General features: G+C 63.5%; 54 protein-coding genes (2 of these 54 cut by a window edge). 18 read left to right on the forward strand and 36 right to left on the reverse strand.

Annotation, left to right across the window (positions count from 1 at the left end):
- The 7 genes from EP867_RS08960 to EP867_RS08990 form a co-directional block, all read right to left on the reverse strand.
- On the reverse strand, window positions 1-205 hold the 5' end (the start) of the coding sequence (locus EP867_RS08960; protein ID WP_128488309.1) for an acyl-CoA dehydrogenase. 1595 nt of this gene lie to the left of the window's left edge; 205 of the gene's 1800 nt are visible here — the first part of the coding sequence; the start codon lies at window positions 203-205; its stop codon lies beyond the left edge, outside the window.
- 372 nt (window positions 206-577) lie between these two features.
- A complete protein-coding gene (locus EP867_RS08965) occupies window positions 578-2149 on the reverse strand; it encodes an SDR family oxidoreductase (RefSeq protein WP_128488311.1) in 1572 nt (523 codons plus the stop codon).
- A gap of 27 nt (window positions 2150-2176) precedes the next feature.
- The gene (locus tag EP867_RS08970; protein ID WP_164888816.1) at window positions 2177-2692 is read right to left on the reverse strand and encodes a flavin reductase family protein; all 516 of its coding nucleotides are present in this window, start codon (window positions 2690-2692) and stop codon (window positions 2177-2179) included.
- Window positions 2693-2762: 70 nt separating this feature from the next.
- Window positions 2763-3290 carry a nuclear transport factor 2 family protein gene (locus tag EP867_RS08975; protein WP_128488315.1) on the reverse strand — a complete coding sequence of 176 codons (528 nt, stop codon included), beginning with the start codon at window positions 3288-3290 and terminating at the stop codon, window positions 2763-2765.
- Between the two features lie 3 nt (window positions 3291-3293).
- Entirely contained in the window at window positions 3294-4181 is an 888-nt protein-coding gene (locus tag EP867_RS08980; protein ID WP_128488317.1) for an SMP-30/gluconolactonase/LRE family protein, read from the reverse strand.
- A 69-nt stretch (window positions 4182-4250) separates the two neighbouring features.
- The gene (locus EP867_RS08985) at window positions 4251-5480 is read right to left on the reverse strand and encodes an ABC transporter substrate-binding protein (protein WP_241656864.1); all 1230 of its coding nucleotides are present in this window, start codon (window positions 5478-5480) and stop codon (window positions 4251-4253) included.
- Window positions 5481-5576: 96 nt separating this feature from the next.
- Window positions 5577-6335: an SDR family NAD(P)-dependent oxidoreductase gene (locus EP867_RS08990; RefSeq protein WP_128488319.1), complete on the reverse strand. Its 759-nt coding sequence runs from the start codon at window positions 6333-6335 to the stop codon at window positions 5577-5579.
- 293 nt (window positions 6336-6628) lie between these two features.
- Here EP867_RS08990 and EP867_RS08995 point away from each other — a divergent pair, with 293 nt between their 5' ends.
- Window positions 6629-7405, forward strand: coding sequence for an IclR family transcriptional regulator (locus EP867_RS08995; RefSeq protein ID WP_128488321.1), 777 nt, complete (start codon window positions 6629-6631; stop codon window positions 7403-7405).
- 115 nt (window positions 7406-7520) lie between these two features.
- On the opposite strand, the gene EP867_RS09000 is transcribed toward EP867_RS08995, so the two are convergent.
- From EP867_RS09000 to EP867_RS09045, 10 genes are all read right to left on the reverse strand, one after another.
- The gene (locus EP867_RS09000) at window positions 7521-8447 is read right to left on the reverse strand and encodes a branched-chain amino acid ABC transporter permease (protein WP_128488323.1); all 927 of its coding nucleotides are present in this window, start codon (window positions 8445-8447) and stop codon (window positions 7521-7523) included.
- On the reverse strand, window positions 8447-9328 hold the full coding sequence (locus EP867_RS09005) for a branched-chain amino acid ABC transporter permease (RefSeq protein WP_128488325.1): 882 nt from the start codon (window positions 9326-9328) through the stop codon (window positions 8447-8449). The genes EP867_RS09000 and EP867_RS09005 overlap by 1 nt, the downstream gene beginning before the upstream one ends.
- A 3-nt stretch (window positions 9329-9331) precedes the next feature.
- The gene (locus EP867_RS09010) at window positions 9332-10051 is read right to left on the reverse strand and encodes an ABC transporter ATP-binding protein (protein ID WP_128488327.1); all 720 of its coding nucleotides are present in this window, start codon (window positions 10049-10051) and stop codon (window positions 9332-9334) included.
- The gene (locus EP867_RS09015; protein ID WP_128488329.1) at window positions 10041-10820 is read right to left on the reverse strand and encodes an ABC transporter ATP-binding protein; all 780 of its coding nucleotides are present in this window, start codon (window positions 10818-10820) and stop codon (window positions 10041-10043) included. The genes EP867_RS09010 and EP867_RS09015 overlap by 11 nt, the downstream gene beginning before the upstream one ends.
- A gap of 29 nt (window positions 10821-10849) precedes the next feature.
- Entirely contained in the window at window positions 10850-12016 is a 1167-nt protein-coding gene (locus EP867_RS09020) for an acyl-CoA dehydrogenase family protein (RefSeq protein WP_128488331.1), read from the reverse strand.
- Window positions 12016-12792, reverse strand: a complete 777-nt coding sequence (locus EP867_RS09025; RefSeq protein WP_128488333.1) for an enoyl-CoA hydratase/isomerase family protein — start codon at window positions 12790-12792, stop codon at window positions 12016-12018. The genes EP867_RS09020 and EP867_RS09025 overlap by 1 nt, the downstream gene beginning before the upstream one ends.
- Before the next feature lie 11 nt (window positions 12793-12803).
- Window positions 12804-13916: an acyl-CoA dehydrogenase family protein gene (locus EP867_RS09030; protein WP_128488335.1), complete on the reverse strand. Its 1113-nt coding sequence runs from the start codon at window positions 13914-13916 to the stop codon at window positions 12804-12806.
- A gap of 110 nt (window positions 13917-14026) precedes the next feature.
- A complete protein-coding gene (locus EP867_RS09035; RefSeq protein WP_128488337.1) occupies window positions 14027-15658 on the reverse strand; it encodes a long-chain-fatty-acid--CoA ligase in 1632 nt (543 codons plus the stop codon).
- Between the two features lie 256 nt (window positions 15659-15914).
- Window positions 15915-17561, reverse strand: a complete 1647-nt coding sequence (locus tag EP867_RS09040; RefSeq protein WP_128488339.1) for a flavin-containing monooxygenase — start codon at window positions 17559-17561, stop codon at window positions 15915-15917.
- A gap of 159 nt (window positions 17562-17720) precedes the next feature.
- Window positions 17721-18458: a FadR/GntR family transcriptional regulator gene (locus tag EP867_RS09045; RefSeq protein ID WP_128488341.1), complete on the reverse strand. Its 738-nt coding sequence runs from the start codon at window positions 18456-18458 to the stop codon at window positions 17721-17723.
- Window positions 18459-18697: 239 nt separating this feature from the next.
- Here EP867_RS09045 and EP867_RS09050 point away from each other — a divergent pair, with 239 nt between their 5' ends.
- Genes EP867_RS09050 through EP867_RS09060 form a run of 3 tightly spaced genes read left to right on the forward strand, consistent with a single transcriptional unit; the run spans window position 18698 to window position 22693 of the window.
- Window positions 18698-20797, forward strand: a complete 2100-nt coding sequence (locus EP867_RS09050; protein ID WP_128488343.1) for a 3-hydroxyacyl-CoA dehydrogenase NAD-binding domain-containing protein — start codon at window positions 18698-18700, stop codon at window positions 20795-20797.
- Window positions 20794-21570 (forward strand): SDR family oxidoreductase, encoded by a 777-nt coding sequence (locus EP867_RS09055; protein WP_128488345.1) that lies wholly within the window; start codon window positions 20794-20796, stop codon window positions 21568-21570. The genes EP867_RS09050 and EP867_RS09055 overlap by 4 nt, the downstream gene beginning before the upstream one ends.
- A gap of 10 nt (window positions 21571-21580) precedes the next feature.
- Window positions 21581-22693: an MDR/zinc-dependent alcohol dehydrogenase-like family protein gene (locus tag EP867_RS09060; protein ID WP_128488347.1), complete on the forward strand. Its 1113-nt coding sequence runs from the start codon at window positions 21581-21583 to the stop codon at window positions 22691-22693.
- 43 nt (window positions 22694-22736) lie between these two features.
- Here EP867_RS09060 and EP867_RS09065 read toward each other — a convergent pair whose 3' ends face one another.
- Together EP867_RS09065 and EP867_RS09070 are read right to left on the reverse strand one after the other, a co-directional pair.
- Window positions 22737-24020: a PQQ-dependent sugar dehydrogenase gene (locus EP867_RS09065; RefSeq protein ID WP_128488349.1), complete on the reverse strand. Its 1284-nt coding sequence runs from the start codon at window positions 24018-24020 to the stop codon at window positions 22737-22739.
- On the reverse strand, window positions 24020-24457 hold the full coding sequence (locus EP867_RS09070; protein ID WP_206616316.1) for a DUF2231 domain-containing protein: 438 nt from the start codon (window positions 24455-24457) through the stop codon (window positions 24020-24022). Before EP867_RS09070 ends, EP867_RS09065 begins: the two co-directional genes overlap by 1 nt.
- Before the next feature lie 520 nt (window positions 24458-24977).
- On the opposite strand from EP867_RS09070, the gene EP867_RS09075 reads away from it, so the two are divergent.
- The 9 genes from EP867_RS09075 to EP867_RS09115 all read left to right on the forward strand — a co-directional run bounded on the left by EP867_RS09075 (window position 24978) and on the right by EP867_RS09115 (window position 33534).
- Window positions 24978-25487, forward strand: coding sequence for a hypothetical protein (locus tag EP867_RS09075; protein WP_128488351.1), 510 nt, complete (start codon window positions 24978-24980; stop codon window positions 25485-25487).
- A 272-nt stretch (window positions 25488-25759) separates the two neighbouring features.
- Window positions 25760-27394 (forward strand): ABC transporter substrate-binding protein, encoded by a 1635-nt coding sequence (locus EP867_RS09080; RefSeq protein ID WP_128488353.1) that lies wholly within the window; start codon window positions 25760-25762, stop codon window positions 27392-27394.
- A gap of 70 nt (window positions 27395-27464) precedes the next feature.
- On the forward strand, window positions 27465-28454 hold the full coding sequence (locus EP867_RS09085; protein WP_128488355.1) for an ABC transporter ATP-binding protein: 990 nt from the start codon (window positions 27465-27467) through the stop codon (window positions 28452-28454).
- On the forward strand, window positions 28451-29428 hold the full coding sequence (locus tag EP867_RS09090) for an ABC transporter ATP-binding protein (protein WP_128488357.1): 978 nt from the start codon (window positions 28451-28453) through the stop codon (window positions 29426-29428). Before EP867_RS09085 ends, EP867_RS09090 begins: the two co-directional genes overlap by 4 nt.
- A 10-nt stretch (window positions 29429-29438) precedes the next feature.
- Window positions 29439-30368 (forward strand): ABC transporter permease, encoded by a 930-nt coding sequence (locus EP867_RS09095; RefSeq protein ID WP_128488359.1) that lies wholly within the window; start codon window positions 29439-29441, stop codon window positions 30366-30368.
- Between the two features lie 9 nt (window positions 30369-30377).
- The gene (locus EP867_RS09100; protein WP_128488361.1) at window positions 30378-31253 is read left to right on the forward strand and encodes an ABC transporter permease; all 876 of its coding nucleotides are present in this window, start codon (window positions 30378-30380) and stop codon (window positions 31251-31253) included.
- A 12-nt stretch (window positions 31254-31265) separates the two neighbouring features.
- Window positions 31266-32027 carry a glycerophosphodiester phosphodiesterase family protein gene (locus EP867_RS09105; protein ID WP_128488363.1) on the forward strand — a complete coding sequence of 254 codons (762 nt, stop codon included), beginning with the start codon at window positions 31266-31268 and terminating at the stop codon, window positions 32025-32027.
- Window positions 32024-32698, forward strand: coding sequence for an HAD family hydrolase (locus tag EP867_RS09110; protein WP_128488365.1), 675 nt, complete (start codon window positions 32024-32026; stop codon window positions 32696-32698). Before EP867_RS09105 ends, EP867_RS09110 begins: the two co-directional genes overlap by 4 nt.
- Window positions 32699-32709: 11 nt before the next feature.
- Entirely contained in the window at window positions 32710-33534 is an 825-nt protein-coding gene (locus EP867_RS09115; protein ID WP_128488367.1) for a sugar phosphate isomerase/epimerase family protein, read from the forward strand.
- A 54-nt stretch (window positions 33535-33588) separates the two neighbouring features.
- Here the strand turns inward: EP867_RS09115 and EP867_RS09120 are convergent, their stop codons facing one another.
- The 9 genes from EP867_RS09120 to EP867_RS09160 form a co-directional block, all read right to left on the reverse strand.
- Window positions 33589-35292: an acetyl/propionyl/methylcrotonyl-CoA carboxylase subunit alpha gene (locus EP867_RS09120; RefSeq protein WP_128488369.1), complete on the reverse strand. Its 1704-nt coding sequence runs from the start codon at window positions 35290-35292 to the stop codon at window positions 33589-33591.
- A gap of 3 nt (window positions 35293-35295) precedes the next feature.
- Window positions 35296-36858, reverse strand: a complete 1563-nt coding sequence (locus EP867_RS09125; RefSeq protein WP_206616317.1) for a 5-oxoprolinase subunit B/C family protein — start codon at window positions 36856-36858, stop codon at window positions 35296-35298.
- Window positions 36858-37619 carry a 5-oxoprolinase subunit PxpA gene (locus EP867_RS09130; RefSeq protein ID WP_128488373.1) on the reverse strand — a complete coding sequence of 254 codons (762 nt, stop codon included), beginning with the start codon at window positions 37617-37619 and terminating at the stop codon, window positions 36858-36860. The genes EP867_RS09125 and EP867_RS09130 overlap by 1 nt, the downstream gene beginning before the upstream one ends.
- Window positions 37620-37630: 11 nt before the next feature.
- Window positions 37631-39343 (reverse strand): M14 family metallopeptidase, encoded by a 1713-nt coding sequence (locus EP867_RS09135; RefSeq protein WP_128488375.1) that lies wholly within the window; start codon window positions 39341-39343, stop codon window positions 37631-37633.
- Complete coding sequence (locus EP867_RS09140) at window positions 39340-40185, reverse strand: ABC transporter permease (protein WP_128488377.1); 846 nt, start codon at window positions 40183-40185, stop codon at window positions 39340-39342. The genes EP867_RS09135 and EP867_RS09140 overlap by 4 nt, the downstream gene beginning before the upstream one ends.
- 3 nt (window positions 40186-40188) lie before the next feature.
- Entirely contained in the window at window positions 40189-41112 is a 924-nt protein-coding gene (locus tag EP867_RS09145) for an ABC transporter permease (protein ID WP_128488379.1), read from the reverse strand.
- Between the two features lie 63 nt (window positions 41113-41175).
- Window positions 41176-42705, reverse strand: coding sequence for an ABC transporter substrate-binding protein (locus tag EP867_RS09150; RefSeq protein ID WP_128488381.1), 1530 nt, complete (start codon window positions 42703-42705; stop codon window positions 41176-41178).
- Window positions 42706-42727: 22 nt separating this feature from the next.
- Window positions 42728-44560, reverse strand: coding sequence for an ABC transporter ATP-binding protein (locus EP867_RS09155; protein ID WP_128488383.1), 1833 nt, complete (start codon window positions 44558-44560; stop codon window positions 42728-42730).
- A gap of 8 nt (window positions 44561-44568) precedes the next feature.
- On the reverse strand, window positions 44569-45117 hold the full coding sequence (locus EP867_RS09160; protein WP_128488385.1) for a winged helix DNA-binding protein: 549 nt from the start codon (window positions 45115-45117) through the stop codon (window positions 44569-44571).
- A 403-nt stretch (window positions 45118-45520) separates the two neighbouring features.
- Between EP867_RS09160 and EP867_RS09165 the strand changes: the two genes are divergently transcribed.
- Window positions 45521-45829, forward strand: a complete 309-nt coding sequence (locus EP867_RS09165; RefSeq protein WP_128488387.1) for a hypothetical protein — start codon at window positions 45521-45523, stop codon at window positions 45827-45829.
- A gap of 66 nt (window positions 45830-45895) precedes the next feature.
- Here the strand turns inward: EP867_RS09165 and EP867_RS09170 are convergent, their stop codons facing one another.
- From EP867_RS09170 to EP867_RS20220, 5 genes are read right to left on the reverse strand one after another with little or no spacing between them, the layout of a single operon-like run.
- On the reverse strand, window positions 45896-46228 hold the full coding sequence (locus EP867_RS09170) for an indolepyruvate ferredoxin oxidoreductase subunit alpha (RefSeq protein ID WP_128488389.1): 333 nt from the start codon (window positions 46226-46228) through the stop codon (window positions 45896-45898).
- Window position 46229: 1 nt separating this feature from the next.
- Entirely contained in the window at window positions 46230-47009 is a 780-nt protein-coding gene (locus tag EP867_RS09175) for an enoyl-CoA hydratase-related protein (RefSeq protein WP_128488391.1), read from the reverse strand.
- Window positions 47006-48169: a CaiB/BaiF CoA transferase family protein gene (locus tag EP867_RS09180; RefSeq protein WP_128488393.1), complete on the reverse strand. Its 1164-nt coding sequence runs from the start codon at window positions 48167-48169 to the stop codon at window positions 47006-47008. The genes EP867_RS09175 and EP867_RS09180 overlap by 4 nt, the downstream gene beginning before the upstream one ends.
- Window positions 48166-49533: an FAD-dependent oxidoreductase gene (locus tag EP867_RS09185; protein ID WP_128488395.1), complete on the reverse strand. Its 1368-nt coding sequence runs from the start codon at window positions 49531-49533 to the stop codon at window positions 48166-48168. Before EP867_RS09185 ends, EP867_RS09180 begins: the two co-directional genes overlap by 4 nt.
- Window positions 49534-49583: 50 nt before the next feature.
- Window positions 49584-50009: an ABC transporter permease gene (locus EP867_RS20220; RefSeq protein WP_241656865.1), complete on the reverse strand. Its 426-nt coding sequence runs from the start codon at window positions 50007-50009 to the stop codon at window positions 49584-49586.
- On the opposite strand from EP867_RS20220, the gene EP867_RS20225 reads away from it, so the two are divergent.
- Window positions 50008-50424 carry a hypothetical protein gene (locus EP867_RS20225; RefSeq protein WP_241656866.1) on the forward strand — a complete coding sequence of 139 codons (417 nt, stop codon included), beginning with the start codon at window positions 50008-50010 and terminating at the stop codon, window positions 50422-50424. The two genes, EP867_RS20220 and EP867_RS20225, sit on opposite strands and share 2 nt — an antisense overlap.
- On the opposite strand, the gene EP867_RS09195 is transcribed toward EP867_RS20225, so the two are convergent.
- On the reverse strand, window positions 50385-51176 hold the full coding sequence (locus EP867_RS09195; RefSeq protein ID WP_128488397.1) for an ABC transporter ATP-binding protein: 792 nt from the start codon (window positions 51174-51176) through the stop codon (window positions 50385-50387). The two genes, EP867_RS20225 and EP867_RS09195, sit on opposite strands and share 40 nt — an antisense overlap.
- Before the next feature lie 2 nt (window positions 51177-51178).
- Window positions 51179-52243: an ABC transporter substrate-binding protein gene (locus EP867_RS09200; protein WP_128488399.1), complete on the reverse strand. Its 1065-nt coding sequence runs from the start codon at window positions 52241-52243 to the stop codon at window positions 51179-51181.
- Between the two features lie 141 nt (window positions 52244-52384).
- Between EP867_RS09200 and EP867_RS09205 the strand changes: the two genes are divergently transcribed.
- Window positions 52385-53287: a LysR family transcriptional regulator gene (locus EP867_RS09205; protein ID WP_128488401.1), complete on the forward strand. Its 903-nt coding sequence runs from the start codon at window positions 52385-52387 to the stop codon at window positions 53285-53287.
- A gap of 33 nt (window positions 53288-53320) precedes the next feature.
- On the opposite strand, the gene EP867_RS09210 is transcribed toward EP867_RS09205, so the two are convergent.
- On the reverse strand, window positions 53321-54757 hold the full coding sequence (locus tag EP867_RS09210) for an NAD-dependent succinate-semialdehyde dehydrogenase (RefSeq protein ID WP_128488403.1): 1437 nt from the start codon (window positions 54755-54757) through the stop codon (window positions 53321-53323).
- Window positions 54758-55021: 264 nt separating this feature from the next.
- On the opposite strand from EP867_RS09210, the gene EP867_RS09215 reads away from it, so the two are divergent.
- Both EP867_RS09215 and tcuA read left to right on the forward strand, forming a co-directional pair.
- Complete coding sequence (locus tag EP867_RS09215) at window positions 55022-55699, forward strand: GntR family transcriptional regulator (protein ID WP_128488405.1); 678 nt, start codon at window positions 55022-55024, stop codon at window positions 55697-55699.
- A gap of 46 nt (window positions 55700-55745) precedes the next feature.
- Window positions 55746-55952: the beginning of an FAD-dependent tricarballylate dehydrogenase TcuA gene (tcuA, locus tag EP867_RS09220; RefSeq protein ID WP_128488407.1), read on the forward strand. The gene runs 1227 nt beyond the window's last position; the window shows 207 of its 1434 coding nt (coding positions 1-207); the start codon lies at window positions 55746-55748; its stop codon lies beyond the right edge, outside the window.

Below are 55952 nucleotides of genomic sequence, written 5' to 3' on the forward strand. Positions count from 1 at the left end.
CATCGACGAACTGCGGCTCCTGCGCGTCGACTTCGGCGGCGATGGGCAGAAAGACATCTTCGGCCAGGGCCTGCGCGGTGTCGAGGATCTGCCCCATGGCCTCGCGGTCAAAGGCGGCAAAGCGCGGGCGGCTGGCCAGTTCCTGCGCGCCAAGAAGCTCATAGAGCAGGAAATCGAGGTCGCGGCGGTCGGTGATCATGGACATCTGGCACTTCCGAAGCTGGGTCTGAGAGAGAGGCGGCGGCGCACAGAACCGCGCGTGCCGCAGGTCACATGCCGCATCAGACCAGCGGAATTTGAGGGAAGCAATCTGCAGCCTCTCGCCTGCCGGACCTTTGGGCGCAAAGACTGCGGCCCCTTGGGTGCGGCAGAGTTGCAGCGCGGCGGGACGTGGAGAGCCCCCGCCCGGGCCGGGCAGGTGGCACCGGTCTTCGGCGCAACAACTTTGATCACGGTGCTGAGCATTCTCCCCCACAGCTGCCGGAAGGCGCGACTTAACTACGCAGGACTGCGGGCCGGGGCAACCGGCCCGAGGCCCGAAGTCCTGCGTTTCGGGGCTTTGCAGTTCAGTTCTGCATCAAAGGTCGAAATCCCCGGGGCTGGCGTCCCCGGCATTGCCAAAAGAGGTCCAGCCGCCGTCGACGTAAAGGATCGCCCCGCTGAAATAGGACGCCTTCTGCGAGGCTGAGAACCAGACGGCTTCGGCAATATCCTCGGGCCGGCCCATATCGCCCATGGGGATGCGGCGGCGGATCGCGGCGGTATCGATGCGCCCCTGTGCCTCCAGATCCCCGGTGCCGGGGGTGCGGATATAGCCCGGCGCCACCGTCACCACCCGGCGCCCCTCGGGGCCAAGCTCCGCCGCGAGGCAGCGGGTCAGCACATCAATCGCGGCTTTGGACGCACCATAGGCATGGCGCGGGGCAAAGGGCAGGAAGGTATTGATCGAGCCGAGATTGACGATCACCCCCTCGCCCTCGGGCATCAGCCGCAGGCTTTCACGCGCGCAGAGGAAGGCGCCGGTCACATTGACTTCCATGGTGCGCGAGAGATCCGCGCCGGTCTGATCGAAGGCGGGCCGGAAGTGATCGGCCACAGCGGCATTATTGACCAGCACGTCGAGGCGACCAAAGCGCGCGCGGATGGTGTCAAAGAGGCCGGTCACGGCAGCCTCATCGGTCAGATCGACCGTCATGCCCAGATGCTGCGGTCCGAGTTCCGCGGCGCGGGCCTCTGCCCCCTCACGGTCGGCCAGCACAAGAATATCGCCGCCCTGCGCAAAGCGGCGGGCGGTGGCCGCGCCGATGCCGCGTCCCGCGCCGGTGATCAGCACGACACGGCTGCCCTGACGCGCGGCAGGGCGGGCGAGCTCCTCCGCCGGGGTGCCTGCGACGGGGGGATGGGCGTGACCGGGCTGGTTAAAGGCCTGCCAGCCACCGTCCACCGCCACCACGGAGCCGGTGATATAGCGCGCCTGGGGCGAGGCGAGAAAGCCGATCATCGCCGCGATCTCATCGGGGCGTCCGATCCGGCCCAGCGGCACGCGCTGGCGCACCAGCGAAAGATCGGCTTTGCCCGTGCGCTCAAGCTCAGCCACCATGGGGGTGCGGATATAGCCCGGGGCCACAGCCGTGACTCGGATGCCTTTTGACGCCCATTCCGCCGCCAGAGATTTCGTCATCGAGATCAGCGCAGCCTTTGAGGCGGCATAGGCATTGCGGCGCGGATTGCCTAAAACCCCCGCCTGGGAGGCGGTGTTGACGATGGCGCCGCCCGGCTTCATCCGCTTTGCCGCCTCACGCGCCATGGCGAAGGGACCGTAGAGGTTCACCTGAAAGGTGCTGCGGAAATCCGACAGCGGAGTGTTCAGCGTCGGGGCCATGGTGGGGCCGAGGGCTGCGTTATTGGCCAGGATATCCACGCGGTCGCTCTGGCTGTCGAGCCAGGACCAGAAGGCCGCGATCTGCGCCTCATCGCCCAGATCCACCTCACGCGAGAGATGGTGATCGCCAAAGCGGCTTACGAGATCCGCGACATGGCTTCCGGGCAGATCCACGGCCACGAGACGGTGACCGGCTTCGGCAAATTCCGCCAGCAATGCCTGTCCGATACCACCGGCGGCACCGGTGATGATTGCAAGCTTCGTCATCTTAATTTCTCCTCCGGAATGCCTGGCTCAGGCGCCGCTTTCAAGCCGCCTGAGCAACCCGCCGCGATAGAGCAGCCCTTCGGCATCGGCGGTGTGAAGGGTCTGCACCTGGGCGGTGTAGACGATATTCGCGCCCTGGCGCTGGCTGTGGATGAGGGTGCAGTCCATGCTCACCACGGATTTGTTCAGAAGCGGCGCACCGGTCGTGCCGCGACGCCAGCAGGCGCTGCGGGCAAAGCCCTCGGCGGCCCCGGCTTCGACAAAGCTGCGCACCATCTCATGATGCTCCTGCGCCACGAAATTGACCGCCACCACGCCGCTTTCGCCCAGCTCCCGGCAAAAGGATGCGTCTTCGCGCAGGCTGATCAGCAGGCTCGGCGGCTCAGCGCTGCCGGCGCAGATCGCGGTGGCGGTGACGGTCTGCGCCCGGTCCTCACCGGCAAGGCGGGTGGTCAGAATGACGACGGCGGCGGGAACCTGATGCAGCGCCGAGCGGAAGTCATCCGCCAGAATGTTCTGACCTGAGATCTGGCCAACTGTCAAAATAGGCTCCAATGTCATTGCGTTCTGCACTCGGGCCGGCGGACGGCCCCGGGTGAGGCAGAGGAAGAGATTATCCTGAAATATCGTTGAACTGATACACGGGATCTGTCGGGAATGCACTCCCCCGCGGGGCGCGCGGACCAAAGAGGCTGGCCTCATCGCCCTCAGGGGCAGGGCCGGTTTCGACCCAGTCATAGACCACAAGGCGGTGCAGCACGCGCCAGTCTTCGCCGCGCTTTTCAAAGACATCGCAGTAGCGGCCACTGAGGGCGGCCTGCCCGGAACCTGCGCGCTGCAGCGCCGAGAAATAGCTTTCCACATGGGCGCGGGTCGGGCTTTGAAACTCGATCAGGATATTGCTGACGAGATGGATATTGCGCGGCGCTGCCGCAAAGGCCTCGCGGCAGCGGTCAAAGAAATTCTGCACCGGACCGCTGGCCATGGCACCGTGACGGTCGGTGGCATCGGGCCAGTAAGCGCCGTGCAACGCCGCCTCATCGGCGCGGTCGATGCCGCGGCAATAACGGTAAAGACAATCGCGGATCGCCTCGCGGTCCATGAGGTCCGTCAGGCGGTCGGGGTTGCGATAGGGGGTCATGGTTCAAACCTCTGCGTGCAGGCCGAAGCGCGTCTCGGCAATGCCGGTCACGCCCAGCCCCTCGATGGCAAACATATGGCCGCCCGCCGGATGGCGCGAGACCGCCCGGCCGGTGCCGGAATCTTTGATCGAGGTCATATAAAGAATGTCGAGATCGGGGCCGCCGAAGTTGAGGCAGGAGGGCATATCCACCGGGGCATCAATCAGCCGGTCGAGCTGACCCTCGGGATCAAAGCGCCCGATCCTGCCGATCTGCACAAGCGTGACCCAGATATAGCCTTCTGAATCCACCGTCGCGCCGTCGGGGCCCGAGCCATAGGGCTTGGTGTCGACATGAATGCGCGGCTCCTGCAAAGCGCCGTCGGCGCTGTCATAGCGGTAGGCACGCACCGAGCGGTCAAGGCTGTCGGCGAAATACATCACCCGCCCGTCCGGGCTGAAGCACAGCGCGTTGGAGATGCGGATGCCATTGGCCAGAACTTCGGTTTTGCCGCCCGGGCTGACGCGGTAAAGCTCGCCCCGCGGCTCGGCGTGGATGCCCATTGTGCCGCAGAGAAACCGCCCCTGCCGATCCACTTTGCCATCGTTAAAGCGCACGCGCTCATCGGGGGTGGCAAATTGAAAAAGCGGGGTCAGATCGCCGGTTGCAGTGTCGAATTCATAAATCCCGTCCTGCAGACCCGCGATCAGGCGACTGCCCTGCGAAAGGCCCACTGAGCCCACCATTGAGGGCATCTGCCATTCGTCAAAGCTGTTGCTGCGGATGTTGTGGCGGTGGATCTTCCGGCCCACGCCGTCGACCCAATAAATGCATTCATTCGCCGCGTCCCAGACCGGGCTTTCGCCCAGCAAAGACGGGTTGACCGAAATCCGGCGTGCGCTGAGCAGCATGGCGGGTGATCCTGATCAAAAAGACAGTAAAGCCCGGTGCCGCCTGGGGAGCAGCACCGGAGGAAAGCATCAGCCTTTCAAAGCCGGGCAGGCGCTTTCCGAGGCCGGGGTCCAGGCATCGGCGCCGGAGATTTCACCGGTGATGCTGTAGTAATCCCAGGGGTATTTCGAGTCCGAGGGCGCTTTGATCATCGCCGAGAGCATCGGGCGCATCACCTGGCCATCCGCGCGGATCGGGATGTCTTTATGGATGAAATCCTCAACCGGGGTTTCATGCATCTTTGCGGCCACGGCCTTGCCGTCATCGGTGCCTGCGAGGGTCACGGCCTTCAGATAGTGCTTCACGGCCGTATAAGTCGCAAGCTGCGCTTCATTGGGATAGCGGTCGTTGAAGGCCTTGCGGAACCGCTCCGTAAAAGCGCGGGTCTCATCGTTTGCATCCCAATACATCGCCGAGCCGAAGCGCAGACCCTGGGCGGTCTGAAGACCGATCGAGTGGATCATATTGATCTGAAGACCGAGCGGCGCGAGGATCTGGCCCGCTTCGGCAATGCCAAATTCTTTCGCCTGTTTCACCAGGTTGGCGAAGTCAGAGCCGGAGTTCGCGATGCCGATGACCTTGGCACCCGAGGCCTGAGCCTGCAGCAGCTGCGCCGAGAAATCGGTGGTGTTGAGCGGATGGAGCACCGAGCCCAGCACTTTGCCGCCCGCCGCCTCAATAAAGCGGGTCGCATCGGCCTGATACTGCTTGCCGAATGTGTAATCGACGGTGATGAAATACCAGCTGTCCTGCCCATCGGCCAGCAGCGGCAGCACGGTGCCCTTGGGCAGAGCATAGGTGTCATGCACCCATTGGAAGGTATAGGGCGAGCAGGCCTTGCCGGTCAGATCCGGGCTTGCGGTGCCGCCCAGCAGATAGGGCTTTTCATTGGCCTTCATGATCTCGGTCACGGCCAGCGCGATCGAAGAAGCCGAACAGCCGACGATGGTGTCAACGCCGTCCTGCTCCACCCATTTGCGGGCAGCCGCCACGCCGATATCGGGCTTGTTCTGATCGTCCGCCACCACGACTTCGATTTTGGTGCCGTTGATTTCATTGTTGAAATCTTCGATCGCCAGACGCACCGCAGCGGTCGAGCCGGGGCCGCAGTTGTCGGCGTAAACGCCCGACTGATCGTTCATCACACCAATGCGGATGACATCGCCCGACATCTGCGCGAAAGCCGGCGCGCCAATCAGCGCGGTCGCGCAGCACAGCGCCGCCAGACCGCCAAAGCGGCTTTGGGTCTTCATGGTCATGTCTCTCTCCCCTGAACCGACGGCCGCTCTCCTCAGCGGGCACCGGATGGCTGAACCGGCCTGCCCCCGCGATGCGCTGCGGGGCAGACGTAACTGTTACGAAAAGGCGAAGGTCATCGCGCCATCGACCAAGAGCATGTCGCCGCTGATCCAGCCCGCCTCATCCGAGGCCAGGAAGACCGCCGCATGGGCGATGTCTTCCGGCGTGCCCAGACGCTGCAGCGGCACGCGCTTGCGGCGACGCTCCCAGCCCTCTTCATCGATCACCAGATTGGCCCCGTCCGTGCGGGTCGAGCCCGGCGCAATGGCGCAGACGCGGATGTTATCCGGCCCGAATTCCGCCGCCGCCGAGCGCGTCGAGGCCGCCACAGCCGCCTTGATGGCGCTGTACATAATGCCATGTTTCATGGCCAGAAGCGCGGAGGGCGAGGCGATATTGACGATAACCCCGCCACCGGCTTCGCGCATCTGCGGCATGACCGCCTGATAGCCCCAGATGACGCCCTTAAAGCCCACATCGATCATCCGCCCGATCATCTCTTCGGTCTGATCTTCCAGCGGGCCATAGCGGTTCCACATGGCGTTATTGACCAGAAGCGTCACCGGACCTGCGGCCGCGCGCAAAGCCTCAGCGGCTGCCATGACGTCGTCGCGCTTCGCGACATTTCCGGTCAGAGCAATGGCCCGGCCACCGGCGGCACGAATGGCCGCGGCTGCATCTTCGGCAATCTCAGCCTTAAGATCCAGCACGCCGACAAAGGCGCCTTCCCGGGCATAAGCTTCAGAAATCGCGCGGCCAATTCCGCGCCCGCCGCCGGTCACAAGTGCGACACGTCCGTCCAGTCTGCCAGCCATCAGGCTCTCTCCCAACTTCCTGACCGCGCCTGAAAACAGCCGCGGCCGGGCCTCAATTCCGGCAGAGCTTCCCACAGATCAACACAGCCGCTGCAGCGGTTACCCCCGTGATCCGGTGTCAGAAACTCCGCCCCCGGCCCCGCCTCACCCGAACCTCCTTCGGGGCCCCGGTCGGGGCGCGTGCACGGCCTTCTGAGAGAGCATGGCATGCAGGACGATCCGCCACCATGGCTATTCTATACTGTCATAAAATTTCATATACGTGAAGTCAGGCACCGGAGGAGGAAATCGTCATGCAGGCTCACCAGGTCAAATCCGCGATGCGGGCGCTTGAAATTCTTGAATATTTCAAACTCAATCAGCAGCGGCGCTCCATGTCAGAGATCGCCGCAGATCTCGGCTATCCGCAGTCAAGCGCCACGGTGCTTCTCAAGACGCTGATCACGCTGGGCTACCTCTCCTATGACCGCGGAGAGCGGGCCTATTTCCCCACCCCCAAAGTGACCGCATTGGGCGACTGGATCCCCATGGCACTCTTTGGCAGCGGCACGATTCTTGAGGCTCTGCGCGATGTGCATGCCGCCACCGGTGAGGGGGTTTTCATCGGCACCCGCAATGACATCTATCTGCAATATACCCGCACCATCGAATCCATCCACGCCCTGCGCTTTCACATCGACGAAGGCTCCATCGTGCCCCTGACACGCTCCGCCGCGGGCTGGATGCTGCTCTCGGATCTGCCGCGCGACCGGCTCGATAAACTGGTGCGCCGCGCCAATATCGCCTGCAAAGTCTCTGAACGCGTCAGCCTGAAGGAGATCGAAGCCCGCATCGCGCAGATCCGCGAAAAAGGCTATGCCCATGCGCGGGATGTCCCGCTTGAAGGCGGCTCCACCATCGTTGTGCCGCTGTCGGCCCGCATCCAGGGCCAGCCCGCCTGCCTCGCGCTCGGCGGCGTCACCCAGCGGATCAACGACAATTTCGACCGCTATCTCACGATCATGAAAACCGCCGCCGCTTTTGTTGCCGAGGCTGAACCCTTCAACTCCCCCATCCGCATCGAATTCTGACCGCAGTAAAAAGGCGCCCGACCCCTCACGGGGATCCGGGCGCCTCGGGCTTTGGCTTTTTCAAAATACTCCCGCCGGAGGCCGCCGCGCAGCGGCCCCCTTCGGACCCTCGCGCTTATTTCGCGCGCCGCGCCCGGATCCAGGCGTTCAGCTCCCCCACGATCCCGCGGCGCAGGAACATGATGACGAGCAGCAGAATGACGCCCTGCGAAATCAGCGCCCATTCGCCCAAAGTCGCCAGATGCTCATTGAGCCAGATGATAAAGCCCGCGCCCACCATCGGGCCGGTCAGAGTGCCAAGCCCGCCGAGAAGCGTCATGATGATGACCTCGGACGAAATCGGGAAGGAGACATCGGTCAGCGTGGCAAACTGAAAGACCGTGGCCTTCATCCCGCCCGCCAGACCCGCCAGCCCGGCCGAGAGGACCAGGGCCAGCAGCTTGAAGCGCTCGGGCTTGAAGCCCAGAGATTCCACCCGCGCATCATTGTCGCGGATCGCTTTCAGAATATCCCCGAAGGGCGAATGCACCACGCGGTAGAAGAAGGCCACAGCCGCCACGGTGATCGCCAGCACCACATAATAGTAGCTGAAGCCCGAGGTCACATCGATCAGCCCCAGAACCGGTGCGCGCGGGATGTTCTGCATCCCGTCTTCACCGCCGGTGAAGCTCGACTGCAGCAGGATGAAATAGACGAACTGCGCGATGGCAAAGGTGATCATGGCAAAGCTGATGCCCGATTTCTTCACCGCGACCAGGCCCACCAGGAAGCCCAGGGTGGCTGAGAAAAGCGCACCGGTCAGAATGCCCAGCTCCGGCGTCAGCCCCCAGTTCTTCAGCACCCAGCCGGTGATATAGCCAGCCGAGCCGAAAAACATCGCATGGCCAAAGCAGAGAAGCCCCGTATAGCCCAGCAGAAGGTTGAACGAACAGGCAAAGACGATGAAGCACAGGATCGTCATCAGGGTGACCGGATAGACGAAGACAGGTGCCACCAGGGCTGCGGCCAGAACCGCCAGCGCGATCAGCAGATTTTTCGACATCACGCTTTCTCCGACGACGAGAAGAGACCATTGGGCTTCATCAAAAGCACCGCGATCATCACCACAAAGACAACGGTGCTCGCCGCTTCGGGGTAGAAGACTTTGGTCAGCGCCTCTGCGAGGCCGAGGATATAGCCGGTGACCACAGCCCCCATGATCGAGCCGATGCCCCCGATCACCACCACCGCAAAGACGGTGATCATCAGACCCGAGCCCATCGAGGGCGAGACCTGATAGATCGGCGCGGCCAGCACGCCGCTCAGCGCCGCCAGACCCACGCCGAAGCCGTAAGTCAGGGTGATCATGCGCGGCACATTGATGCCGAAGCTTTCGACGATATCGGGACGCTCATTGGCGGCGCGCAGATAGGCCCCGAGTTTGGTGTGCTCAATCAAAAGCCAGGCGCCGATGCAGGTCACGACCGAGAAGCCCACGACCCAGAGGCGATACCAGGGCAGGAACATGAAATCGAGGCGCAGACCGCCGGTGATCGGGCTGTCATAGGGCAGACCGGTTGAGCCGTAACGCTGACGGATCAGCCCCTCAATAATCAGCGCCAGCGCATAGGTCGCAAGCAGCGCATAGAGGTGATCGAGATGCTGCAAAGGCCGCAGGATCACCCGCTCAAGCAGCATGCCGAAGGCCCCCACCACGATGGGCGCGATGATCAGCGAGCCCCAATAGGGGATGCCGAGATAATTCAGCCCCAGCCAGGCCACAAAGGCGCCCAGCATATATTGCGCGCCATGGGCAAAGTTCACCACGTTCATCAGGCCGAAGATGATCGCCAGACCCATCGACAGCATGGCGTAGAACGAGCCGTTGATCAGCCCGATCAGAAGCTGCCCGGCGAGGAGTTGCGGAGAAACGAAATCAAACATCCGTCAGACCCCCAGATAGGTTTTCACGCGGGCAAGATCCTGGCGGATCTCATCGGCGGTCAGAATATCGACCACGTGACCGTGCTCGACGACGACATGGCGATCAGCCACGCTGCGCGCAAAGCGCAGGTTCTGCTCGACCAGGATGATGGTGAAGCCCTGGGCCTTCAGCTTCAGGATCAGTTCACCGATCTCTTTGACGACGACCGGGGCCAGACCCTCGCTTGGCTCATCCAGAAGCAGATAGCGCGAGCCGGTGCGCAGGATCCGCGCGATGGCCAGCATCTGCTGCTCGCCGCCCGAGAGCTTGGTGCCGGGGCTTGAGGCGCGGCGCTGCAGGTTCGGGAAGGTCGAGAGAAGCTCTTCGGTCGAGACGCCACCCGGACGCAGAACCGGCGGCAGCGCGAGGTTCTCTTTCACGTTGAGCGAGGCAAAAATCGCGCGTTCTTCGGGGCAATAGGCCAGGCCTTTACGCGCAATCTCATAGATGCGCTTGCGGATCAGCTCTTCGCCCTGAAAACGGATCGAGCCGCTGCGCTTGCGCATGATCCCCATGATTGCGCGCAGGGTTGAGGTTTTGCCTGCCCCGTTGCGCCCGATCAGGGTCAGAACTTCGCCCTCGCGCACATCGAAATTCATGCCGTGCAGCACTTTGGATTCGGCATACCAGCCGTGGAGATCCTCAATGATGAGGCCCGGTTTACCGGCGGGGTCAGTCTTCATCGACGCCTCCCATATATGCGGTGATGACGCGCTCATCCGCCGAGACCTCGGCGTAGCTGCCCTCGGTCAGCACTTCGCCGTGTTGCAGCACCGTGATGCGGTCGCAAAGCGTGGCCACGATCGAGAGGTTATGCTCAACGATGACCACGGTGCGGCCTTTGGCGGTCTCACGGATCAGCTCGGTGATCGGCTCAAGATCCTCATGGCCCATGCCCGCCGTCGGCTCATCAAGGAGCATCACCTGCGGATCAAGCGCGAGGGTGGTCGCAATCTCCAGCGCGCGCTTTTTGCCGTAGGAAAGATCGGCGGCCTTTGCATCGGCCATATCGCCAAGGCCCACCTGGTCGAGCAGGTCTTTCGCGCGGCGGTCAAGGTGGCTCAGGCTGCGGATCGGGCTCCAGAAATGAAAGCCCGTGCCCTCTTTCGACTGCAGCGCCACGCGGACATTCTCCAGCGCGGTCATCTGCGTGAAGGTCGCCGAGATCTGAAAAGAGCGGACCAGACCCAGACGCGCCACATCAGCCGCACGGGTGCGGGTGATGTCCTGGCCGTCGTAGGTGATAACCCCTGAGGTCGGGGTCAGGGTCTTGGTCAGCAGGTTAAAGCAGGTCGTTTTGCCTGCGCCGTTCGGGCCGATCAGCGCATGGACCGAGCCGCGGCGGATCGACAGATCGACGTTATTGACGGCCGCAAAGCCGCCAAAGCGCTTGGTCATTCCGCGGGCCGTCAGCACATAATCGGTGCCCGTATCCGTCTGGTGTCTGGTCATTGGTTCCTCCCCCCCTGTTGTTTCGGGGGTCAGCCCGGCAGCCGCAGAACGGCTTTGGCCAGAATGTTGCGCTGGATCTCATTGGAGCCGCCGAAGATCGCCGGGGCGCGCGAGTCGAGATAAAGGTTCATCGCATCGATCCCGATGTCACCGGCCTCAATATCGTCATTGAAGCGGGCTTCTTCCCCAAGGATTTCAAGCATTTCCTCAGTGATGCGCTGATAAAGCTCGGTGTTAAAGAGCTTCAGCACCGAGACATCGGCCCCGAGTTCACCCCCCTGGCGCAGCACGCGGGCAAAGCGCTCAAAGGCGGAGCCGAGGTCGTAGACATCAAGGCGCAGTTTTGCGAAGCGCGACACGAAAGCCGGGTCACTGAACGCGCCACGCGCTTCGGCCAGCGCCTGCAGACGCGCCAGCGCATATTCCGGCCGGGTCGGTGCGCCAAGGAAGATGCGCTCATGGCTCAGCACGGTTTTCGCCAGCGTCCAGCCCTTGTTCTCTTCACCCACGAGGGCTGAGACCGGAACGCGGACATTGTCGAAGAAGACTTCGCAGAAATCCGCCTCTTCGCGCAGGTTCGGGATCGGACGCACGGTCACGCCGGGCAGATCCAGCGGTGCCAGCAGCACTGAGATGCCCTGCTGGGGTTTTGCGGCCTCTTTGTCGGTGCGCACCAGCAGCAGGATCCAGTTGGCGCAATGCGCAAGCGTGGTCCAGATCTTCTGGCCGTTGATGATATAGTCATCGCCGTCACGCACGGCGGTGGTGCGCATTGAGGCCAGATCCGAGCCCGAGCCCGGCTCAGAATAACCCTGGCACCAGATATGCTCGCCCGAGAGGATCTTCGGCAGGAAGAACTGTTTCTGCTCTTCAGAGCCGTAGTGCAGCAGCAGCGGGCCGGTGAGGCCAATGCCGTGATCGGGAATGCGCGGGCAGCCGAGGCGCGCCCATTCTTCCACATAGATCATATGTTTGGCCGGGTTCAGACCCATGCCGCCATATTCCTGCGGCCAAAGCGGCGAGAGCCAGCCTTTGTCGGCCAGCGCCTGATACCAGACCTTCACCTCTTCATAAAGCGGGCGCTGTTTGCGCATGAAGCGCAGCTCAGCGGGGCAGTTCGCGTCAGCCCAGGTGCGGAAGATCTGCCGGAAGTCTTCATCCGGCATGGCGTTCCAGTCTTGCTGTGCCTCGGCCATTACACGTTGTCCTTGAACACGGGTTTGCGTTTTTCGAGGAAAGCCCGCATGGCCTCTTTCGAGTCCTCATGCTGCGTCATCTCATTGGTCAGGTTCTGCTCAAAGCGGTAGCCTTCGCGCAGCGGCATCGAGCGCACGGTGTTGATCGCGCGTTTCGCAAGGCTGATGGCCTTGGGGCTTTTCGAGGCGATGTTATTGGCGATATCCATCGCCGCCGGCAGGAGATCTTCCAGCGGCAGGCAGGCTTCAATGATGCCGCGGCGGTAAGCCTCTGAGGCGGGCAGGCGGTAACCGGTCAGGATCATGCGCCGTGCCAGCGAATGCGGGAAGAGCGACATGGTGTGGGCCGCACCGCCCATCAGACCGATATCGATTTCGGGCATGCAGAAGAAGGCGTTGTCGGAGGCGAGGATAATATCGGCATTGATGATCGGCGCCATGCCCACGCCCAGTGCCGGGCCGTTGACGGCGGCGATCACCGGCTTGTTCATCTCCATGACGGTATTGCCGACTTCGCGCATGCGGCGCATGTGGCGGGTCAGATTGCCCGCAACGCCGCTGACCGAGGTGCGCTGTTTGATATCGGCACCGGCCGAGAACATCTTTTCGCGGCCCGTGACCACGACGCAGCGCACATTGGTCGCCTCATAAAGCTCGTCGAAGACTTCGAGGAATTCTTCCGTAAAGGCCAGCGACCAGGCATTGACCGGCGGCGCATCCATTTTCACCAGAGCAACATGGTTCTCGATGGTGACTTTGATGAGTTCGTTTTTCATGGGGAGACCTTTCAGGCTGCGCGCTCAAGGGCGAGGAACTGCAGGCGCAGCGCCTCGGGCTGGCCGAGCGCGGAATTCAGGGCAACGGCGCGTTTCATGTAGTGGCCGATGTCGCATTCATCGGTGAAGCCCATGGCGCCATGCAGATGGATGGCGCGGCGGCCCACGGTGACCGCCGCATCGCCCGCACGGGCTTTGGCGGCGAGGATGGCAAGTTTTGCGGGAAGGGCATCGCCTTCGTCCTGGCGGTCACAGGCATTGACCACTGCCGAGCAGGCAAATTCCGCATCGGCCCACATATCGACCATACGGTGCTGCAGCGACTGGAAGGCCGCGATCGGCTTGCCGAACTGCACGCGCTCAGAGGTATAGGCGACGGCGATTTCCAGCGCTTTTGAGGCATTGCCCGCAAGCTCTGCGGCCAGCGCCAGGCGCGTGGCATCGAACGCCGCCTCGGCAAGGGTCAGGCCCTGGCGTGAGAGGATGCGGTCGGCGCTGATCTCAGCCTTATTCAGAACCACACGGCCAAGCTGCGACCCGTCAAGCGTCGGGCGCAGGGTGACGCTGGCCTGGGCGCGCGGCACGGCGGCCAGCAGCACCTCATCGCCTGAGGCCGCCAGCATCAGCAGTTCATCGGCGGAGTCTGCGGCATTGACGAAATGCGCCTCGCCGGAAAGCTGCAGACCATTGGCCGAGGGGGTCGCCGCCAGGGGCGAAAGCGCTCCGTCCGCGCCCTGAACCGCAGGGGAAACGATCAGCGAGCCGTCGATCAGCCCTTCAATCAGACGTGCACGGGTGGCGGTATCCTCGGATTTTGACAGAAGGGCGCCGGAAAAGACCGCCAGATGCGCCAGCGGCTCAGAGATCAGTTCGCGCCCAAGCGCTTCGCTGAGAACGGCCTGGGCGCGCGGACCAAGACCCGAGCCGCCCAGCTCTTCGGGGATGCTCAGCCCCAGCCAGCCCGCTTCCGCCATGGCCGACCAGAGGGCGCGGTCAAGATCGGCCCCCGCCGCCCGGCGCGCACGCATCCGGGTCGCACCGGGGAAGCCGGCCGCGAAACCGCTGACGCTGTCGCGCAAGAGGCCGAAGGTGCCGTCTTCATCATCAAAGATCATCTGGGGCATGGGAACTCCTGGGTCTTCGTCGGCGCGGCAGGGCAGGGCCTGCGACGCGAAAGGGAATGGGGAGGCAGCGGGGCCATGATCCGGCCCCGGCGCGGCGCTGTCCGGACCGCTCAGGCGGTGGGCAGCACGTGGTCGCGGAACTGTTCGCGCAGTTTCAGCTTTTGCACCTTGCCGGTGGCGGTATGGGGCAGGGCGTCGACGAAAACGACGTCATCGGGCAGCCACCAGCGCGCCACACGCTCGGAGAGATAGTCGAGGAGTGCCTTCGGCTCAGCCTCAGCGCCGGGCTTTTTCACCACCACCAGAAGCGGACGCTCCTGCCATTTGGGATGGGGCACGCCGATCACCGCAGCCTGTTGCACGGCCGCATGGCCCATGACCGCGTTTTCCAGATCGATCGAGGAGATCCATTCCCCGCCCGATTTGATCACATCTTTTGAGCGGTCGGTCAGGGTGACATAGCCCTCGGTGTCGATGCGGGCGACGTCGCCGGTGGGGAACCAGCCATCGGCATCCAGCTGCTCGCCGCCTTCACCGCCGAAATAGCCGCGGGTGATCCAGGGACCGCGCACCCAGAGATCGCCCGAACGTGCGCCGTCATGGGGCAGGGTTGCGCCCTCTTCGTCGGTGATCTTCAGCTCAACACCGTAAACCGCGCGGCCCTGACGGACCTTGATGTCGATCTGCTCCTCCTGGCTCAGAGCGGCATGTTTCGGCAGCAGATTGCCCACCGCCGCAACCGGGCTGGTTTCCGTCATGCCCCAGGCCTGAACGACGGGCACGCCGCCTTTCTCAAAGGTCTCAATCATGGCGCGCGGCGCGGCCGAGCCACCGATCATCAGCCGGGTGAAGGGCAGATCCGAGACTGAGAGGCCGGGGGTGTTTTCGATATATTGCAGCAGGCTCAGCCAGACGGTCGGCACGCCGAGGGTGAAGGTGCATGTCTCAGCAGTTGCCAGCTTATAGACGCTTTCACCATCGAGCTTCGGCCCCGGCAGCACCAGATTTGCGCCGCACATCGCCGAGGCATAGGGCATGCCCCACGCGTTGACGTGAAACAATGGCACCACCAGCAATGTGGTATCTGCCGACGAGAGCGCCAGCCCGTCCACGGTGCAGACCATGAAGGAATGCAGCACGCTTGAGCGGTGGCTGTAGAGCACGCCCTTGGGATTTCCGGTCGTGCCCGAGGTATAGCAAAGCGACGAGGCGGTGTTTTCATCAAAGACCGGCCAGTCAAAGACGCCTTCCTCAGCCGCAAGCAGCGTCTCATAGCAAAGCGCAGGACCTGCCTCTGCGGGCATATGCGCCTCATCGGTCAGCGCCACGAAATGACCCACGCCCGGCAGACGGTCGCGCAGATCGCCGACCAGTTTTGCAAAGGTGATGTCAAAGAGCAGCACCGTGCTGCCCGCGTGATTGACGATATAATCGATCTGTTCGGGGAAAAGGCGCGGGTTGACGGTATGCAGCACCGCCCCCATGCCCGAGACCGCGAAGTAAAGCTCGACATGGCGGTGGGTGTTCCAGGCCAGGGTCGCCACCCGGTCTCCCGGCTTCACGCCCAGTTTCTGCAGCGCCTGCGCCAGTTTGCGCGCACGCAGCGCCAGTGATTTCCAGGTGCTGCGCACCACAGGACCTTCGCAGGTCGCGCTGACGATTTCCGATCCGGGGTGATAGGTCTCTGCATGCTCAAGCAGTGATGAGATGAGCAGCGGACGATCCTGCATCAGGCCAAACATAGTTCCCTCCCACAGCGCCCGGTAACCCCTCCGTTCCCGGCGCCTGTACTGAATTGTTCAATCCGGCCGGGGGATTGTCAAAGCACAACGCATCCCGGAAGTTCTCATTCACAAATGTGAAGTATGAGGTTTTACAGATAGATAGCCGGATATCCGGATGGCGCAGATGCCTGATCTGCGGGGGGCTGCGCGCAGCAGAAAGCCCGCCGGCTCTGCCAGATCGGCGGGCCGGCGGCTTCGTCCTGCGACGGCCGGGTTACTCCGCCGCGAGGGCGCGGGCAGGCTCAAAGCGGAAGGCATGGAAGCCGTCTTTTGCCGCGTCTTCGCAGGCCTCGGCGTATTTCGCAAAGCCGCCGGTGAACATGGTCAGCCCCTGAGATTTGCCCTGCACATTGGCCCCGACATACCAGGTTTTCGCCTTCGACAGCAGCGTCCGCCCCGCTGCGGCGCGGATGGCCTCCATCCACGCGTCTTCGGCCTCCTGGCGCGGTTCCATGGCGGTCAGGCCGTTTTCATCCATATGCCGGATGGCGCGGGCGATCAGGGCCACGTCGTTTTCATTGATGCGGATGATATTGGCCAGCGCCGAAGGGCCGTTCGGTCCCACGGTCATGAAGAAGTTCGGGAAGCCTGCGACGGCGACGCCGAGGAAAGAGCGCGGCCCCTCCTGCCATTTGTCTTTCAGCCTCAGCCCGTCGCGGCCCTGCACATCAAAGGCCATCAGCGCGCCGGTCAGACCATCATAGCCGGTGGCGAAGATGATCATATCCAGTTCAACCTCACCCGATTCGAGGCGGATGCCCTTTTCGGTGATCTCAAGGATCGGGTCTTCCAGGCAGTCCATCAGATGGACGTTGGGCAGGTTGTAGGTCTCATAATAGCCGGTGTCGAGGCAGGCGCGGCGGGCAAAGACCGGATAGCCGCGCGGCTTCAGCTTTTCGGCGGTGACCGGATCTTTCACCACGTCGCTGATCTTTTCACGCAGGAAATCAGCAACATAGTCATTGGCTTCCTGGTTGGTCATCAGATCCGAGAAGGTGCCGAGGATGCAAAGCCCCCCCAGTTTCCATGCATCTTCCAGAAGCTGGCGGCGGGTTTGCGGCGTTACGGAATAGAAGGCGCGGCTTGATTGCGGGCGCAGGCCGCCCACGGTTGAGGCCCGGGCGGCGGCGCGCAGACCGGCATAGTTGCGCTTCACATCCGCAACATAATCCGCCGAAAGTTTCTGGTTGCGCATCGGCATGGTGAAGCTCGGCGTGCGCTGGAAGACGAAAAGCTCGCCCGCCTGACGCCCGACCTCCTGCACACATTGAATGCCGGTGGAGCCGACACCGATGATGCCCACGCGCTTGCCCGCATAGCTCACCGGCTCATGCGGCCAGGAACCGGAGAGGTAAGATTCGCCCTTAAAGCGGCCATAGCCTGCAATATCGGGGGTTTTCTGCACCGAAAGCGGGCCCGTCGCCATGACGCAATAGCGGGTGCGCAGCGTGTCGCCCTTATCGGTGCTGACATGCCAAAGCCCGCTGGCTTCATCCCAGCGGGCGCCGGTGATGCGGGTGTTGAAGCGGAAATGTTTGCGCAGATCGAGCCGGGTGGCGACGAAATCGATGTATTTCAGCAGTTCGGGCTGGGCGGCAAATTCCTCAGACCAGGTCCATTCCTGCTCAATCTCAGGGGCGAAAGAGAAGGAATAATCGATGCTCGGCAGATCGACCCTTGCGCCCGGATAGCGGTTCCAGAACCACACGCCGCCGAGGTCCGATCCCGCTTCAAAGCACTGAATGTTCAGTCCCATTTCGCGGAATGTATAGGTGGCGCACATGCCGCCGAAGCCACCGCCCACCACGATAACATCAAGCACATCTGCCGCGCCGCGCGGGCTGGCCTCCAGATCTTTCATGCGATCCTCCCGAGATCTTTGTGACAGTCGGGGGGACATGCGCCAAACGCACATCCTCACCCCGACACTCCCTGACCTCAGGTTTCGCCGATTGCGCGGGATCTTCCAGAGCGAATGCCTATCTGCATCATTCATTCACATATGTGAAAGAGGTTGGTTTCAGACCGCCTCCCCGCCCAGTCCTTCGTCGAGGCTGAAGCCATAGCGTTCATAGCCGCGGCGGAAATCGCGCATGTGGCGCGTCATCCAGAGCGCGGCTGCCGCGGCATCGGCGCAGGCCAGGGCATCAATGATTTCCCGGTGGGCCTGCAGCATCCGCGCGCGCGTCACCATGGGGTCGGCAGGGGCTTTCATCAGCCGCTCAAGCGCGGGGTAGAACAGGGCTGAGATCGGCTCGCGTGCCAGCAGCAGCGCTTTGTTGCCGCCGATCTCCGCGATGCGGCTGTGGAAGGCCACGTCATGCGCGGTGATGGTCTCGCCGCGCTCTGCGGCTATGGTCATCGCCTGGTGGATCTCTTCCAGGTCTTTGATATCTGAGGGTTTTGCCCGCAAAGCGGCGCCGGTCGCAGCCGCGGGTTCCAGCGCGAGAGAGACTTCCCAGAGTTCGCGAAAGCTGACGCGCTGCAGCATCAGGGCGCGGGTGGCGCGGGGGGCAAGCTCGGCGTGATGGGGGGTGCGCACGTAAAGCCGCCGTCCGGCCTCGCGCTGCACAAAGCCGCCTTCCTCCAGGATCCGCAGTCCTTCGCGCACGGTGTGGCGGGCCAGGCCGAACTGCGCGGAAAGCTCGGTTTCGGTTGGCAAAAGGGCACCAGGCGCGAGAGTGCCGTCGAGGATCCGCGCCTCAATCGTGTCGCAGACAATCCGGTAGGCCGGCAGGGCGGCGATCTTTTCAAACATGCACAGAGGCTCCCTCAGCCGGATGTTCCCATCCTATCACGGGGGCTGCGGCTGCGAAACTGCGCTTGTTGGACAATTGAACTTCCGCTAACGCTTGGGGCAATTCGCCGTTGCCCGGAGGGGGGTGGCGGCGCCATCACCGCTCGGGCGGGGGGAGAGCGCTGCGCGCCTGCGTGGCTGAGGGCGGTGTGTTTCCGCTGTAAAGGGCTCACCCTGCCGTCTGCAAACAGGGGGTATCCATGCCGGTTTCCAGTCAGATCGTGAACGACATCGGGTTGATCGTTTTTTCCAATCCGCCGCTTAATCCGATCTCCGCCACGGCGGGCATCCCTCAGGGAATAGCTGCCGAACTCGATGCTCTCGAAGCGCAGCCTGGCGTGAAGGCGATCGTTCTGGCCTCGGACGGGAAGATGTTTTCGGCGGGGGCGGATATCTCTGAGTTCGACCGCAATGCGGCTGAAGTGGGCGGGCCGATCCGGGCGCTGATTGCGCGGCTTGATGCCTGCCGTCTGCCGCTGGTGGCGGCCATCCAGGGCTCGGCGCTTGGCGGCGGGCTGGAGGTGGCGCTTGGCTGCGATTACCGCGTCGCGGCAAAGGACGCGCGTTTTGCGCTGCCGGAAGTGAGCCTCGGTCTGATCCCCGGCGCGGGTGGCACCCAGCGTCTGCCGCGTCTGGTGGGCGCGGTGCGCGGGCTGGAGTGGATTGCGGCGGGTCGCACCATCAGCGCAGCCGAGGCACTGGAGGCAGGTCTCGCCGATGCGCTGACCGGAGGGGATCTGCGGGCTGAGGCCCTGGCCTTTGCCGAAAGCCTTGCCGCAAAGGGCCGCCGCCGCCCGCGCGATCTGCCCCTGAACGATGAAGGTCTTGAGGAGGCCATCGCCGCGCTGCGGGCCAGACCGCAGAACCCCGGTCTGCGGCCTGCCGTTGAGGCGGCGATTGCCGCTGTCGCGGCCGGGCAGGGGCCTGATTTTGATCAGGCGCTGGCTGAGGAATACCGTCTCTTTGACGCGCTGCTGGTCTCAGAACCGGCGCGGGCTTTGCGCTATGCCTTTGGCGCGGAACGCGCCGTGGCGCGGGTGCCGGGGCTTGATCCGGCCCTGAGCGCCGCGCCGATTGCGCGGGTGGCGGTGATCGGCGCGGGGACTATGGGGATCGGCATTTCGCTGGCGATCGTGCAGGCAGGGCTGCAGGCCAGGGTCATCGACCTGAAGCCCGAAGCGCTGGAGCGGGCGCGGGCGCAGTCGGAAGCCACCATTCTGCGCAACCGAGACCGGGGCCGTGTGTCGGAAGCGGCGGCTGCGGCGCAGATCGCAGCCCTGAGCTACAGCAGCGATTTTGCCGATATCAAAGGCCATGACCTGGTGATCGAGGCGGTCTTTGAAGAGATGAGCGTGAAGGAGCAGGTCTTTAAAACGCTCGACCGTCTGGCCGATCCGGGCACCATTCTGGCCTCTAATACCTCAACCCTTGATGTCGATCAGATCGCGGCTTTCACGGCGCGGCCTGAGGATGTGGTGGGGCTGCATTTCTTCAGCCCGGCCAATCTGATGAAACTCCTGGAGGTGGTGCGCGGGGCAAAAACCTCGGCACAGACCCTGGCCACGGTGATGGGCTTTGCGCGTCAGATCCGCAAGGTGGGTGTGGTGGCCGGCGTCTGCGACGGCTTCATCGGCAACCGCATGTTTGAGGAATATCTCCGCCAGGCCTATCTGCTGCTGGAGGAGGGCGCTCTGCCCGCTCAGGTCGATGGCGCGATGGAGCGGTGGGGCATGGCCATGGGGCCTTTGCGCACCATGGATCTGGCCGGTCAGGACATCGGCTGGAACATCCGCAAACGCCGCGCTATTGAGCAGCCCGATCGCCCCTATTCGCGCATCCCCGATCTGATCTGCGAGAAGGGCTGGTTTGGTCAGAAGACCGGGCGCGGCTATTACATCTATGAGGGGGCCGGCGCAAAGCCGCAGACCGACCCGGAGGTCGAGGCGATGATCCTCGCAGAATCCGCCCGCCTCGGGCTGACCCGCCGCGAGATCAGCGATGAGGAAATCGTCGAACGCTGCCTCTATGCGCTGACCAATGAAGGTGCGCGTATCCTCGAAGAGGGGATCGCCGCGCGCCCGCTGGACATCGATACGGTCTGGATGAACGGCTACGGCTTCCCGCGCTTCCGGGGCGGGCCGATGTTTTACGCCGATCGGGTCGGGCTGCCGCAGGTCGCGGCGCGCATGGGGCAATTTGCCGAAGGCCATCACGGCTGGGCCTGGGAGGTTGCGCCGCTGATCTTGCGGCTGACGGCTGAGGGGCGCGGTTTTGCCGCGCTGAATGAGGCATCGAAATGACGGCGGCCGGGCTGTTTGATCTGACGGGCCAGGTGGCGATTGTCACCGGCGGCTCGCGTGGCATCGGGTTTCAGATGGCGCGTGCGCTTGGTCAGCAGGGGGCCAGCCTTGTGCTGACCGCGCGCAAAGCGGCGGAGCTGGATGCCGCACGCGCGGAACTTGCGGCCGAGGGCATCCGCGCGCTGACGCTTGTTTGCGATCAGTCCGATCCGGCAGCGGCGGGGGCGATCACCGAGGCCGCCCTGACCCTGACCGGGCGGATCGAGATCTTGGTGAACAATGCCGGCACCACCTGGGGCGCCCCGGCGGAGGACTATCCCGATGAGGGCTGGCGCAAGGTCATGGCGCTGAACCTCGATGCGGTCTTCACGCTCAGCCGCGAGGTGGCGCGCCGCGCCATGCTGCCTCAGGGCTACGGGCGGATTGTGAATATCGCCTCCGTGACGGGTCTGACGGGAAACCTGCTCTCCATGGAGGGGACGGTGGCCTATAATGCCTCAAAGGGCGGCGTGATCAGTCTGACCCGCGCCATGGCGGCGGAATGGGGCAGCCGGGGCGTGACGGTGAACGCGATCGCGCCCGGCTATTTCGTCTCAAAGATGACCAAAGGCACCGTCGATCAGCATGAGGCGGCGCTTCTGGCTCATACCCCGCGTGGCCGGCTTGGGGCAGAGCAGGATCTGGCCGGTCCGGTCCTGCTTTTCGCCTCCCGGGCTTCTGACCATATTACCGGGCAGACGCTTGCGGTGGACGGCGGCTATTCAGCGCTGTGAGGGGGATGTGATGGCTGTTTTTCCGCTGAAAAGTCTGAGCCTGCGGTCGCGCCTGACAGAGGGGGGGCAGATCCGCCTCAGCCTTGAGACCGAGGAGATCCGCGCCCCGGAGCGTGATGAGGTGGTGGTGCAGATGCAGGCCGCCCCGGTCAATCCGACCGATCTGAACCTGCTGCTGGCGGGCGGCGACCCGGCGCTGGCGGTTCCGGACGGCGATGCGATCAACATCCCGCTGCCCGAAGCGCTGGTAAAACTCCACCAGCGCCGATTGAACCTTTCCATTGCGCCGGGGCTGGAGGGGGCCGGGGTGGTGATTGCGGCGGGGCCGCAGTCGCAGGCCCTGGTCGGAGAGACGGCGGCGGTCTTTGGCGGCGCGGCCTTTGGTCAGCACCGTCTGGCCCGTCCGGAGGACTGTATCTTCCTTGGCGCGGGCTTTCCCGCCGCGGAGGCGGCTTCGAGCTTTGTGAACCCGATGACGGCGCTCTGCATGGTGGATACCATGCGCCGCTACGGCCATTCGGCCATGATCCACACCGCTGCGGCTTCAAGCCTTGGCCGGATGCTGGAGCGGCTTTGCGAAGAAGAGGGCATCCCCCTCATCAATATCCTGCGCTCCGCCGCCTCGCGCGATGCGCTGCTGGCTGAGGGGGTGCGCTATGCCCTCGACAGTTCGGCCCCGGATTTCCATCAGGCTCTGGCGGCTCTGGTCGCTGAGACCGATGCCACGCTTGCCTTTGATGCCATTGGCGGCGGCAGCCTTGCGGGGCGGATTCTGGCGGCGATGGAAGAGGTCTATGCCCCGCCGCCGGAGGCTTATGATATCTACGGCTCGCGCCGCCTGAAGCAGGTCTGCATCTACGGCGGGCTGACGCCGGGGCCGATTGAGATCCCGCGCGGCTTTGGCTCTGCCTGGAGTGTGAGCGGCTGGCTGATGATGAACCACCTGGCCACTCTGCCGCCTGAAAAGATTGCCGGTTTCCGCCGCCGCGTGCGCGACGGCATTCGCGGGGTGTTCCGCACCCGCTACGTCGAAGAGATTACGCTGCAGGATCTTCTCAACCCCGCGCGGCTTAGTGACATCCGCCGTCTTGCGGGCGGCCGGAAGGTGCTTTTGACGCTGTGAAAGCGGCTCCCCCGCCTTATGGGCCGGCGGGGGAGCGCTGATTTTACGGGGCGGAGGGTGTCACCCGCCATATCGCATTGGAGAGGTCATCTGCGATCAGAAGTGCGCCGCGGGGATCGACAGTGACCCCCACCGGACGCCCCCGGGCGCGGCCATCATCGGTCAGAAAGCCCATCACCACATCCACCGGATCGCCCGCAGGCTTCCCGCCGCTGAAAGGCACAAAGACCACCTTATAGCCGACCGGGTCTTTTCGGTTCCAGCTTCCGTGCATGCCCACAAAAGCCCCTTCAGCAAACTGGGGCCCCATCACCGGGTCCGAGAAATCGACGCCAAGGGCGGCCACATGGGCCCCGAGCGCATAATCAGGCGTCAGGGCGCTGGCCACTTTTTCGGGGTTTTCCGGCTTCGCGCGGCGGTCGATATTCTGGCCCCAATAGCTCCATGGCCAGCCGTAAAAGCCGCCGTCCTGAACAGAGGTCAGATAATCCGGCACCAGATCCGGGCCGATCTCATCGCGCTCATTCACCACGGCCCAGAGCGTTTCACTGCCCGGACGAAAGGTCAGCGCGGTGGGATTGCGCAGCCCCGTGGCATAGGGGCGGTGGCGACCGGTGGCGGTATCGATCTCCCAGACCATGGCGCGGTTTTCTTCCGCCATCATGCCGCGCTCGGTGATATTGCTGTTGGAGCCGATCCCCACATACAAAAACGAGCCGTCCGGGCTGATCGCCATGGCTTTCGTCCAGTGGTGATTGATTTCTGACGGCAGCAGGGTCAGCGTCTCAGGCGGGCCTGCGGCTTCGGTCTGGCCTTCGGTATAATCAAAGCGCACCACCGCATCCTGATTGGCGACCCAGATATTGCCCTCGGACCAGGCCAGCCCGTAGGGTGAGTTCAGATCCTCCGCAAAGACCGTCTGCAGCTCATAGGCGCCGTCGCCGTCGGCGTCGCGCAGCAGGGTCAGGCGGTCGCCGCCCGGCTCGGGGCTTTTGCCGAGGGATTTGATAAAGCCTGCGATCACATCTTTCGGGCGCAGCGCCGGAGCGCCCTGGCCCTTGCCCTCGGCGACCAGAAGATCGCCATTGGGCAGCACGAGGATCTGGCGCGGGATTTTCAGTCCGGTGGCAATGGCGCTGATGCTATAGCCCGGCGGCACCTGCGGCAGTGCCCCTTCCCATCCGGCCGGGCGGGGGATGGTCATCTGTGGCACCAGGCTTTGATGCGGGGCCGGCAGGGTCGGAGACGGGCCGGTCTGAGCGGTCTGTGCAAGGCCCGCGGTGCTGAGCGTGGCAAGCGTCGTCGTGAGGATGAGAAACCCGCGCATCAGAACGTCTCCCCATCGGAAAAGCCGCGCCAGCCAATCACCGACGCCACCAGCGCGAGCGCCGCCGAAATGGCCGACCACCAGATCGCATCCGGCATGATGCCCCAGGCATCCCGGGCGTGGATAAAGGCATTGTAAAGCCCGGTCCCCCAAGCGGCGAGCAGGATCAGCCCATACCAGAGCACGCGTCGCGCCCCGGGGGTGCCGCGCCGCAGGGCGTAGCTGATCAGCGCGGCCAGCAGAGCGAGGCCACCAAAGACCAGCCCCGCCGCATTGAGCCATTCGGCGAAATTGGACCATTGGATCTCATAGGTCCGGGCATAGCCGATATCGGCAATCAGCGTAGCCAGAAACAGCGGGAAAAAGAAGGCCAGCACCAGACTGTGGAGCGGATGCACAGAGCGTGGTCTTCGCGGCGAAACACGGGCTGAATACACCTCAGGGATCTCCTCTCTGGGCTCCATTCAGCACAAAGAACCGCACCGCAGAGCCGGGTTACACCACTCTTAACGGTTGAAAACCCGATAAGTTGCAGCCTTTTCCCTTTGGTGGCGGCGAGAGTTGCTTGCTGTGCTTTGGCAGGCGGCCCTGCAGGTGCCCCGCTGCTGAGCGCGTGGCGAAAGTCGTCGTAAAGCTTCGAATTTTATTAAAGTAACGAATTATAAACCTTTTGGCTGTCAGTCTCAGGCCTGAGGCACTCACTCCGCAGCGGTCTCAGGCAGGGCAGAGCAGGGGTCTGGCAGCTTTGGAAGAAACCGGGCTGCCAGACCTTTTTCACAGAGAAGGCAGGCCATGGCAGAGCGTTTTTTCCGTCTCTTATCCCCGTTTCTTTGTCTGACGCTTTCCGCCTGCGGGGGCGGCGGCGGAGGGGAGGGGGGGAGCGGCAGCCAGGGCTATGGCTCAGGGGGGCGTCAGCCTGTTGACCCCTTTGAGCAGCGCTTTCAGGAGATCTTTGCAATGGATCTCAGCACCGATATGCCCCAAAGCGGCCGCGCTTCTTACAGCGGACTGACCGAGACCGAACTGCATCGCGGTGCCAGTCCCGTGGGGCATCTGCGCGGTGAGATGGAGATGAGCGTGGATTTCGCGGCCGCCTCGTCCCGCGCTACAGAGCATCAGGCGCTGAGCGGCAGGATGCACAACTTCCGCGGCACGATCGATGGCTCAGAGGTGGTTTTCAGCGGAGAGCTGACCACCGCCGCGGCCCGCGATCAGGGCTTTGACAGCCGCGCGAGAGTGGCCGATCAGATTATCGCCCGGCCCGGGCGTCTGGGATCGCTGGTCGCGCATTTCGCGGGGGATCTGGCAACGGGGAAAAGCGGCGGACCTGTGCATCTTGAAGCCGCAGGCAACTTTCGCGGCCCCGGCGGTGCGGCGGCCAGCGGCACGCTCGGCGGGATCTGGACTGACCCGGCGGGGGTGGATCCGCTGACGGCGAACGGGCGGTTTGTGGTGGAGAGGGACTGAGCCGGCACCAGGCGGCGGGGCGAGACCGCGCCCTTTTCGAAGCCCCTGCACCTTTGGCAAAGCCTCACGGGCTTTCCATTCGCTGAGGGTGCTGCGTGATTTGCTGCGAGGGGGCCTTTCCGCAGTAAAGCGGCCTTCATGAAGCCGCCTGAAAGGCGCGCGGGATTTGGTCACGAATTCTTCACGAAACTGCTGCGCCCGCGTTACCTGCCCGGGTCACAAGGCTCTCAATCGCCCGGACGGCAAAGGCCGGGCTCTGATGAGGGGCTGTCATGCAATTCAATCGTCGCCAAATCTTCCCGCTCTTCGGTGGTGTTGCCGCCGGTGCGCTGATCCTGCCGCGCCGCCTGATGGCCGAGGGCAAGCGCCGCTCGCTGACCATCGCGGTGCAAAAGATCTCGAACAACAACACGCTCGACATCTGGCATGAGCAGTCGAACGTCGGTGAGCGCATTTTCTATCCCAATCTCTGGGAAGGCCTGATCGGCCGCAACTGGATGGGCAATCAGGGTCCGGTGCCCGAACTTGCCACCGAATGGAAGCGCATCGACGATAAGACCATCGAGCTGAAGCTGCGTCAGGGCGTGAAATTCCACAACGGCGATGAGATGACCGCCGAAGATGTGGCCTTCTCCTTCTCGGACGAGCGCGTTTTCGCAGGCACCGGCCCGGTCGGCGGCGAGACCATCTATGCCGAAAACTTCAAACCCAAGACCGACAAAGAGCTTCCGGCTTCGGTGCCCGGCACCGGCCGCCGCCTCTGGCCCGCACTGCGCGGGGTGGAGGTCATCGACCGCTATACCGTGCGCTTCCACAACGCGACGCCGGATGTGACCCTTGAGGGTCGTTTCTACGCCGCAGGCTCGCAGATCACCTCCAAACGCGCCTGGGATGAGGCTCCGACCTATGCCGAATGGGCGCGCAAACCGGTGACCACCGGGGCCTATAAGGTCGAAGACTATAAGCCCGATGTCTCGCTGACGCTGGTGGCGCATGATGAGCACTGGGCGGGCCGCCCGCCGCTCGAGCGCATCCGCTTTGTCGAAGTGCCCGAAGTGGCCAGCCGCGTGAACGGGCTTCTCTCGGGGGAATATGACTTCGCCTGCGACCTGCCGCCCGATCAGATCGCCACCATCGCCAATGCGCCGGGTCTTGAGGTGCAGTCCTCGACGATCTGGAACCACCGCGTCTCGGTCTTTAACGTGCAAAATGAGATCATGGCGAACCCGCTGGTGCGCCGCGCCATGACCCATGCCATTGATCGCAAAGCCATTGTTGACGCGCTTTGGGCCGGTCAGACGGAAGTGCCGAAGGGTCTGCAGTTTGACAGCTATGCGGCCTCCAACATGCTGATCGAAGACTGGGCCGTGCCGGAATATAACCCCGACCTCGCCCGCGATCTGCTGAAGCAGGCCGGCTACAAGGGCGATGCGATCCCCTATTTCCTGCTTAACAACTACTACACCAACCAGACCGCCACCGGCCAGGTCCTGACCGAGATGTGGCAGCAGGCGGGTCTGAACATCCAGATCCAGATGAAGGAAAACTGGTCGCAGATCTTTGCCGGCGAAGGTGAGCGCGGCGTGCGCGACTGGTCGGCCTCGAACCTGGTGAACGACCCGGTGACGCCGATGGTCAACCAGTTTGGCCCCAACGGCCAGGCGCAGCAGAACCATGAGTGGAAAAACGACGAGCTGAACAAGCTCTCAGTGCTGCTCGAGACCTCAACCGATCACGAGCTGCGCCGCAAATCCTTCCGCCGCATGCTGGAAATCGCTGAGCGTGAGGACCCGGTCTATACCGTGTTGCACCAGAACGCCGTCTTCACCGGCATGAAGTCGGAACTGAACTGGAAAGCGGCTCCGGCCTTCGCGATGGATTTCCGCCGCGGCAACTGGAACGCCTGAGCCCATGGGGCTTCGCGGGCGGCGCAGGGGCGCTGCCCGCAATTTTACGATGTAACGGAAAGGACGAGGGATGAGTTTCGTCTCCATCCGGGATCTGAAAGTCTCGTTCGACGGGGTGCGGGTGCTGCATGGCATCAACCTCGAGATCGCCCGCGGTGAGGCCCTTGGCCTAGTGGGCGAAAGCGGCTGCGGAAAATCCGTCACCTGGCTTGCGGCTCTGGGGCTGCTGCCGGGTAAAGCGCATGTGGAAGGCTCGGTCCGCTTTGAGGGCCAGGAGCTGATCGGCGCGCCGCGCCGCCGGCTTGAAGAGGTGCGCGGGGCGCGCATCGCGATGATTTTCCAGGACCCGTCGTCTTCGCTGAACCCGGTGCAGAAGGTGGGCCGTCAGATCGGCGAAAGCCTGAAGCTGCATCGGGGCCTGAGCGGATCGGCGGCGCGGGCAGAGGCGATCCGGCTGATGGATCTGGTGGGCATTCCATCCGCCGCGAGCCGCGTTGATCTTTATCCGCATGAGTTTTCCGGCGGTCAGTGCCAGCGCATCATGATCGCCATGGCGCTCGCCTCAGAGCCGGATCTGCTGATCGCAGATGAGCCGACCACTGCGCTTGATGCCACCATCCAGGCGCAGATCCTCGATCTTCTGGGGCGGCTGCGGCGTGAAATGAACATGGGGCTGGTCTTTATCAGCCACGATCTTGGCGCTGTGTCCGCCGTCTGCGACCGCGCGGCGGTGATGTATGCGGGCCGCATCGTGGAGAGCAACGACATCGCCTCGCTTTTTGAGGCGCCGCGCCATCCCTATACGGCGGGGCTTTTCCGCGCGATCCCGGAGCTGACCGGGCCGCGCAGTGATCTGCTGCCGATCCCCGGCACCGTGCCCGACCCGCGCGCGCTGCCGAAGGGCTGTGCCTTTGGCCCGCGCTGTGGCTCAGCCTCGGGGCTCTGCGGCTCTGAGCGGCCCGATCTTCTGCCGCAGCGGGCGGGCGGGCATCTGGCCTGTTTCCACCCCGTGGGCCAGGCGCAGACCCTGACCCCGCGTCTGGCGGAGATGGCGCAATGACGGTGCTTCTTCAGGCAAAGCGCCTTGTGCAGCAATATGAAACCGGGGGCGGGCTTTTCCGCACGGCCGCGAAAGTGCGGGCGGTGGACGGCATTGATCTGCAGATCCGGGCGGGCGAAATCCTTGGGATCGTTGGGGAATCCGGCTCCGGCAAATCAACGCTCGGCCGGATGCTGCTGGGGCTGGAGAGCCCCCATGAGGGCGAGGTGCTCTGGAAGGGCGCGGCATTGCCGAAGCTGCGCAGCCCGGAATGGCGCGCCCTGCGCCGCGAGATGCAGCTGATCTTCCAGGACCCGCTGGCGGCCCTTGACCGGCGCATGACCATCAAAGACCAGATCGCCGAACCTTTGCAGATCCACGGTCTTGCCAGCGGAGCCGCCCTTGAGGCGCGGGTGGCGGAACTGATGCGAAAGGTCGGGCTGCGCCCCGATCAGGGCGCGCGCTATCCCCATGAACTCTCCGGCGGGCAGCGCCAGCGGGTGGTGATCGCCCGCGCGCTTGCGATGAGCCCGAAGTTTCTGGTCTGCGATGAGCCGGTCTCGGCCCTTGATGTCTCGATCCAGGCGCAGGTGGTGAACCTGCTGCGCGATCTGCAGGCCTCTGAGGGGCTGACCATGGTCTTCATCAGCCATGATCTGAAAGTTGTGCGCAATCTCTGCGACCGGGTGGCGGTGATGTATCTGGGCCGCGTCGTTGAAGAAGGCCCCGCCGATGAGGTCTTCGCCGATCCGCGCCATCCCTATACCCAGGCACTGGTCTCCAGCGTGCCGCGGGCAGGGGTTGGCCTTTCCGACCGCATCCTGCTGCAGGGCGAGCCGCCGAACCCCGCCGCGCGCCCCAAAGGCTGCGCTTTTCACCCGCGCTGCGCCATGGCGGAGAGCCTGTGTTCCGGCGCGGTGCCCGAGCTTGCCCGCCACCGGGGCCGCATGACCGCCTGTCTGCGCCAGCAGGCCATCGCCCGGGCCGCGGCCTGAGAGGGACGAGATGACCATTTTTATTCTTCAACGTCTGATCCGCGCCATCCTCACCCTGGTGCTGGTGATGACCTTCGCCTTTCTGGTGCTGCGCCTGTCCGGTGATCCGGCGATCATCCTGCTCGGGCCCGATGCGCCGCAGGATGCCATTGAGGCCTTCCGCGCCCGCTGGGGTCTGAATGATCCTTTGTGGAAACAATACCTTGCCTATATCGCGCAGTTGTTTACCTTTGATTTTGGTGTCTCGATGCGCGACCAGGTTCCGGCGCTGGATCTGGTGCTCTCGCGCATCCCCGCCACGCTGAGCATCACGCTGCCGGCGATGCTGCTGAAGCTTGCGATCGGCATTCCGGCGGGGGTGCTTGCGGCGCTTTACCGCCAGTCGCTGATCGACCGCGGCGTGATCCTGATCTCGATCCTCGGCTTCACCATTCCGTCTTTCGTCATGGCGCTCCTGCTGGTGCTGATCTTTGCGGTGACGCTCGGCTGGCTGCCCTCAGGCGGGCAGGACACGATCTGGCATGCGATCCTGCCGATTGCGACGCTTTCAGTGGGGGGCATCGGAGTGATGGCGCGGTTTTCGCGCTCGGCCATGATTGAGGTCCTGGGCCAGCCCTATATCCGCACCGCCATGGCCAAGGGCCTCAGCTGGCGCGATGTGGTCTGGAAGCATGCTCTGCCCAATGCCTCGGTCCCGATTGTGACCCTTGTGGGCTTTATGATCGGCTCGCTGATCGCGGGGGCTGCGGTGGTGGAAAGCATCTTCTCCTGGCCGGGGGTGGGGCGTCTGATCGTCACCTCTGTGGCCAACCGGGATCTTGCGGTGGTGCAGGCGCTGCTGCTGGTGATCGCGGGTTCCATGATCCTCGCCAATCTTGCGGTCGATCTGGCCTATGGCCTGCTCGACCCCCGCCTGCGCAAAGCGCGCGCGGCGCATTGAGGTGCCTTCATGACTGATACTTCCCTCTCTCCTCAGGTCGCCGTGCGTAAGCCGGGCTGGCTGACGCGGCTGAACCGGCGGATGCCTTTGCTGATCGTCTTTGCCATGGCCTGGCTGGGCGCGATGGTCTTCACGGCGATCTTTGCGGATCTTCTGCGCCCCTATGAGATCACGAAAATGAATCTCTCGGCGCGGATGGCCCCGCCGCTGACGCCGGGGCATCTGCTCGGGACCGACGATCTGGGCCGCGATGTGCTCTCGCGTCTGCTGCAATCGGTGCGCGTATCGCTGGTGATTGCCTTTGGCGCCACGATCCTCTCGGCGGTCTTTGGCACCACGCTGGGCTTTCTTGCGGCGCGTTATCGCGGCGTCGTGGAAAACGCGGTCATGGCGCTGGCAGATTTTCAGGCAGCTCTGCCGTTTCTGATTATGTCTCTGGCGGTGCTGGCTTTCTTTGGCACCTCGATGACGCTGCTGGTCTGTCTGATGGGTTTTTACGGCTGGGAGCGCTATGCCCGCCTGGCCCGTGGCCTTGCGATTTCCGCCTCGGCGCAGGGCTATGCCGGCGCGGTGGTGCAGCTGGGCGCGGGGCCCATGCGGGTCTTTCTGCGCCACATCCTGCCCAATGTCGCCTCCACCCTGATCGTCTCGATGACGCTGACTTTCCCCGAGATCATCCTGATGGAATCCGGCCTCAGCTTCCTTGGCCTCGGCGTGCAGCCGCCGGAAACCTCGCTCGGCAATATGGTCGGCTTTGGCCGCGAATATCTGACCCGTGCGCCCTGGATCATGCTGGCCCCGTCAACGGTCATCGTTCTGACCACGCTTTCGATCTCGCTGCTGGGTGACTGGCTGCGCGACCGTCTCGACCCTGTTCTTCGCTGAAACGGAGTGACTATGTCACGTATCATGGCCCATCGCGGGGCCCGCAATCTCTGGGCAGAAAATTCGCTGTCCGGTTTCCGCAACACCCTGAAACACAGCTTTGAGGCCGTAGAGTTTGACGTCCATCTGACGGATGCAGGCGAACTGGTGGTGATCCATGACGCCACGCTCGAGCGCACCACCAATGGCACCGGCATGGTGCGGGATCTGACGCCTGAGGCGCGGCTTGGCCTTCGTCTGCGCGGGCCGGACGGGGCGCTGATCGACGAATGCCCCCCGACGCTGGAGGAAGTGCTGGCGCTGCTCGCCATCGACCCCGCGATTGAGCCCTGGGTTGAGCTGAAATCTGACGCTCAGAACCGTCCCTATCCCGGGCTGGTCGAAAAGGCGGCTGAGGCGATCCGGGCCGCAGGTCTGGCAGATCGCGCGGCGCTCCACAGTTTTGATCCGGGCGTCGTGCGGGAAATCCGCGCGATTGCGCCGGAGATGAAATCGCTGATTTCCGCAAATGAGCAAAGCGTTGCGCAATTCGGTGGCCTTACGGGGCTTTTCGATCAGATCGGCGATGAGGTCGATATCGTCGGCATCCACCACAGCCTTTTCGAGGCCGAATTTGAGATGATCCAAAGCCGCCGCGCGCTGTCGCGCTGCTCGGTCTGGACGATCAATGAGCCTGATCTGATGCGCCGCTGGATCGCGCGGGATGTGGGCTTCCTCGTCTCGGACAATCCGGTGCTGCTGCGTGAACTGATGACTGAAGAGGCCAAAGCATGACTGCGGTGAAGGCTGTTCTTTTCGACTGTGACGGTGTGCTTCTGGATACTGAGCCGCCGGGCTGTGCAGCGCTGGCGCAGGCGCTGACGGAGGCCGGCTGGCCGATGAAAACGGAGGAGGCGCGGCGGATCTTTTCGGGCAAAGCGGCCTCTGACACGCTGCTGTGGCTCGAAGCCGCGGGTCTGCCCGCCGCTGCGGTTTTCGCGCGCAGCGATGCGATCCTCTTTGACGGCTTCACCCGCCACATCCCCCTGATCGACGGCATTGAGGCAGTTCTGGCGGATTTTGATCTGCAGATGGCGGTCTGCTCGAATGCCTCCAAGAAGCGGTTGGATCTGTCGCTCTGCCGCACGCCGCTGGCCGCGCGGTTTGGCCGCCATATCTGGTCGGCCGATCACGTGACCAACCCCAAGCCCGCCCCGGATCTGGCGCTTCATGCCTGCCGCGAGTTTGGCATCGCCCCCGCGCAGGCGCTTTTTATCGACGACAATTACCACGGCATCCATTGCGCCAAAGCGGCGGGCTGTGTGGCGGTGGGCTTCATTGCCCCCTCAGACAGCCGCCCCGACCACGGGAAAACCCTGCGTGATGCGGGTGCCGATTATGTCGTCCACGGCATGGGCGAGTTTCACGCCCTGCTCGCTTCCCTGACCTTTGCTTCCGTTGAATGAAAGAGACTTCCATGAGCACGCTTCCCCTTCTTGGTGCCGCAATGACCGTCGCAGAGCTTGAGGGCCTGCAGGATTTCATCCTCTCGCGTGACCGCGATCTGGAACTGCAGGATTTCTGCGAACTCGGGGCTCTGGATGCGGACTGGAAACCGGCAGCAGAGCGCGCAAAGGCGCTGCTGCAGGGCTATAAGGGCCGTCTGGGCATTCACGGCCCCTTCTGGGGCTTCACCATCGCCAGCGGCGATGTTGAAATTCAAAAAGTGGTCACCCGCCGGATGCGGCAGGGCCTTGAGATCTGTGATTTTCTGGGCGCCACGCAGATGGTGATCCATTCGCCCTATCTGACCTGGGATTACAACAACCTCGACAACCATCCGGGCCGCAAAGCCTATCAGAATTTCCTCGATTACACCCATGCGACCCTCGATCCGGTCATCGCTTATGCTGAGAAGATCGGCGTGACCATGGTGGTCGAAAACATCATGGACAAAGACCCCGATATCCGCCGCATCCTGGTTGAGGATTTCAACACCAAAGCCCTGGCCGTTTCGATCGACACCGGGCACGCGCATTACGCCCATGGCTCGACCGGGGCGCCGCCGGTTGATTACTTCGTGCGCCGTGCGGGCAACAGCCTGCAGCATATCCACCTGCAGGACGCGGATGGCTATGCCGACCGCCACTGGAACATCGGTGAGGGCAATATCTCCTGGGCGGCAGTCTTCCGCGCCCTGGGGGAGCTGACCTCGAACCCGCGGCTGATCCTTGAGCTGCGCAACAAATCGGGCATCCTGCCCTCGGTTGACTGGCTGAAAGCCCGCGGTCTGGCTGAGTAACCTGTCGCGCTGAGCGAATGCGCCCCCCGCAGTCCGCTGCGGGGGGCCTTTTTGTCAGGCGCGGATTTCCGCGATGATCTGCCCGGCGGTCAGGCTCTCGCCCGCTGCGGCTTTTTGTGAAATCCGGCCTGAGGTTTCTGCGACCAGTCGGGTTTCGGCTTTCATGGCCTCAATGACCGCGATGGGCTGGCCTTCGCTGACCTCCTCTCCCTCTGCCACCAGCCAGCTTTGCAGCAGGCAGGGCATCGGCACGCGCTGGCCTGCGGGCGAGGCCTCTGCCGTGGTGACCCGCGCGGCCCCCCCCGAGAGAAGATGCGCGGGCAGGCCAAAGCTGTGGCGCTTGCCGTCGATCTCAATAAAGCCGCGCACCAGCCCCTCTTCTGCCGGTGCGGCGCGGGGGGCGGGCGGCAGGGCGGGGAATTCGCTTTCAATCCAGTTGGTATAAACCGAAAAACGTCCGTCCTTGGCCGTGAACGCCGGATCGCTGATCACGGCGCGGTGGAAGGGCAGCACGCTGGCCAGCCCCTCAATCTCAAATTCCGCCAGCGCACGGGCGGCGCGGGCCAGGGCTTCTTCGCGGTTGCGGCCATGAATGATCAGCTTGGCCATCAGGCTGTCATAGATCGGCGGCACGCTGGAGCCGCTTTCGACCCCGCTGTCGAGACGCACCCCCGGGCCCGAGGGCGGCGCAAAGCGAGTGATCCGCCCCGGTGAGGGCAGAAAGCCGCGCCCCGGATCTTCGGCATTGATGCGGAACTCAAAGGCATGGCCGATCGGTGCGGGCGTTTTTGTGACCGAAAGCGGCAGGCCGTCGGCGATGCGCAGTTGCTCAAGGACGATGTCGATGCCGGTGGTGACTTCGGTGATCGGATGTTCCACCTGCAGGCGGGTGTTCACCTCAAGGAAAGAGATCACCCCGCTTTCCGAGAGCAGAAATTCCACCGTTCCCGCGCCCTGATAGCCCGCTTTGGCGCAGATGGCGCGGGCCGCCTCATGGATGCGGTCGCGCTGCGCGTCGCTCAGGAAGGGGGCGGGGGCTTCTTCCACGAGTTTCTGGTTGCGCCTTTGTAGCGAGCAGTCGCGGGTGCCAAGCACCACCACGCTGCCGTGACTGTCGGCCAGAACCTGGGCCTCCACATGGCGCGGGCGGTTCAGGAACTGCTCGCCGTAGCATTCGCCGCGCCCGAAAGCCTCCACCGCCTCGCGGGTGGCAGAGGCCCAGGCCTCGGCCACGTCCTCCAGCCGGTGCACCACCTTCATCCCGCGCCCGCCGCCGCCGAAGGCAGCTTTGATGGCGATGGGAAGCCCGGCCTGACGGGCGAAATTCACCGCTGCCTCAGCGCTCTCCAGGGGTCCGTCAGAGCCTTTGACCAGCGGTGCGCCGACGCTTTCCGCAATGCGGCGCGCTTCGATCTTATCGCCCAGAGCGCGGATGACATCCGGCCCGGGGCCGACCCAGGTGAGGCCGGCGGCAAGAACAGCTTCGGCAAATTCGGCCCGCTCGGACAGAAATCCATAGCCCGGGTGCACCGCATCAGCGCCGCTTCTGGCCGCGACCTCAAGGATCTTTTCGATGTTGAGATAGGTCTCAGAGGCGCGGCCCGCGCCCAGCGACCAGGCTTCATCGGCGGCGCGCAGGTAAAGCGCATCGACATCGGCCTCGGCGTAAAGCGCCACGGTGGCCACGCCGTAATCGCGTGCGGCGCGGATGATGCGCAGGGCGATCTCACCGCGGTTGGCGATCAGAAGTTTTTTCATGGTTCAGCCTTTCTGCAAAGGGCTGGGGATCGGATGGAAGCGGATGAAGGCCCCGGGCGGGACCTGGGCCGCAAGATCGAGATGATGCGAAGCGATGACCGCAATGACCGGATAGCCCCCGGTCAGCGGGTGATCGGCCAGAAACAGCACCGGCTGGCCGGAATGCGGCACCTGGATCGCGCCGGGCACCGTGCCTTCTGACGGCAGCTCTGCCTTATCGCGCCGTATCAGCGGCAGTTCTGCGAAGAGGCGCTTGCCGCTGCGGTTGCTTTCCGCCGTCACCTGCCAGTTCTGAGAGGTGAGACGGGCCAGCCCCTCATCGGTGAACCAGTCCTCGCGGGGGCCGGGGATGATGTCGAGTGAGATCACCTCTCCCGCTGCAGGCAGGCCGCGCGGGGGCTGCGCGCCGGTGCTGGCGGCGCGGGCATGGGCGGGCTGCAGGCTGTCTCCGGCCCCGAGGGGCGGTGGTCCGAGTTTTGCAAGGCTGTCCCAGGAGGCGGAGCCGAGCGTCGGGCGCACAGCAAAGCCGCCCCGCAGTGCGAGATAGCTGTAAACCCCGCGCGGCGGCGTGCCGATGCTCAGGCTTTCGCCCGGATCGAGGGCCAGGGGCTGTGAAGGATCGGCAGAGATCACTGTACCGTCGCTGCGGCGGATCCTGAGCGGGCAGGGCGCGCCGCCAAGCGCGAGGGTCAGAGGTTCTGTGACCGTCAGCTGCACCCCGCCGAAGGTGATCTCAAGCGCGGGGCAGTCGGGCGCATTGCCGAGCGCGAGATTGGCCTGCGCGAGCCCGCGGCGGTCCATTGCCCCTGCGGCTGAGATGCCCTGTCCGGCAAGGCCGGGCCTGCCGAAATCCTGCAGGCTCACCGCGCGGTCGCAGCGGGTCAGGTGCAGACTTCCGGGCAGTCTGCTTTCCTCGTCGGAGGGCTCGCCCGCAGAGGCGGGGAAGGTCTCGATGGCGCGGAACTGCACCCGATCGCCCGGGGCCAGCAGGGCGGGCTGTTCCCGGCTCAGGTCCCACATTTTCAGCGGCGTGCGCCCCAGAAGCTGCCAGCCGCCGGGGCTGTCAGAGGGATAGACCCCGCCGAAGTCCCCGGCCAGGGCGACGGATCCGGCGGGGATCTTCACCCGCGGGCTTTGACGGCGCGGCACGCGCAGGCCGGGATCGCTGCATTTGAGATAGGCAAAGCCCGGCGCAAAGCCGCTGAAGGCCACGGTAAACTCCGCCGCCTGGTGCCGCGCAATCAACCCGGCCACCGTCAGGCCAAGGTGATCGGCCACGGTGCCAAGATCCTCGCCGTCATAGAGCACCGGGATCTCAATCTGCCGCCCGCTGCGGGCCGCGCGGGGTGTCAGATCAAGGGTTTGCAAATGCGCCGAGAGTGCCGCTGCGCTGGTGCGCAGGGGATCGAAGCGCAAAAGCACCGTCTGCGCGGCGGGGATCAGATCGACAATCCCCTCGGGCGGCTCTGCCTGGAGATGATCCAGAAGGGCGAGCGCAGTCTCAAGGCTTCCGGTCTCGGCCAGAAGCGCGCGGTCCCCGGCGGCGAGAAGCCTCAGGCCCGACATCAGCCGGTGACCGCCCGAAGCGCGATGCCGCCGGCCACCAGATCCTCGCGCAGCTGCCGCGCGATGGCGACGGCGGCGGGATTGTCGCCATGCACGCAGATCGACTGCGCCTCAAGACGGATGTCCTGACCGTCGATGGCCTCAATCACACCTTCGCGTGCCAGCCGCAGCATGCGCGCGGCGATCAGCGCCGGATCGTGAATGGTGGCACCGGGGGTTCCGCGCTGCACCAGACGCCCGTCGGGCAGGTAGCCGCGATCGGCGAAAGCCTCGCAGATCACCTGAAGCCCGGCATCGCGGGCCCGGGCCACCACCGGCGCTCCGGCAAGCGCCATCAGCGGCAGGGCGGGATCGACGGCCAGTACCCCCGCGATGACCGCCGAGGCCTGGGCCGCATCATGGGCGATGGTGTTGTAAAGCGCGCCATGGGGTTTGACATAGCTGACCCGGGTGCCCGCAGCCTTCGCCAGCCCCTGAAGCGCGCCGATCTGAAAGATGGTCTCGGCGAAAAGATCATCATAGCCCACGGCCATATTGCGCCGCCCGAAACCCGCGAGGTCGCGGTAACCGATATGCGCCCCCACCGCCACGCCACGCACTGCCGCCTCGCGCAGGGTGCGCAGGATGCCCGCCGGGTCGCCCGCATGAAAGCCGCAGGCAATATTGGCGGAGGTGACAATCGCCAGCATGGCGGCATCATCGCCCATCGGCCAGGGGCCGAAGCTTTCGCCAAGATCAGAGTTCAGATCAATCTGTGCCATGGACATAGACCTCACGACAAAGGGGGAAAAAGCGCTTCATCCAGTGCCTGCAGCGCCTCATGGGCGGCAAGCACGGTGGCGCGTTGGGCGGCGTGACCGGCGCGGAGGGCATCTCCCATGACGGTCTCATCGGGGTATTCGGTAATCAGCGTCAGCGGGATGCTGTGGCGCAGATCCTCACCGATCAGCACCGGAAAGCCGTTCAGGATCTCAAACCCGGTCTCACCGGCATGGATGTTGAACAGCGCAATCTGACGTTCGTTATAGGCCCGAAGGCCGGGCACGTCATTGAGCGCCAGGGTCACCCGCTCCATCAGCGCGCGGGCGGCAGCCCCCCAGCCGGGCAGATGGCGCAGGATCAGGAAAAAGCCTTTCGGCACCGTCCACATCTCAAAGCCGCGCGGGATATAACCCGACAGCGGCCGCGTCCATTCATGGGCCGGATAGCCGTGGCAGTTGACATGCAAAAGCGAGGGGCAGGCGGCTTCGGCGGAGATGCGGATGCCCTTTTCGAAGAAGGGCTCCTCGTGGCGATACTCAAGATCATCGCCAAGCGCGGTATAACGCGCAGCGTGATGCATGTGGCGCGGGTTATCGGCGATGAGGCGCTGGTGAAGCGCATAGCCATCGGGGTTTTCCAGCGGCGAGATGACGAACTCCGCGCCGCGCTTTGCCAGCACCTGCGCCGCGCGCAGACAGCCGATCGGGGCGGAGGTTTCATTGGCATGCTGGCCCGCCGAGATAATCAGGCTGCGGCCCCGGCCTTTGTGATGGTGCGCCGTGACGCTGCGGCCTGAGACCGCGCGGGCGGTCAGCTCATCGCCGGGGATGGCGCTGAGTTCGCGGGCAATCTGCACCTGTGAAAGCGCACGGCCCGCGGTTTCAAGATCCTGCAGGTGATCCGAGACCGAGACCGCCTCAAGCGGACGCAGCGCAACCCGGACCGAGGGCATTTCGCCCTGACGGATCTCGGGCACGATCTGACCGGGACGCAGATCGCGTGCCCCTGCCGGTTTGCCCAGACGGCGCTGGAAACATTCGAGCAGCGAGAAATAGAAATCCTCATGCAGCGCCTCAGCCAGCGAGAGGACCTCATCGCCATAGCCCAGGTCTTCGTCCCCTGCCGGATGGGTGACAGCGATGTTCAGCTCTTCAAAACAGGGCTCCTGGCCCCAGTCATGGCCCTCAATCGCGGTCATGGCGCTGTGAAAAAGCGCCTCATAATCGGTCTCAAGTGCCGCGCCGCGCCCCTCCTGCACCATCCAGCCGCAGGGCGAGAGAACCATGCCGCCGGAATAGTCCTTATGTTGGCGGTTGGGGGCGAGGACGCTGGCCCCAAGGCTGCGTCCGTCCTGATAGGTGAGGCGCAGCTGGTAGGCCGGGATCTCCTCTGACGCAGGAGCGGCGGTGAAGGTGAAGGCGGTCTCAGGATAAAGCGCGCTCAGCGGATAGCTTTCCAGCAGAAAGCGGCGGGGCGCTGCGGCGGGATGAACCGGGTAGGTAATCTCAGCCGCGATCAGGCCTTCAGTCGCGATCTCTTCGCGAAAGGCGCAGACGAGCGGTTTATAGGCAGACCGGCAGCGCGCGGTGATGCCTGCGGCCGCAAAGCGGGCCTCTGCCGCGCGGCGGGTGGCGGCGTCATCGAAACTCCAGGTCTCAATCGCAGAGGCTGCGGGCTTCAGCGCGGCGAGGGTCGGTTGCAGCGTGGTTTCAAAAAGGATCACCGGTTCGTCCTCCCCGTCGGATCAAGTGTATCGCGCAGCCAGTCGCCCATGAGGTTGAGGCCGAGCACAGTGAGAAGGGTCGCCATCCCCGGCACGACCGAGATCCACCAGGCGGTCTGCAGATAGGTGCGCCCCTCCGCCAGCATGCCGCCCCAGGAGGGGATGGACGGATCAACACCCAGACCAAGGAAGGTGAGCGAGCTTTCCAGCAGGATGTTATTGGCCACGTTCAGCGTCATCAAAACGATCACCGGCCCGAGCAGGTTCGGCAGGATGTGGCGCAGAATGATGCCGAAATCCGAGACACCAATCGCTTTGGCGGAAAGAATAAACTCGCGCTCCCGCAGCGACAGCACCGATGCGCGCACGAGGCGGGCATATTGCACCCATTGGCTCACGATCAGCAGGATGATGGTATTGGTCAGCGAGCCGCCGACGATGGCCACAAAGGTGATTGCCAGCAGGATGAAGGGCAGTGCGAGCTGCACATCGGCAAAGCGCATCACCAGCATGTCCCAGAAGCCGCGGTAATAGCCCGCAACAAGCCCCATCACCACGCCAAAGACCACTGATCCCGCGACCGAGATGAAGCCCACCTTCAGCGAGATCCAGCCGCCGCCCGCCACCCGGGCCAGAATATCGCGGCCAAGCGCATCGGTGCCCAAGGGGTGATCGGGACGTGTGAAAGGCTCCACCAGACGGGCGGAGAGCGAGATTTTCGTCGGATCCACAAAGAGCCACTGCGACAGCAGCACCGATCCCACGATCAGCACCAGCAGAACGCTGCCCAGGATAAATTCCAGCGATTTAAACCGCGAAAGCGAAGAGGTTGCGGCCGACATCTCTCATTCCTTCCGGATACGGGGGTCGACCAGCCCATAGGCGATATCGACCAGCAGGTTCACACCCACAATCATCAGCGACAGGATCATGATAACGGCCTGCAGCACCGGGTAATCCCGCGCCGAGACCGCATCAAAGGCCAGCGTTCCCATGCCGGGCCAGTTGAAGACCCGCTCAATCACCACGATGCCACCCAGAAGACCGCCGAACTGCAGCCCGAAATAGGTGATCAGCGGAATGGCGCAGTTGCGAAGCGCGTGTTTGTAAAGAACTTTGCTCTCTGAGAGACCCTTGGCGCGGGCGACCATCACATATTGCGCCGACAGCGTCTCCAGCATGGTGGTGCGCACCAGACGCACATTGGTGGCCGTCAGGATCACCCCCATGGTCAGCGCGGGCATGATGAAGCTTTCAAAGCCGCTCATGCCCGAAGGCGGCAGCCATTTCAGCGTCACGGCAAAAAGCAGAACCAGCATGGTCGCCAGCCAGAAGTTCGGAAACGACAGCCCCACCAGCGAGCAGATGCGGATCATCTGATCGGCCCATTTGCCTTTTGACACCGCCGCTTTGATCCCAAGCGGGATCGAGATGACGATCGAGACAAACATCGAGGCAAAGGCCAGCATCAGCGTGGCAGGCAGCGCCTTTTCGACCAGCAGATTGACCGGGGTGCCGCCCACGAAGCTGCGCCCGAAGTCCCAGGTCAGAAGACCCTTCAGACTGTCGAGATACTGCAGATAGAAGGGCTGGTTCAGACCCAGACCCTCGCGGATTTTGATCAGATCGGCTTCGGTGATATTGGTGGCATTCTGCGAGATCATCAGCGCAGGGTCTCCGGTCATCCGGATGGCCACCGCCACGATGAGGCTGACGGCCACGACCACAAAGGCCGCCTGCAGAAAGCGTTTTAAGATGAAGCCGAGCATCGGACACCCTTATTGGCAAAGGCCGCCCCCCGGCGCTGTGCCGGAGGGCTGCATGATTTCAGATCACTCAACTTCCACTTCGTTCAGGCGCAGGCGGCTGTCCGGAACGGGGGTGAAGTTTTTGACGCGCTTGTTGATGCCGAAGATGGCGTTCTGGTTGTAAAGCGGCATCTCCAGCGCGCGCTCGGCGGCGTAATTGGCGATCTGTTTCAGGATCACTTCGCGCTCTGCGCGGTCGGTCAGCGGGCGCTGGCTTTCCAGAAGTTTGTCAAGCTCCGCGTCGGAGTCGTAGGGGTTCCACTTCTCGCCCGAGTGATACATCGAGTAAGCGGTGTTGTCGTAGTCAAAAGTCCAGCCACCCCAGGACTGCTGGAACATGGCACCGGTTTTGCCCTGGGGCACGATGTCATTGAGCAGGGTGTTGGTTTCATGCGGGCGGATGGTGGCATTGACGCCGACCATCGACAGATAAGCCGCCACGGCCTGGGTCACTTCGCCAAAAGTGGCGTCATTGCCGCGAATGTCGATCTCAATGGTCGCGCCCGGTTTCACACCGGCTTCTTCCAGAAGCTTTTTCGCGCCTTCGGGGTCAAAAGGCAGCGGCTTCAGCGTCTCATCATAGCCAAAGGACAGCGCGCCCTGGAACTGGCCGATCACTTCGGCTTCGCCGCCGAGGATCTCTTTGACGATGGTTTCACGATCGACGGCCATGATCAGCGCTTTGCGCACGCGCGGATCGGCGGTGATGCCGTCGCGGGTGTTATAGCGCAGCGCATAGACGGTCGGACCCGCGGTCGAGACCAGTTCAAGGTTTTCGTCAGCCTTGATGGTCGGGATCATCGAGACCGGGATGGTCGGCGGGATCACCAGATCGACGCGGCCGGCCTGAAGTTCGGCCACAGCGGTCGCAGGCTCGGTGATGAAGCGGAACTCCAGCTCCGAGATCTTCGCCTTATCGCCGTGATAGTCAGCGAAAGCTTCCATCTTCAGCGCCACTTTCGGCTCATAGCCGACGACTTTGAAGGGGCCGGTGCCAACGGGGTTCAGGTTGAAATGCTCATCACCTTTCTCGGTGATATATTTCGGCGGCACGATCATGGCGCCATAGCCTGCAAGCTTGGTCAGCAGCACCGGATCGGGGCGCGAAAGCTTCAGATCGACGGTGAATTCGTCAACGATCTCAACCGCTTCAATCGCGGTGTAGTTTGAGCGTTGCGGGCCTTTGCCCCCTTCTTCACCGAGCAGACGCTCAAAGGTGAATTTCACGGCTTCGGCGTTGAAGGGCTCGCCGTTGTGGAAGCTGACACCCTGGCGCAGCTTGAAGCGCAGCCGCTTGCCCTCATCCAGCTCTTCCCAGGACTCCGCCAGACCGGGGACCAGTTTCATATCCGGGCCGCGATAGGTCAGGCCCTCAAAGATATTGGTCGCAGCCGAGGCCCAGTTCACCAGGAAGGTGTCAATCGGGTCCCAGGAGCCGGGATCCTGCGGCGAAGAAACGGTCAGCTTGCCGGCGGCAAGGGCCGGAGCGGTCAGGGCCGAGCTGGCCAGCAGCAGCGCTGCGGCTGCGACCTTCAGCTTCAGGGTCAGTGCCATGGTGAAAACTCCCATTTGTTGGTTATTCTGTGGCGGCAACGAAATGGCCGGGAGCCACTTCCTGCAAAGGCAGCACTTTCGGCTCCTGGCCGACGGGGCGGACGGGCGAGGGGATTTCGCCTTCCAGCATCACGCGTGGGCCGCGAAGGCGCGGATCAGCCACCGGCACCGCCGACAAAAGCCGCTTTGTATAGGGGTGACGGGTGTCCTCAAAGACCTGGGCGCGTGAGCCCAACTCCATGATCTGGCCCAGATAAAGCACCGCGACCCGGTGGCTCATCTTCTCCACCACCGCCATGTCGTGGCTGATGAAGAGATAAGACAGCCCCTCATCCTTCTGCAGATCCATAAAGAGGTTAATCACCTGGGCCTGAACCGAGACATCGAGGGCCGACAGCGCCTCATCGGCGATAATCAGGCGCGGTTTTGACGACAGCGCCCGCGCAATGCAGACCCGCTGGCGCTGCCCGCCGGAGAACTCATGCGGATAGCGCGAGGCCATGGCGGGCTGCAGGCCCACGCGCTCCAGCAATTCGCCCACACGGGCGTTGATGGCGCGGTCATTGTCCAGAAGGCCATGGGTGCGGATCGGCTCGGCAATCGAATAGCCCACGGTTTTGCGCGGATCGAGCGAGGCAAAGGGGTCCTGGAAGATATATTGCACGTCGCGGCGCAGATTGTGCCGCTCGGACATGCTCATCTCTGAGAGGCTGCGGCCGCCAAAGCGGATCTCGCCCGAGACGGCTTTTTGCAACTGCTGGATCGTGCGGCCGATGGTGGATTTGCCGGAGCCGGATTCCCCCACCAGCGCGAGGGTTTCGCCGGGGTAAATGTCAAAGCTCACGTGATTGACGGCTGAGAGGCGATGGGTCGCCTTGCCCCAGAAGTTCTTTTTGATGTCAAAGCGCACCAGCAGATCGCGGACTTCCAGCACCGGCTTTTGGTCATAGCGCGCGGTGTCCTGGGCGCGGTTCTCGCCCACCAGTTTCGGCGCACCGTCTTCCAGAATGGTCAGCTGCTCGCGCAGCGGGAAGGGCTGTCCGGTCATCGACCCGAGTTTCGGGACCGCCGAGAGGAGCGCACGGGTATAGGGGTGTTTGGGGCTGGCAAAGACCTCTTCGACCGGGCCTTCTTCGACCTTGCGGCCCTTCCACATGACCACCACGTCATCGGCCATTTCTGCCACCACGCCCATGTCATGGGTGATGAAAATCATCGCCATGCCAAGCTCGGCCTGCAGTTCCTTCATGATCGTGAGGATCTGGGCCTGCACCGTCACGTCAAGCGCGGTCGTCGGCTCATCAGCGATCAGCAGTTTCGGCCGGCAGGCGAGCGCCATGGCGATCATCACCCGCTGGCGCATCCCGCCCGACAGCTGATGCGGATGGCGCGTAATCAGCCCCTTCGCATCGGGCAGCCGCACCAGGGTCAAAAGCCGCTCGGCTTCCGCCAGGGCCTCAGACTTCGACATGCCCTCATGCAGCATCAGAACTTCGGCCAGCTGATCGCCCACGGTAAAGACCGGGTTCAGCGAGGTCATCGGCTCCTGGAAGATCATCGCGATCTCATTGCCACGAATGCGCCGCATGTCCTTCTGGTCGCGCGACAGCAGATCAATCCCGCCGCCGTCGCGCATGAACATGATCCGCCCGCCCGCGTAGCGCGCCCCGGCAATATCGGCCAGACGCATGATCGACATCGAGGTGACGGATTTGCCCGAGCCGCTTTCACCCACCACCGCCGTGGTGCGGCCTTCGCGGACGCTGAAGCTCAGATCCGAGATCACCTGAGAGGCGCCGAAGTTGACCGAGAGATTTTCAACGCGCAGCAGCTCGGGGGAAGGGGCGATCGTCATACCGGACCTCAGTAAGTAGCAGCCGCGCGAGCAGCCTGGTTGTAAGCGCCCGAAAGCATACGCAAAAGTGCCGCCGTCTCGGAGAGTTCCCCCTCTGACAGCCGGGCCTGACGGGTCAGCCCGATCAGCAGCTTTTCGCGGATCTGGCCGTAGCGGGTGCAGGCCGCAGAGCCGCGCTCTGAAATCGAGACGACCTTTTCCTTGCCGTCACGGCGGCTGTGAATAAGCCCGGCCGTCTCAAGCTTTTTCAGCGCGTAAGAGACGATATGCGTGTCCTCAATATCGAGAACCAAAGCGATATCGGCCATGCGCTTTTCGCGCTCGCGGTGCGCAACCGAATGCAGAATCGCCACTTCGGTTGCGGAAAGCCCGGGCAGGCCTGCGGCCGCCATGCAGCGCACCATCCAGCGCTCAAAGGCGGAAGAAAAGACCATCAGCCCGTATTCCACCTCTGAGAGTGCCGGAGAGCCACCGCCCGCAAGATGCGAAGACGAGACGACAGGCCCCACGGCAGCGGCTGTTTCCGTGTCACTCAGGGGCGCGGCGTCATTGCTCATCAGGGCAGTCTCCGGGGCAGATCGGTGCGGATTTGGAAAAGTAGTCAAAATGTGGACAGAATGTCGATAAATAATCTGTATATTGTTCCCTTGGAGGCGCAAATTATTTTGGCCGCCCTGCCGCTCAGATCACGGCAATGGCGGCGGAAATGCCTTGTTTTGCTGAGGTTCCGAGCGCTTACCTTGTCAGTTGGCTGTGCTGCGGCAGCCGTCAGAATTGCCTGAAAAATGGGCAGATTGCGCCGGGTCGGCACTCGGCCCTGCACATCGCCTTATGAGCGCGCCTTCCCCGGGAGATCTGTGCCGTGATCGGCCTGAATATCCAGGGGGCAGAGTTCAGCACCGGCTCTGGCCTTTACGATCAGAGGTTGTATTCTCCAGCCATGCCGCGAAAGGACCCTGCATGACTCTGCTGCCCGCCACGTTTTACACAAACGATGTGATCTGCCTTGCCCTGATTGCTCTGGCCCTGGTGCTGGTGGTGCGTGCCGTCTGGGGAAAGCCGGATGACGGTTATTCGGGCTATCTGCTGGTGATGCTGACGCTCTTTGCCCTGATTGCCGGGTCTGGAAATGTCGTCTTTAACCTGGTGGTGCATGATTTTTCTCATGCCTGGCGGATGGCGCTGCTGACGCCGGGGCCGTTTTTTCTGCCGGTGCTGATCTATGCGGTCTTTGCGATTTCGGCGCGGTTCGCCCGCCTGCGCAGATAATCCGGCAGGCGGCGGCGCGGACGCATCTTTACCCACCTTCCTGCTGATGCGGCAAAGGCCGGGCCTTCAGCCCGGCGCGGAAGCTTTCGGCCAGTCCCGGATTGCTTCTGGGTCCGGGCGCGGGTCCATGCCGCGCCGCCAGCCGCCGGGGCTTTCGGTGCCCTCAGAACCGGCGAAGGCCTCGCGGTTCAGCGCCTCGAAGATCTGCAGATCGGCGGGCAGTTCATCGGCATAGCGGATCGCATCCACCGGGCAGATGCTCTCGCACATCCCGCATTCGATGCATTCATCGGGGTGGATGTAGAACATCCGCTCCCCCTCATAGATGCAGTCGACCGGGCAGGAGGTGGTGCAGATCCCGTCCTTGATGTCGATGCAGGCCGCGCCGATCACCAGCATCTCAGTGCCCCTTCCAGACCGGCGCGCGCTTTTCGTTGAAGGCGGCCACGCCTTCGTGCTGGTCTTCTGAGTTCAGCGCCTCGATCAGTTCGGGCAGCCGCGCGCCCGCCGCCTCCCGGGCCGACATCTGCGCCGTTCTGCGCATCATCGCCTTGATCGCACGCAGCGAGAGCGGCGCGCAGGCGGTGATATCCGCGATCCAGCGGTCGACCTCGGCATCAAGTTCTGGGGCGGGGACCACCGCATTGATAAGGCCATAGCGCGCCATCTCCGCCGCGGGGACCATGCGCCCCGTCAGCATCATTCCGGCGGCGATATTGCGCGGGATCAGCCGCTGCAGCAGCACCATCCCGCCATCAAGCGGCAGCCGCCCGACCCGCGCCTCGGTCAGGCCAAAGCGCGCGTGCTCGGCTGCGATGACGATATCGGCCCCGAGAACCATCTCCATCCCGCCGCCGAGCGCAAAGCCGTTGACCCGAGCAATCACCGGCACCTTCAGCGTGTCACGAAAGGTGATGCCGCCAAAGCCCATGGGATTGCCATCGGCCCAGTATTGCACACCGCTTTTCGCCTTATCGCCGGATTTCATATCCGCGCCCGCCGAAAAGGCCTTCTCGCCCGCCCCGCTCAGCACCACGCAGCGCACCGAAGGATCGCGCTCAATCTGCTGCCAGATCGCTTCCAGCCGGTCAGAGGTGGCGAGGTCTACCGCATTCATCCGCTCAGGCCGGTTGATGGTGACGCGTGCAACGCCGCCGGTGATGTTGAGATCAACACTCATGCCGGCTGACTTTCCCGCATCTGCGCCAGTTCGGCCAGAACCTCTGCCGTATGCTGGCCAAGCTTTGGCGGCAGGTGGCGCAGGGTCGGCGTCACTTCCGAGAGATGCACCGGCGTCGCCATCTGGGTGACGCGGCCGTAATAGGGCAGGTCCATCTCCAGAAGCATGCCATTGATGCGGGTCTGCGGATCCTCCAGCGCTTCGCCAAGCGAGCGGACGGGGGCGCAGAGCAGATCCTCGGCTTCCAGACGCTCTAGCCAGTAGCCGCGGGTATTGGTGGCGATGCGGTCGCGGAAGGTCTTTTGCAGGAAGGGTTTATTGGCCCGCTGGCTCGGCAGATCCGGATATTGTGGCGATAGATCCTCAAGCTCCAGCGCCTTGCAGATGTCACGCAGCGGATTTTGCTTGAAGGCGCCCACGATCACCAGACCGCCATCGGTGGCGTCGAAATAGCCGGTCAGCGGCATCGCAGCCCAGTTCAGCACCTCACGATGCGCGGCCCATTGTGCGGCCTCCTGCATCTGCATGGCGAGCATGGAGTCGTAGAGCGACACGCCCACTTTTTGCCCGCGCCCGGTTTTCTCGCGCATCAGAAGGGCGGCCATAATGCCCTGCACCAGATGCATCCCGGCGGAGTAGTCGCAAAGCGTCGTCGGATAGATCGAGCGAGGGATCGAGGGGTCAGAGGTTTTCTCCATCACCCCGGTCATGGCCTGGGCCAGCACGTCCTGGCCGCCCTTATGGGCGTAGGGCCCCACCGGACCAAAGCCGGTGCCCGAGGCGCAGATGATGCGCGGGTTGAGTTTCGAGAGCGCCTCATAGCCAAAGCCGAGTCGCTCCATCACACCGGCGCGGAAGTTATCGACCACCACATCCGCCGTACGGCAGAGATCGAGCAGCGCCTGCTTGCCCTCAGGCGTTTTGCTGTCGAGTTCCACCGAGCGTTTGTTGCGGTTGAGCGAGGCATAGACCACGTTGTTCATCGACTTCTCATCGGGAAGCCCGAAAAAATTGCGCGAAAGATCACCCGCGCCCGGACGCTCGATCTTGATCACATCGGCGCCGAAATCGCCTAAGACCTGAGTGGCGCAGGGGCCAAGCATCACCTGGGTGAAGTCGATCACCCGCACGCCGGAGAGGGGAAGGATCGGGGTGCTCATTGGGCCGCCTCCATGGTCTCAACCAGTGCGTTCGATGACGGCACATCGCCGGGATCGGCCCCCTGTGCCCGCATCTGCTTCTGAATGGCGCGTGCATCGACATCACGCAAAGCGACATCGCCCTGAAGAGCCAGCGCTATGGCGACGCCCGAAGCTTCGCCCTGAGCCATACAGGACGGGATTTCGCGGGAAAGCTTCTGCGCTTCGCTTTCAACCGAATAGTGACGGCCCGCGACGATCAGATTGTCGACGCCTTTGGGCAGCAGCGCGCGGTAGGGGGTGTAGTAATCGCGGCCCCGGCAGACGCTGTCGGCAAACCAGCGGCGCTTGTTCAGATCGTCTTTGGTGACGACATATTCACCCTGCAGAAGGCGGGTCTGGCGGATGCCCATCTGCTCGGCGGCGCCCAGCATTTTCGCATTCTCAAAGCCCGGCAGGTTCTCGCGGGCGAAGGCCAGAAGCTTCATCATCCGCTCGCGCCCCTCATATTCAGAGGCGACCATATGCTCGGGCGAGAGACCGTCATAGCCTGGCATATGCGGGCAGTTGCACCAGACAATCCCCGGCAGCGGCGTCTTCAGCCACCACATGCCCCAGGCACCGCCAATCACCCGGCGGGCCGCACGGTCGAGGGCTTTGTATTCCTCAGGATGGCTATACTCGAAAGCCTCAGCTTTCGCAGTGTCGACATCGCAGAGCCGGAAGACGGTGGTGACGATAAACTGCCCCTGCAGATAGCTCGCCCCGGCGGAGGCCCCGACATCGAGATCCCCGGTGGCATCGATGACCATTTTCGCGCGGATCGCCTGACGGCCAAGCTTGGTCTGTGCCACCACGCCGGTCATCTTACCGCCCTCCATCAGAGCTTCTGAGAACCAGGAATGGGTGCGCAGCTCAACCCCTGCTTCGCGGACCAGATCGAGCGAGACGCGCTTCCAGCAGTCGGGATCAAAAGCCACGGCATGAATGATCGGCTGCGGCATGCCGGTCGAATGAAAGTCGATCGCGCCCCAGCGGGACCATTTCTTCCAGGCCTCCCAATCGGTGCGGCAGTCCTCGGGCGGCGGATAGATCGCGCCGTCCTGGGCCTTCATCCGCTCAGTGAACTCCGACACGATGCCGGTGGTGACGATCTCAGTGCCGGCGTTGACCATATCGTCGAGCACCAGAACCATCCCGCCCGAGGCCATGCCGCCGAGATGGTGATAGCGCTCAAGCAGCACGACCTTACAGCCGTTGCGCGCGGCTGAGACGGCGGCAGAGGTGCCTGCCGGGCCAGCGCCCACCACGACCACATCACAGTCTGCCACAACCGGCACCTGACCGGCTGCAAGAGACACAAATTCTCTGTGATGCTCCGACATGCGAAGGCCCTCCATGGAAAGAAGAAGAATGAGGCGAGAGGGGTGCGCCGTTACCAGCGCACGATGAGCCGCTCTGCCTGGGACACGAGGCCAAACATCATCACCGACAGTCCTGAGGACAAAAAGACGGTGGCATAAAGCGTGGCCGAGCGGAAATTGAAGGTGCTGTCGAGGATCAGCGCGCCAAGGCCCTTATCCGCACCCACCCATTCACCGACGATGGCCCCGATCACACAGGTGGTGGCCGCGATCTTCAGCGCCGAGAACAGGAAGGGCAGCGAGGAGGGCAGGCGGATCTTCCAGAAAACTTCTGACTTTGAGGCCGAGAGAATACGCGCCAGTTCCAGCGCCTGGGGGCTGACCGACTGCAGGCCCCGGACCATGTTTACCAGCGTCGGGAAGAAGCAGATCAGCGCCGCGATCATCACTTTGGCGGTCAACTCTGCGCCAAAGATCAGCACCAGGATGGGCGCCATGGCCAGCACCGGAATGGTGTTGACAAAAACCGCGATGGGAAAGAAAGCCGCGCTCTGCGGTGCGCGAATGCACGAAAGCCACGGCCAGCAGGATCGCGATAGTGTTCCCGGCGATAAAGCCGAGCACGCTTTCATAGAAGGTGGGCCAGAAGTTCGACGCCAGCAGCGGCCATTGATTGACGAAAACCATCGCCACGTCAGAGGGCGCGGGGGCGATGAAGGGCGGCACTTTGAAAAGCCGCACGCCAAGCTCCCAGGCCAGCAGAAGGCCAAGTCCCGTGCCGATCGGCAGGGCGGCCTTCATAAAGCGCTCACGGCGCAGGGCTGCGAGTTGCGGATCGGTGGTCGTTGCCGGGGTGCGGTCAATAGCGGCCATCAGCATTGCTCCAGAATGTCGCGCAGCCGCGAGGCATAGCGGATGAACTCAGGGCTTTCGCGGTCACGGATCAGCCGCGGATAGGGCAGATCAATGTCGACCACCTCTTTCAGACGACCGGGGCGGGCTTTCAGCATCAGCACTTTCTGGCCAAGAAAGACCGCTTCCGGAATGGAATGGGTGACGAACAAAACCGTCACCCCGGTCTCCTGCCAGATATTGAGAAGCTGCAGGTTCAGGTGATCGCGGGTGATCTCATCCAAAGCGCCGAAGGGCTCATCCATCAGAAGAATGCGCGGCTGGCAGACCAGCGCGCGGGCAATGGCGACCCGCTGGCGCATACCGCCCGAGAGCTCATGCGGCAGCGCGTCTTCGCGGCCCTTCAGCCCCACCAGCTCCAGCAGTTCGCGCGGGCTGCGCCCCCCTGAGGGCGGACGGATGCCACGGGATCTGCCGATCTCCAAAGGCAGTTCGACGTTTTTCAGCGCCGAGCGCCAGGGCAGCAGGGTTGCATCCTGAAAGACGAAGGCAAATTCCCGCGCCAGACGGGCTTCCTCGACCGTTTTGCCTAAGACTTCAACGCTGCCCGAAGCCGCCGGGACCAGATCCGAGACGAGGCGCAGAAGGGTGGATTTGCCGCAACCCGAAGGGCCGAGGACGGAGTAAAAAGCCCCCGCCTCAATCTCCAGCGACAGATCTTCGATGGCCGTGAACTGCCCGAAGCGCACCGAGGCCCGCTTCAGCACGGCCGCCTTCGGGGTCACCCCGGCTGCGGAAAGGTCCAGCCCCATGGTCATGCTCCGAATTTGGCGCGCACGTCGGCGGTGGCTTCAAGGATCTCCAGCGTCATGATGTCATCAACCGAAGGCACCGGCCCCTGGAACTGGCCGAGCGCGGCATATTGCTCGATCTGCTTTTGCCAGTTCTCGCGGGTCATCTGACCCCAGCCATTGGCCTTTGTCTGCTCGTTGAAGCAGTATTCATCCATCAGCATATCGACGGTCGCCAGCTCATCCGCCAGCACCATATTGGGATAGCGCTTCACCAGCATTTCGACCGCTTCTTTGCGGTTCTCAAAGGCCCAGGCCCAGCCGCGTGCCGAGGCGCGCATCATGGCGACAACCTTGTCCTTATGGTTCGCCAGCATATCGTCGGTGGTGTAATAGGGGTTGGCGTAAAGCTGCACGCCTGCGTCCCAAAGGGTCAGCTCCACCCGGTCGTCCCCAAGCGCCACCAGCACCGGCGTATTGGTGCGCCAGCCGGTGACCACATCGACCTGACCGGTCAGCAGCGGCGCCACATCCGAGCCCATGACCGAGATTTCCAGCTGGTCTTCTTTGAGGCCATTGGCGGCCAGTAGCGCCTGCAGCAGCACCCTTGCCGTGCCATTGGTGGCAACTTTTTTGCCGATCATATCTTCCGGTTTGGCGACCGGTTTCGACTTCATCGAGAAATAGGTGAAGGGGTGGCGCTGATAGCCTGCGGCGATGCATTTGATCGGCATCCCCGCAGAACGCGCCAGCATCAGCGAAGGCGAGGACGAGTAAGATCCCAGATTGGCTGACCCGGAGGCAACTGAGGCGATCCCGTCGACGTTCGGGCCGCCCGGAACGATCTCAAGCTTCAGACCTTCCTCTGCGTAAAAGCCTTTCTCGTCAGCGGCGATTTCGCCTAAAATTCCGTTAGATGCGAGCCATCCCAGCTGCATCCGGCAGGTGTAAAGATCCTGCGCGCCGGCGGGCAGGAAGGTCAGCAGACTGCCCCCCGTAAAGGCCCCGGCAGCGGCAAGAGAAGTGCCCAGAAAGCGACGGCGGGTGGCGGAAAAATCGGAACGGTTACGCGAAGCGGGATCGGTCATTTCAAGATCTCCTGTCGGGGGTGCTCCGGCTCTTCCGGCCTGGATTAACGAAAACTGTGGCAGTATGTCGCGCCCGGGCATAGAAGCAATCTTGTCCATCAGTGATGCCTTTTTTGCACCACGATTCGGGGGGATGCCCGCATGCATTCGATCTTTCTGCGCTATCTTGACGAGACGGCGAGACAGGGCTCGATCAGAAAAGCAGCAGCCGTGCTGAACGTTTTCTCAACGGCGGTTAATCGCAAGATTATCAGTGTGGAGGAGCAGCTTGGGGTGAAACTCCTCTCCCGAACTGCCGAAGGGGTGGAGCTGACCGCTGCGGGACGAATCGTCCTCGAACATTGCCGCCGCACCCTGATGGAATACCGTCAGGTCCAGTTGCGCCTCGGCGATATCCGCGATCTGCGTGCGGCCCATATCGGGATCGCCACCATCGATTCCGTCTCGATGGAGTTTCTGCCCCGCGTGCTAGATCTCTTTCAGGAAGAGCATCCGGAGACGAGTTTCACCATCAACCACTGCCAGCCCGAAGAGGTCATGTCGGCTGTCGCGGCGGGCGAGGCGGATATCGGCGTCTCTTTCGTCCTCGATCTGCACCCGGATGTGCGGGCGGTGGCGCGGCGCGGGGCTGCCATCGGGATCATCCTGCGCGCCGATCACCCGCTGGTCGAGCGCAGTTCGCTGTCGGTGCACGATATTGCCGATTACACCCTGGTGAGGACCACCGATGCGCGGGGGCGGCATTCCATCATCGATCAGGTGGTGACGGATTCCATGGTGCAGAGCCAGGCCACGCTTTTCACCAATTCGCTGCCGCTGGCGCGCAAGATGATCCTCGCGGGGCGCGGGATCGGGCTTTACACAAGGCTGGGGTTTCTGAGCGAGTTGGAAAGCGGCATTCTGCGCTTTGTGCCTCTCGATGCGCAGCAGTTGAATGACCTGCGCATCGGGGTGCTGGTCAGCGCGCGCCGCCCGCTGGAGCCGGCTTCGGCGGTGATGTGCGATATGATCGCCGACCGTCTGAAGCGGCTTAATCTCGGATAAGATCCGGGCGGGTGTCCCCGCCCGGTCAAAGGCTCAGATTGCCTGGGTCACGAAGCGGGTGTCGAGATAGGCTTCCACCGCTTCCGAGCCGCCCTCAGTCCCATAGCCGCTGTCTCCGATGCCACCGAAGGGCACTTCCGGCAGCGCGAGGCCAAGGTGGTTGACCGTCAGCATGCCCGCGCGGATCTCATTGCGCAGCCGCATCGCGGTTTCCGACGAGGTGGTAAAGGCATAGGAGGCAAGGCCATAGGGCAGGCGGTTCGCCTCTGTCAGGGCCTCATCCACGCCTTTGATGCGGTTGATCACGGCGACCGGGCCGAAGGGCTCTTCGTTCATGATCGCGGCATCGGTGGGCACATCGGCCAGCAGAGTCGGGGCATAGAACCAGCCCTTATTGCCCAGACGACGGCCGCCGGTCAGCAGTTTCGCGCCTTTGGAAATCGCGTCTTCGACCATCTTTTCGATGGCCGGAATGCGGCGGTCATTGGCCAGCGGGCCCATGTCGATGCCGTCTTCCATACCATTGCCGATCTTCAGTTTCTCGGCGACGGCTTTGAAGCCTTCGATGAACTGATCGGCCACGCCGTCCTGCACGAGGAAGCGGGTCGGAGAGACGCAGACCTGCCCGGCATTGCGGAATTTATGCATCGACATCAATGAGATCGCCTGATCCATATTGGCGTCGTCAAAGATCATCACCGGGGCATGGCCGCCCAGTTCCATGGTGGCACGCTTCATATGCAGCCCGGCCAGCCCGGCCAGTTGCTTGCCGATCGGGGTCGAGCCGGTGAAGCTGATCTTCTTAATCACCGGATGCGGGATCAGATATTCCGAGATCTCGGCAGGCACGCCGAAGACCAGGTTGACGACACCGGCAGGCACGCCTGCATCGACAAAGCAGGCGATCATGGCGGCAGGCGAGGCGGGGGTTTCTTCCGGGGCCTTCACGATGATCGAGCAGCCGGTGCAAAGCGCGGCCGAGAGTTTGCGCACCACCTGGTTGATGGGGAAATTCCAGGGCGTAAAGGCTGCGACCGGGCCGACCGGGTCTTTGATGGTGATCTGCAGCACATTGGTGGCGCGGGCCGGGATGACCTGGCCATAGGTGCGCCGTGCCTCTTCGGCGAACCACTCGATGGTGTCAGCAGCCCCCATGGTTTCCATGCGCGACTGGGCCAGCGGTTTGCCCTGCTCGAGCGTCATCAGAACGGCGATGCCCTCGGCACGCTCGCGCAGCAGGGCGGCGGCTTTGCGCATCACCTTGCTGCGGTCATAGGCGGAGGTGTTTTTCCAGGTCTGAAATCCGCGCTCTGCGGCTTCGAGCGCGGCGTCGAGATCGTCGCGGCTGGCATGGGCGACCTTGCCGATCACCTCTTCGGTGGCAGGGTTGCGAACGGCGATGGTGCGGCCGTCTGATGCGGCACGCCAGACGCCGTTAATCAGAAGCTGCGTGTCGGAATAGCTTGTCATGGAAAACCTCAGGGACCGCCGGGCGGTGCATGATCGGAAATGGGCACCGTCTGACTCAGATGGTCCTGACGGAACGCGCGCATGTGACAACATAACGCAGGCGATCGCAATACCCGTCCCTCAGTGCCTCTCCGTCGCAGCGCCTGGGGGAGAGACCGGAGGCAGGGATGCTCTGCTGAGAAAATGATCTTTGTCGCGGGTGGATCTGTCAACAGTTCGCAAAAAGCTTGACGCTTTTGCATCCAGATGGATACAGTTGGATGCATGATCGATTCAACACTCTCTTCGCCGGATGAAATCCCCCAGGGCCAGCTGGTCTATCGACGCCTTCTCGATGAGATCGCCGAGGGCCTGCTGCTGCCCGGCGCGCGATTGCGCGAGGTGGAACTGGCAGAGCGGCTGGGCCATTCCCGGACCCCGGTGCGCGAGGCGATACGGCTACTGGAGGCGGACGGACTGGTGGTGCATCTGCCGCGCCTTGGTGCCACCATCCGCAGCCTCGATTACACCGAGGTGATGGAGCTTTATGAGATGCGCGCCGTGCTGGAAGGCACCGCCGCCCGGCTTGCGGCCCGGATGGCGGGGGCGGCGGAACTGGCAGAACTCGCCCGGATCAACGCGCTCTTTCACGCGGCGGCAGATGACACCACGGCCCGCGCGCTGAACCATGCCTTTCACGCGCTGCTGCTTGAGGCCTCGCGCAACCGCTTTGTGCAGCGCGCGATGCGGGGTCTGCAAAAGACGCTGCTGCTTCTGGGGCCAAGCACCCTGCAGGACAGCGCTCGCAGTCAGATCGCCGCGCAGGAACACGACGCCGTCCTGGCCGCCCTTCAGGCCGCAGACGGCGCGGCGGCGGAGGCCGCGATGCGTCACCACATGGAAGGGGCCCATGCCGCGCGACTGCAGGTTCTGCACCGCCTGAGCAGGGGCCTTCACGACTGACCGCGCGATCAGGGACAGGCAGCGGATATCAGGGATAACGGAGCAAATGGGCAGAGAGCTGATACCCCGGGATCTGACCGGGAAGGGCCCCCATGCGGGCGGGCTTTGGGATGTGGTCGTGGTGGGGGGCGGCAATGCCGCGCTCTGCGCTGCGATCACGGCGGCAGAGGCGGGCGCGCGGGTCATCATTCTTGAGGGCGCGCCGAAGACCTACCGGGGCGGCAATTCGCGCCATACCCGCAACTTCCGCTGC

Source organism: Falsigemmobacter intermedius (genome assembly GCF_004054105.1).
Taxonomy (GTDB): domain Bacteria; phylum Pseudomonadota; class Alphaproteobacteria; order Rhodobacterales; family Rhodobacteraceae; genus Wagnerdoeblera; species Wagnerdoeblera intermedia.

Coding starts and splice junctions, on each gene's coding strand:
- EP867_RS08965 (WP_128488311.1), bottom strand. CDS start 2,149: ATGACGAAGCTTGCAATCATCACCGGTGCCGCCGGTGGTATCGGACAG.
- EP867_RS08975 (WP_128488315.1), bottom strand. CDS start 3,290: ATGACCCCCTATCGCAACCCCGACCGCCTGACGGACCTCATGGACCGC.
- EP867_RS08980 (WP_128488317.1), bottom strand. CDS start 4,181: ATGCTGCTCAGCGCACGCCGGATTTCGGTCAACCCGTCTTTGCTGGGC.
- EP867_RS08985 (WP_241656864.1), bottom strand. CDS start 5,480: ATGACCATGAAGACCCAAAGCCGCTTTGGCGGTCTGGCGGCGCTGTGC.
- EP867_RS08990 (WP_128488319.1), bottom strand. CDS start 6,335: ATGGCTGGCAGACTGGACGGACGTGTCGCACTTGTGACCGGCGGCGGG.
- EP867_RS08995 (WP_128488321.1), top strand. CDS start 6,629: ATGCAGGCTCACCAGGTCAAATCCGCGATGCGGGCGCTTGAAATTCTT.
- EP867_RS09000 (WP_128488323.1), bottom strand. CDS start 8,447: ATGTCGAAAAATCTGCTGATCGCGCTGGCGGTTCTGGCCGCAGCCCTG.
- EP867_RS09005 (WP_128488325.1), bottom strand. CDS start 9,328: ATGTTTGATTTCGTTTCTCCGCAACTCCTCGCCGGGCAGCTTCTGATC.
- EP867_RS09010 (WP_128488327.1), bottom strand. CDS start 10,051: ATGAAGACTGACCCCGCCGGTAAACCGGGCCTCATCATTGAGGATCTC.
- EP867_RS09015 (WP_128488329.1), bottom strand. CDS start 10,820: ATGACCAGACACCAGACGGATACGGGCACCGATTATGTGCTGACGGCC.
- EP867_RS09020 (WP_128488331.1), bottom strand. CDS start 12,016: ATGGCCGAGGCACAGCAAGACTGGAACGCCATGCCGGATGAAGACTTC.
- EP867_RS09025 (WP_128488333.1), bottom strand. CDS start 12,792: ATGAAAAACGAACTCATCAAAGTCACCATCGAGAACCATGTTGCTCTG.
- EP867_RS09030 (WP_128488335.1), bottom strand. CDS start 13,916: ATGCCCCAGATGATCTTTGATGATGAAGACGGCACCTTCGGCCTCTTG.
- EP867_RS09035 (WP_128488337.1), bottom strand. CDS start 15,658: ATGTTTGGCCTGATGCAGGATCGTCCGCTGCTCATCTCATCACTGCTT.
- EP867_RS09040 (WP_128488339.1), bottom strand. CDS start 17,561: ATGAAAGATCTGGAGGCCAGCCCGCGCGGCGCGGCAGATGTGCTTGAT.
- EP867_RS09045 (WP_128488341.1), bottom strand. CDS start 18,458: ATGTTTGAAAAGATCGCCGCCCTGCCGGCCTACCGGATTGTCTGCGAC.
- EP867_RS09050 (WP_128488343.1), top strand. CDS start 18,698: ATGCCGGTTTCCAGTCAGATCGTGAACGACATCGGGTTGATCGTTTTT.
- EP867_RS09055 (WP_128488345.1), top strand. CDS start 20,794: ATGACGGCGGCCGGGCTGTTTGATCTGACGGGCCAGGTGGCGATTGTC.
- EP867_RS09060 (WP_128488347.1), top strand. CDS start 21,581: ATGGCTGTTTTTCCGCTGAAAAGTCTGAGCCTGCGGTCGCGCCTGACA.
- EP867_RS09065 (WP_128488349.1), bottom strand. CDS start 24,020: ATGCGCGGGTTTCTCATCCTCACGACGACGCTTGCCACGCTCAGCACC.
- EP867_RS09075 (WP_128488351.1), top strand. CDS start 24,978: ATGGATCTCAGCACCGATATGCCCCAAAGCGGCCGCGCTTCTTACAGC.
- EP867_RS09080 (WP_128488353.1), top strand. CDS start 25,760: ATGCAATTCAATCGTCGCCAAATCTTCCCGCTCTTCGGTGGTGTTGCC.
- EP867_RS09085 (WP_128488355.1), top strand. CDS start 27,465: ATGAGTTTCGTCTCCATCCGGGATCTGAAAGTCTCGTTCGACGGGGTG.
- EP867_RS09090 (WP_128488357.1), top strand. CDS start 28,451: ATGACGGTGCTTCTTCAGGCAAAGCGCCTTGTGCAGCAATATGAAACC.
- EP867_RS09095 (WP_128488359.1), top strand. CDS start 29,439: ATGACCATTTTTATTCTTCAACGTCTGATCCGCGCCATCCTCACCCTG.
- EP867_RS09100 (WP_128488361.1), top strand. CDS start 30,378: ATGACTGATACTTCCCTCTCTCCTCAGGTCGCCGTGCGTAAGCCGGGC.
- EP867_RS09105 (WP_128488363.1), top strand. CDS start 31,266: ATGTCACGTATCATGGCCCATCGCGGGGCCCGCAATCTCTGGGCAGAA.
- EP867_RS09110 (WP_128488365.1), top strand. CDS start 32,024: ATGACTGCGGTGAAGGCTGTTCTTTTCGACTGTGACGGTGTGCTTCTG.
- EP867_RS09115 (WP_128488367.1), top strand. CDS start 32,710: ATGAGCACGCTTCCCCTTCTTGGTGCCGCAATGACCGTCGCAGAGCTT.
- EP867_RS09120 (WP_128488369.1), bottom strand. CDS start 35,292: ATGAAAAAACTTCTGATCGCCAACCGCGGTGAGATCGCCCTGCGCATC.
- EP867_RS09125 (WP_206616317.1), bottom strand. CDS start 36,858: ATGTCGGGCCTGAGGCTTCTCGCCGCCGGGGACCGCGCGCTTCTGGCC.
- EP867_RS09130 (WP_128488373.1), bottom strand. CDS start 37,619: ATGGCACAGATTGATCTGAACTCTGATCTTGGCGAAAGCTTCGGCCCC.
- EP867_RS09140 (WP_128488377.1), bottom strand. CDS start 40,185: ATGTCGGCCGCAACCTCTTCGCTTTCGCGGTTTAAATCGCTGGAATTT.
- EP867_RS09145 (WP_128488379.1), bottom strand. CDS start 41,112: ATGCTCGGCTTCATCTTAAAACGCTTTCTGCAGGCGGCCTTTGTGGTC.
- EP867_RS09150 (WP_128488381.1), bottom strand. CDS start 42,705: ATGGCACTGACCCTGAAGCTGAAGGTCGCAGCCGCAGCGCTGCTGCTG.
- EP867_RS09155 (WP_128488383.1), bottom strand. CDS start 44,560: ATGACGATCGCCCCTTCCCCCGAGCTGCTGCGCGTTGAAAATCTCTCG.
- EP867_RS09160 (WP_128488385.1), bottom strand. CDS start 45,117: ATGAGCAATGACGCCGCGCCCCTGAGTGACACGGAAACAGCCGCTGCC.
- EP867_RS09165 (WP_128488387.1), top strand. CDS start 45,521: ATGACTCTGCTGCCCGCCACGTTTTACACAAACGATGTGATCTGCCTT.
- EP867_RS09170 (WP_128488389.1), bottom strand. CDS start 46,228: ATGCTGGTGATCGGCGCGGCCTGCATCGACATCAAGGACGGGATCTGC.
- EP867_RS09175 (WP_128488391.1), bottom strand. CDS start 47,009: ATGAGTGTTGATCTCAACATCACCGGCGGCGTTGCACGCGTCACCATC.
- EP867_RS09180 (WP_128488393.1), bottom strand. CDS start 48,169: ATGAGCACCCCGATCCTTCCCCTCTCCGGCGTGCGGGTGATCGACTTC.
- EP867_RS09185 (WP_128488395.1), bottom strand. CDS start 49,533: ATGTCGGAGCATCACAGAGAATTTGTGTCTCTTGCAGCCGGTCAGGTG.
- EP867_RS20225 (WP_241656866.1), top strand. CDS start 50,008: ATGGCCAGCACCGGAATGGTGTTGACAAAAACCGCGATGGGAAAGAAA.
- EP867_RS20220 (WP_241656865.1), bottom strand. CDS start 50,009: ATGGCGCCCATCCTGGTGCTGATCTTTGGCGCAGAGTTGACCGCCAAA.
- EP867_RS09195 (WP_128488397.1), bottom strand. CDS start 51,176: ATGGGGCTGGACCTTTCCGCAGCCGGGGTGACCCCGAAGGCGGCCGTG.
- EP867_RS09200 (WP_128488399.1), bottom strand. CDS start 52,243: ATGACCGATCCCGCTTCGCGTAACCGTTCCGATTTTTCCGCCACCCGC.
- EP867_RS09205 (WP_128488401.1), top strand. CDS start 52,385: ATGCATTCGATCTTTCTGCGCTATCTTGACGAGACGGCGAGACAGGGC.
- EP867_RS09210 (WP_128488403.1), bottom strand. CDS start 54,757: ATGACAAGCTATTCCGACACGCAGCTTCTGATTAACGGCGTCTGGCGT.
- EP867_RS09215 (WP_128488405.1), top strand. CDS start 55,022: ATGATCGATTCAACACTCTCTTCGCCGGATGAAATCCCCCAGGGCCAG.